The organism is Novosphingobium rosa NBRC 15208 (genome assembly GCF_001598555.1).
In the GTDB taxonomy this organism is placed as follows: domain Bacteria; phylum Pseudomonadota; class Alphaproteobacteria; order Sphingomonadales; family Sphingomonadaceae; genus Novosphingobium; species Novosphingobium rosa.
The window spans coordinates 1-55258 of the sequence record NZ_BCZE01000006.1 but is presented as its reverse complement, the minus strand read 5'-3'; the positions used below and the strand labels follow the sequence as shown (position 1 = coordinate 55258).

Annotated in this window: 54 protein-coding genes (1 of these 54 cut by a window edge); 22 read left to right on the top strand and 32 right to left on the bottom strand. The window is 66.0% G+C overall.

The features are described from left to right. A protein-coding gene (locus tag SR3_RS02820; protein ID WP_084454864.1) for a CocE/NonD family hydrolase crosses the window boundary here: on the top strand, positions 1–1400 show its 3' portion. The gene continues 490 nt to the left of window position 1, outside the view; the window shows 1400 of its 1890 coding nt (coding positions 491–1890); its start codon lies off the left edge, out of view; it ends in the stop codon at positions 1398–1400. Positions 1401–2136: 736 nt separating this feature from the next. On the opposite strand, the gene SR3_RS02815 is transcribed toward SR3_RS02820, so the two are convergent. From SR3_RS02815 to SR3_RS02790, 6 genes are all read right to left on the bottom strand, one after another. After that, entirely contained in the window at positions 2137–3081 is a 945-nt protein-coding gene (locus tag SR3_RS02815; RefSeq protein ID WP_068080450.1) for a response regulator transcription factor, read from the bottom strand. Next, positions 3078–4598, bottom strand: coding sequence for a hybrid sensor histidine kinase/response regulator (locus SR3_RS02810; protein WP_245653743.1), 1521 nt, complete (start codon positions 4596–4598; stop codon positions 3078–3080). The genes SR3_RS02815 and SR3_RS02810 overlap by 4 nt, the downstream gene beginning before the upstream one ends. 202 nt (positions 4599–4800) lie before the next feature. After that, positions 4801–5877 (bottom strand): oxidoreductase, encoded by a 1077-nt coding sequence (locus SR3_RS02805; protein WP_068080446.1) that lies wholly within the window; start codon positions 5875–5877, stop codon positions 4801–4803. A gap of 128 nt (positions 5878–6005) precedes the next feature. Beyond that, positions 6006–6626, bottom strand: coding sequence for a YceI family protein (locus tag SR3_RS02800; RefSeq protein WP_084454857.1), 621 nt, complete (start codon positions 6624–6626; stop codon positions 6006–6008). Between the two features lie 106 nt (positions 6627–6732). Further along, the gene (locus SR3_RS02795) at positions 6733–7326 is read right to left on the bottom strand and encodes an FMN-dependent NADH-azoreductase (RefSeq protein ID WP_068080444.1); all 594 of its coding nucleotides are present in this window, start codon (positions 7324–7326) and stop codon (positions 6733–6735) included. Between the two features lie 29 nt (positions 7327–7355). Further along, positions 7356–8129 carry a DODA-type extradiol aromatic ring-opening family dioxygenase gene (locus SR3_RS02790; RefSeq protein WP_068080443.1) on the bottom strand — a complete coding sequence of 258 codons (774 nt, stop codon included), beginning with the start codon at positions 8127–8129 and terminating at the stop codon, positions 7356–7358. Positions 8130–8272: 143 nt separating this feature from the next. On the opposite strand from SR3_RS02790, the gene SR3_RS02785 reads away from it, so the two are divergent. The 4 genes from SR3_RS02785 (at position 8273) to SR3_RS02770 (ending at position 12363) form a co-directional block, all read left to right on the top strand. After that, positions 8273–9154, top strand: a complete 882-nt coding sequence (locus SR3_RS02785) for a LysR family transcriptional regulator (RefSeq protein WP_068080441.1) — start codon at positions 8273–8275, stop codon at positions 9152–9154. Between the two features lie 142 nt (positions 9155–9296). Next, positions 9297–11147, top strand: coding sequence for a dihydroxy-acid dehydratase (gene ilvD / locus SR3_RS02780; protein ID WP_068080439.1), 1851 nt, complete (start codon positions 9297–9299; stop codon positions 11145–11147). A 327-nt stretch (positions 11148–11474) separates the two neighbouring features. Then, on the top strand, positions 11475–11960 hold the full coding sequence (locus SR3_RS02775; protein WP_068080437.1) for an asparaginase domain-containing protein: 486 nt from the start codon (positions 11475–11477) through the stop codon (positions 11958–11960). A gap of 208 nt (positions 11961–12168) precedes the next feature. Beyond that, entirely contained in the window at positions 12169–12363 is a 195-nt protein-coding gene (locus SR3_RS02770; protein ID WP_157098596.1) for a hypothetical protein, read from the top strand. Between the two features lie 30 nt (positions 12364–12393). Here the strand turns inward: SR3_RS02770 and SR3_RS02765 are convergent, their stop codons facing one another. Further along, on the bottom strand, positions 12394–12750 hold the full coding sequence (locus SR3_RS02765) for a winged helix-turn-helix transcriptional regulator (protein ID WP_068080433.1): 357 nt from the start codon (positions 12748–12750) through the stop codon (positions 12394–12396). 131 nt (positions 12751–12881) lie between these two features. Here SR3_RS02765 and SR3_RS02760 point away from each other — a divergent pair, with 131 nt between their 5' ends. After that, positions 12882–13904, top strand: coding sequence for a zinc-binding alcohol dehydrogenase family protein (locus tag SR3_RS02760; RefSeq protein ID WP_068080431.1), 1023 nt, complete (start codon positions 12882–12884; stop codon positions 13902–13904). Here the strand turns inward: SR3_RS02760 and SR3_RS02755 are convergent. Both SR3_RS02755 and SR3_RS02750 read right to left on the bottom strand, forming a co-directional pair. Continuing rightward, positions 13901–14593, bottom strand: a complete 693-nt coding sequence (locus SR3_RS02755) for an aspartate/glutamate racemase family protein (RefSeq protein ID WP_068080429.1) — start codon at positions 14591–14593, stop codon at positions 13901–13903. The genes SR3_RS02760 and SR3_RS02755 overlap by 4 nt on opposite strands. Beyond that, positions 14593–15486 carry an alpha/beta hydrolase gene (locus SR3_RS02750; protein WP_068080427.1) on the bottom strand — a complete coding sequence of 298 codons (894 nt, stop codon included), beginning with the start codon at positions 15484–15486 and terminating at the stop codon, positions 14593–14595. Before SR3_RS02750 ends, SR3_RS02755 begins: the two co-directional genes overlap by 1 nt. A gap of 190 nt (positions 15487–15676) precedes the next feature. Here SR3_RS02750 and SR3_RS02745 point away from each other — a divergent pair, with 190 nt between their 5' ends. Next, positions 15677–15865, top strand: a complete 189-nt coding sequence (locus SR3_RS02745; RefSeq protein ID WP_068080425.1) for a CsbD family protein — start codon at positions 15677–15679, stop codon at positions 15863–15865. 210 nt (positions 15866–16075) lie between these two features. Here the strand turns inward: SR3_RS02745 and SR3_RS02740 are convergent, their stop codons facing one another. The 6 genes from SR3_RS02740 to SR3_RS02720 form a co-directional block, all read right to left on the bottom strand. Continuing rightward, entirely contained in the window at positions 16076–18625 is a 2550-nt protein-coding gene (locus SR3_RS02740; protein ID WP_068080423.1) for an HWE histidine kinase domain-containing protein, read from the bottom strand. Next, entirely contained in the window at positions 18622–19233 is a 612-nt protein-coding gene (locus SR3_RS02735; RefSeq protein WP_068080421.1) for a biliverdin-producing heme oxygenase, read from the bottom strand. Before SR3_RS02735 ends, SR3_RS02740 begins: the two co-directional genes overlap by 4 nt. 158 nt (positions 19234–19391) lie before the next feature. Continuing rightward, entirely contained in the window at positions 19392–20744 is a 1353-nt protein-coding gene (locus tag SR3_RS02730) for a glycoside hydrolase family 130 protein (protein ID WP_068080419.1), read from the bottom strand. Beyond that, a complete protein-coding gene (locus SR3_RS02725; protein WP_084454856.1) occupies positions 20695–23091 on the bottom strand; it encodes a glycosyltransferase family 4 protein in 2397 nt (798 codons plus the stop codon). Before SR3_RS02725 ends, SR3_RS02730 begins: the two co-directional genes overlap by 50 nt. A gap of 235 nt (positions 23092–23326) precedes the next feature. Next, entirely contained in the window at positions 23327–23503 is a 177-nt protein-coding gene (locus SR3_RS31080) for a hypothetical protein (protein WP_157098594.1), read from the bottom strand. Between the two features lie 200 nt (positions 23504–23703). Beyond that, entirely contained in the window at positions 23704–24525 is an 822-nt protein-coding gene (locus SR3_RS02720) for a response regulator (protein ID WP_068080417.1), read from the bottom strand. Between the two features lie 332 nt (positions 24526–24857). Between SR3_RS02720 and SR3_RS02715 the strand changes: the two genes are divergently transcribed. Beyond that, positions 24858–25553, top strand: a complete 696-nt coding sequence (locus SR3_RS02715; protein ID WP_084454855.1) for a sigma-70 family RNA polymerase sigma factor — start codon at positions 24858–24860, stop codon at positions 25551–25553. A 65-nt stretch (positions 25554–25618) separates the two neighbouring features. Here the strand turns inward: SR3_RS02715 and SR3_RS02710 are convergent, their stop codons facing one another. The 5 genes from SR3_RS02710 to SR3_RS02690 are packed head-to-tail and all read right to left on the bottom strand — an operon-like array spanning position 25619 to position 29399. Further along, positions 25619–26059 carry an acetyltransferase gene (locus tag SR3_RS02710; RefSeq protein WP_068080415.1) on the bottom strand — a complete coding sequence of 147 codons (441 nt, stop codon included), beginning with the start codon at positions 26057–26059 and terminating at the stop codon, positions 25619–25621. 40 nt (positions 26060–26099) lie between these two features. Then, positions 26100–27152, bottom strand: a complete 1053-nt coding sequence (locus SR3_RS02705) for a response regulator (RefSeq protein ID WP_245653742.1) — start codon at positions 27150–27152, stop codon at positions 26100–26102. Between the two features lie 14 nt (positions 27153–27166). Then, on the bottom strand, positions 27167–27616 hold the full coding sequence (locus SR3_RS02700; RefSeq protein ID WP_068080412.1) for a response regulator: 450 nt from the start codon (positions 27614–27616) through the stop codon (positions 27167–27169). Next, the gene (locus tag SR3_RS02695) at positions 27613–29085 is read right to left on the bottom strand and encodes a sensor histidine kinase (protein ID WP_068080410.1); all 1473 of its coding nucleotides are present in this window, start codon (positions 29083–29085) and stop codon (positions 27613–27615) included. Before SR3_RS02695 ends, SR3_RS02700 begins: the two co-directional genes overlap by 4 nt. Next, positions 29085–29399: a hypothetical protein gene (locus SR3_RS02690; protein ID WP_068080408.1), complete on the bottom strand. Its 315-nt coding sequence runs from the start codon at positions 29397–29399 to the stop codon at positions 29085–29087. The genes SR3_RS02695 and SR3_RS02690 overlap by 1 nt, the downstream gene beginning before the upstream one ends. Positions 29400–29551: 152 nt before the next feature. On the opposite strand from SR3_RS02690, the gene SR3_RS02685 reads away from it, so the two are divergent. The 5 genes from SR3_RS02685 (at position 29552) to SR3_RS02665 (ending at position 33418) form a co-directional block, all read left to right on the top strand. After that, positions 29552–29803 carry a GlsB/YeaQ/YmgE family stress response membrane protein gene (locus SR3_RS02685; RefSeq protein ID WP_068080405.1) on the top strand — a complete coding sequence of 84 codons (252 nt, stop codon included), beginning with the start codon at positions 29552–29554 and terminating at the stop codon, positions 29801–29803. Between the two features lie 26 nt (positions 29804–29829). Continuing rightward, positions 29830–30129 (top strand): hypothetical protein, encoded by a 300-nt coding sequence (locus SR3_RS02680; RefSeq protein ID WP_157098593.1) that lies wholly within the window; start codon positions 29830–29832, stop codon positions 30127–30129. 184 nt (positions 30130–30313) lie between these two features. Next, positions 30314–31222: an alpha/beta fold hydrolase gene (locus SR3_RS02675; protein ID WP_068080494.1), complete on the top strand. Its 909-nt coding sequence runs from the start codon at positions 30314–30316 to the stop codon at positions 31220–31222. A 108-nt stretch (positions 31223–31330) separates the two neighbouring features. Further along, a complete protein-coding gene (locus SR3_RS02670) occupies positions 31331–31867 on the top strand; it encodes a ferritin-like domain-containing protein (protein ID WP_068080401.1) in 537 nt (178 codons plus the stop codon). Positions 31868–31870: 3 nt separating this feature from the next. Continuing rightward, complete coding sequence (locus SR3_RS02665) at positions 31871–33418, top strand: DUF4403 family protein (protein WP_068080399.1); 1548 nt, start codon at positions 31871–31873, stop codon at positions 33416–33418. A 264-nt stretch (positions 33419–33682) separates the two neighbouring features. Here SR3_RS02665 and SR3_RS02660 read toward each other — a convergent pair whose 3' ends face one another. After that, on the bottom strand, positions 33683–34612 hold the full coding sequence (locus SR3_RS02660) for an aldose 1-epimerase family protein (protein ID WP_084454854.1): 930 nt from the start codon (positions 34610–34612) through the stop codon (positions 33683–33685). A 192-nt stretch (positions 34613–34804) separates the two neighbouring features. Here SR3_RS02660 and SR3_RS02655 point away from each other — a divergent pair, with 192 nt between their 5' ends. Together SR3_RS02655 and SR3_RS02650 are read left to right on the top strand one after the other, a co-directional pair. Further along, positions 34805–36007, top strand: a complete 1203-nt coding sequence (locus tag SR3_RS02655; RefSeq protein WP_068080397.1) for an MFS transporter — start codon at positions 34805–34807, stop codon at positions 36005–36007. An 81-nt stretch (positions 36008–36088) separates the two neighbouring features. Then, on the top strand, positions 36089–37366 hold the full coding sequence (locus tag SR3_RS02650; protein ID WP_068080395.1) for an SAM-dependent methyltransferase: 1278 nt from the start codon (positions 36089–36091) through the stop codon (positions 37364–37366). Positions 37367–37433: 67 nt separating this feature from the next. Here the strand turns inward: SR3_RS02650 and SR3_RS02645 are convergent, their stop codons facing one another. Next, positions 37434–38021 (bottom strand): DUF4142 domain-containing protein, encoded by a 588-nt coding sequence (locus SR3_RS02645; protein WP_169805545.1) that lies wholly within the window; start codon positions 38019–38021, stop codon positions 37434–37436. A 228-nt stretch (positions 38022–38249) separates the two neighbouring features. Continuing rightward, positions 38250–39161 (bottom strand): aldo/keto reductase, encoded by a 912-nt coding sequence (locus SR3_RS02640; RefSeq protein WP_068080391.1) that lies wholly within the window; start codon positions 39159–39161, stop codon positions 38250–38252. Positions 39162–39279: 118 nt separating this feature from the next. Between SR3_RS02640 and SR3_RS02635 the strand changes: the two genes are divergently transcribed. Beyond that, positions 39280–39924: a TetR/AcrR family transcriptional regulator gene (locus SR3_RS02635; protein ID WP_169805544.1), complete on the top strand. Its 645-nt coding sequence runs from the start codon at positions 39280–39282 to the stop codon at positions 39922–39924. Positions 39925–40055: 131 nt separating this feature from the next. Further along, positions 40056–42278, top strand: a complete 2223-nt coding sequence (locus SR3_RS02630; protein ID WP_407668136.1) for a beta-glucosidase family protein — start codon at positions 40056–40058, stop codon at positions 42276–42278. Between the two features lie 254 nt (positions 42279–42532). On the opposite strand, the gene SR3_RS02625 is transcribed toward SR3_RS02630, so the two are convergent. After that, positions 42533–43321, bottom strand: a complete 789-nt coding sequence (locus SR3_RS02625) for a helix-turn-helix transcriptional regulator (protein WP_068080385.1) — start codon at positions 43319–43321, stop codon at positions 42533–42535. A 729-nt stretch (positions 43322–44050) separates the two neighbouring features. On the opposite strand from SR3_RS02625, the gene SR3_RS02620 reads away from it, so the two are divergent. Continuing rightward, positions 44051–44407: a hypothetical protein gene (locus tag SR3_RS02620; protein ID WP_068080383.1), complete on the top strand. Its 357-nt coding sequence runs from the start codon at positions 44051–44053 to the stop codon at positions 44405–44407. A 5-nt stretch (positions 44408–44412) separates the two neighbouring features. Further along, complete coding sequence (locus tag SR3_RS02615) at positions 44413–44847, top strand: DUF1810 domain-containing protein (protein WP_068080381.1); 435 nt, start codon at positions 44413–44415, stop codon at positions 44845–44847. Positions 44848–44851: 4 nt separating this feature from the next. On the opposite strand, the gene SR3_RS02610 is transcribed toward SR3_RS02615, so the two are convergent. Together SR3_RS02610 and SR3_RS02605 are read right to left on the bottom strand one after the other, a co-directional pair. Continuing rightward, positions 44852–45739, bottom strand: a complete 888-nt coding sequence (locus SR3_RS02610) for a bestrophin family protein (RefSeq protein WP_068080379.1) — start codon at positions 45737–45739, stop codon at positions 44852–44854. A gap of 62 nt (positions 45740–45801) precedes the next feature. Beyond that, positions 45802–46065 carry a hypothetical protein gene (locus SR3_RS02605; protein ID WP_068080377.1) on the bottom strand — a complete coding sequence of 88 codons (264 nt, stop codon included), beginning with the start codon at positions 46063–46065 and terminating at the stop codon, positions 45802–45804. Positions 46066–46365: 300 nt separating this feature from the next. Between SR3_RS02605 and SR3_RS02600 the strand changes: the two genes are divergently transcribed. Continuing rightward, the gene (locus tag SR3_RS02600; RefSeq protein WP_068080375.1) at positions 46366–47715 is read left to right on the top strand and encodes an amino acid permease; all 1350 of its coding nucleotides are present in this window, start codon (positions 46366–46368) and stop codon (positions 47713–47715) included. Between the two features lie 113 nt (positions 47716–47828). On the opposite strand, the gene SR3_RS31075 is transcribed toward SR3_RS02600, so the two are convergent. Then, positions 47829–48071 carry a hypothetical protein gene (locus tag SR3_RS31075; RefSeq protein ID WP_157098591.1) on the bottom strand — a complete coding sequence of 81 codons (243 nt, stop codon included), beginning with the start codon at positions 48069–48071 and terminating at the stop codon, positions 47829–47831. Positions 48072–48218: 147 nt separating this feature from the next. Here SR3_RS31075 and SR3_RS02595 point away from each other — a divergent pair, with 147 nt between their 5' ends. After that, positions 48219–49025, top strand: a complete 807-nt coding sequence (locus SR3_RS02595) for a SapC family protein (RefSeq protein ID WP_068080373.1) — start codon at positions 48219–48221, stop codon at positions 49023–49025. Positions 49026–49041: 16 nt separating this feature from the next. Here the strand turns inward: SR3_RS02595 and SR3_RS02590 are convergent, their stop codons facing one another. Beyond that, a complete protein-coding gene (locus tag SR3_RS02590; RefSeq protein WP_068080370.1) occupies positions 49042–49650 on the bottom strand; it encodes an NAD(P)-dependent oxidoreductase in 609 nt (202 codons plus the stop codon). Positions 49651–49702: 52 nt separating this feature from the next. On the opposite strand from SR3_RS02590, the gene SR3_RS02585 reads away from it, so the two are divergent. Then, a complete protein-coding gene (locus SR3_RS02585; protein WP_068080369.1) occupies positions 49703–50119 on the top strand; it encodes a winged helix-turn-helix transcriptional regulator in 417 nt (138 codons plus the stop codon). 59 nt (positions 50120–50178) lie between these two features. Here SR3_RS02585 and SR3_RS02580 read toward each other — a convergent pair whose 3' ends face one another. The 4 genes from SR3_RS02580 to SR3_RS02565 form a co-directional block, all read right to left on the bottom strand. Continuing rightward, positions 50179–51507 carry an MFS transporter gene (locus SR3_RS02580; protein WP_407668135.1) on the bottom strand — a complete coding sequence of 443 codons (1329 nt, stop codon included), beginning with the start codon at positions 51505–51507 and terminating at the stop codon, positions 50179–50181. Positions 51508–51544: 37 nt separating this feature from the next. Next, positions 51545–53653: an acetate--CoA ligase family protein gene (locus SR3_RS02575; RefSeq protein ID WP_068080365.1), complete on the bottom strand. Its 2109-nt coding sequence runs from the start codon at positions 53651–53653 to the stop codon at positions 51545–51547. Positions 53654–53799: 146 nt separating this feature from the next. Next, positions 53800–54636 carry a p-hydroxycinnamoyl CoA hydratase/lyase gene (locus SR3_RS02570; protein ID WP_068080363.1) on the bottom strand — a complete coding sequence of 279 codons (837 nt, stop codon included), beginning with the start codon at positions 54634–54636 and terminating at the stop codon, positions 53800–53802. A gap of 79 nt (positions 54637–54715) precedes the next feature. After that, positions 54716–55258 (bottom strand): DUF3237 domain-containing protein (locus SR3_RS02565; RefSeq protein WP_307558266.1); only part of this gene is annotated, 543 nt, incomplete at its 5' end.

Here is a 55258-nt window from a genome sequence, read left to right as displayed (position 1 = left end):
AGAACTCCAACGGCAAGGTGGGCATCACGGGCTCGTCCTATCTGGGCTTCACCTCGTTGATGGCGTTGATCGATCCGCATCCGGCGCTGAAGGCCGCGATCCCCCAGTCGCCGATGGTCGATGGCTGGATGGGGGACGACTGGTTCCACAATGGGGCCTTCCGCGCCTTCGGCTACAATTACGTGCTGAGCCAGACGGTGAAGAAGGGCGGCAAGGGCGGCCTGCCCATGGGCAAGGAAGACGAATATGCCACCTATCTCGCGGCGGGATCGGCGGGCGATCTGGCGCGCAAATGGGGCGTCGATCAGCTGCCCGGCGTGCGCAAGATGCTGGAGCACCCCGCCTATGACACCTTCTGGCAGGAGCAGGCGCTCGACAAGCTGCTGGCCAGGCGCCCGCTGACCGTGCCGACCATGCTGGTGGTGGGCGAATGGGATCAGGAGGATTCCTGGGGCACGCCGGCGGTTTACCGCGCCCTGTCGGCAGACCCGGCCAAGCGCGCCAATGTCAGCATCGTGGTGGGCCCGTGGCGCCACTCCGGGGTGAATTACGAGGGCTCCTCGCTGGGCAATCTGAAGTTCGAGGGCGACACCGCGCTGCAATGGCGCCTGAATTACATGAAGCCCTTCTTCGACTGCCACCTCAAGACCAACCCCGCCCCCTGCCACACGCCCCGCGTCATCACCTACGCCACCGGCACCAACACATGGGAGGAGGCGGACGATCTGAGCCCGGCCACCACGCCGCTTTACCTGGGCGCCCATGGTGAGGCGAGCTTCGACAAGCCCGCAAGCGAGGGCGTGGAGACCTACGTCTCCGATCCCGCCAAGCCGGTGCCCAGCGTGCCGCGCCCCGTCTCGCTGGGCGGTGACGAGTGGAAGACCTGGCTGGTGCAGGATCAGCGCTTTGCCGATGGCCGCACCGATGTCCTCTCCTTCAAGACCGGCGTGCTGACCGCGCCCGTCCATATCCGTGGCGCGCCCAAGGTGGACCTGCGCGCCGCCACCAGCGGCAAGGACAGCGACTATGTGGTCAAGCTGATCGATGTCTACCCCGGCCAGAACACCGCCAATCCGGTGATGGCGGGCTACGAGCTGGGCGTGGGGATCGAGATCTTCCGTGGCCGCTATGTCCATGGTTTCGCTACCCCCGCGCCGCTGGTGCCGGGCAAGACCTATGCCTTCCAGTGGCTGCTGCCCACGGTGGACCACGTTTTCCTGCCCGGGCACCGGATCATGGTGCAGGTGCAGTCCTCGCTGTTCCCGGTGTACGACCGCAATCCGCAGAGCTGGGTGCCCTCGATCATGGACGCCAAGGCGGAGGATTACGTGAAGGCCACCGAGACCATCCACTGGGGCGGCAAGGATGCCAGCGCCGTGTGGCTGCCGGTGGTGAAGTAAGAAAGAAGGATAAGTGCGAGGGTGTTACACCCTCGCGCTCCCATAACGTCTTCCGACGCATGGGCGGGAGTTGCCGAAGCGGCAGGTTCGATCTCTCCCCTGGGCCTTATCCTACATGCACTGGCATAAAGCTGCGTCTTGCCGCGCCCGCATGGCACCAGCATCATCCGGCGCAATCAGGCCGATGCGGACACGCGCCCATGGTCGGACGGGTGTTGAGGCACGCCTGCTCTGCGAATGGCCGGATGAGGGCGCCCCCACAAACTCCGGCTCGGCCCTGCAGCCTTCGGCGAGGGCGGGCACGGGCTCGCAGATGAGCCGCCTCTCGTTCACTCCGAAGCGTGGGGGAGGCGTCGCGGAAGTCTTCCGGCTGCTCACCGTCCGATCCCGTGCCGCATCGGCCCTGTGTGTGGATCAGGCCTGGCCATTGGTTGATCCGGCAGAGTGCATATAACCAAATTGGTTAAATGTCAAGAAGGGGAGTTATGCCTCCGGCGGGCAAAGGGCCATCGCCCTTTGCAATCCCTTTAATGTCGGCGTGGCGTAAAGGGGGCGGCCTTGCGCCAAACTCAAAGCGCCGCAGGCATTGAAACCTCTGACGTTGCGCCATCGATTTCCTGCCTGCGGCGCTAAGAATCCGTGCCTGACCAATAGGTTACGCACGACGAAGACATTCATGGGAGCGCGAGGGGGTAACCCCCTCGCATTTCCTTTTTCCCCTGAATCCCTTAACCCCTTACCCTTCCATACTCCGCACCGCCAACGCCGCTGCGGCAGCGCGCGTTTCCACGCCAAGCTTCTCGAAGATCTGCTCCAGATGCTTGTTCACCGTGCGCGGAGAGATCGCGAGGATGTCAGAGATCACCCGGTTGGGCTTGCCATAGCTCACCCACAGCAGCACCTCGGCCTCACGCGTGGTCAGCGAGTGGCGGCTCTGCAGGCGGGCGATGGTGGCGGCGGGGTTCACGTCATTGACGCGGATGAGGGTTTCCTCGCCGCGCAGCTTGGCCACCATCACCAGCTCCAGCGTGGCGCCGCCCACTTCCACGCGCGCGGAGGTGCCGCTCTCCTCGCTTTGCAGCACGCGGATCAGCGCGGGGCGCAGCGCGGCGGGCGAGGGGCCGGGGGTGCGGTTCCATTCGGGGATGGAAAGGGCGATCAGCTCACCGGCCTGCGGGGTCCACCACACCAGCGTCTCGTCGCGGGCAACGGAGATCAGGTGGCGGCCCGAGGCGTCGAGCGCGGCATGCGATCCCACCGCCTTGCGGGCATTGGCCATATGCACGCGCACGCGGGCCACCAGTTCGTTGACGATCAGCGGCTTGCGCACATAGTCCACGCCGCCGGCTTCCAGCGCGGCCAGCACATGCTCGCTCTCGGTCAGGCCGGTCATGAAGACGATGGGGATATGGGTGGTGCGCGGCGCGCGCTTGATGAGGCGAGTCGCCTCGAAGCCACCCATGCCGGGCATGATGGCATCCATCAGGATCAGGTCGGGCGTGACGTGATCGAGCAGGGCAATCGCCGCCTCGCCGCTGGTGGCGATGAGCACGCGCATGCCCTCGGCCTCCAGCGTATCGGCCAGAAAGCGAAGCGATTCAGGCGTATCGTCAACCACCAGCACGGTATCCACGTCAGCGGGATTGGCGGTGGCGGCAGTAGCGGAAGCGGCTGTGTTCATGTCGTCCCCTGTTGTGCCTGTCTGACGGCTGCGGCCAGCCCTGAAAGATCGACCCGGTCGAGGCAGGCGTGCAATCGTGGAATGATAGGTGCGGATTGCGGAAATTGCTCGGACAAGTCGCGTATTGACTTTTCGACCCCGCGCAGGTGCCCGATGCGGATGTCACGCTCCAGCTGGGCGAGCAGCGGGGAGGCCTCGGCGGGCAGGCTGATGCTGTCTGGCGCGGGGGCGGGGGGCTCGGCGGGTTCCACGTTCGGCCCCTGCCAGCGCAGGCGCAGCAGGCCGCCTACGGCATCGACCAGCGCGTTGAGCTCGATGGGTTTCAAGAGGAACTGGTCATGCGCGACAAAGCCCGCACCCGCGCGCTGGAACTCATGCGCGTCGGCGGAGACCATGACGATGCGGATGTCGGCGCCGAAGGTCTCGCGCAGCCGCCGCGCCACCTCCCAGCCGGAGAGGCCGGGCATGGTGATGTCCAGCAGCACCAGTTCGGGGCGGTAGATGTCGGCCAGCGCGAGGCCCGATGTGCCGTCCAGCGCGGAATGGATCACGAAGCCCAGCGGGCCCAGTAACCCGCGGAGCAAGGCCAGTTGGTTGGCGTCGTCATCGATGCACAGGATCGAGCGGGCGCGGCCTTCATAGCCGGTGATGGTTTCGGTGCGGGGCCCGTCCTGCGTCGGCACATTCACCTGACCCAGCATCAGGCGCAGGGTGAAGGTGGTGCCTTTGCCGGGGGTCGATTCCATCGCCAGATCGCCGCCCATGATGCGCACCAGCGCCTGGGTGATGGCCAGACCCAGCCCGATGCCGCGCTGGGCGTTGACCTCGGGCTGGTTGCCGCGCTCGAAGGGGGCGAAGATGCGCTCGCGGTCTTCAGGCGCGATGCCGATGCCGCTGTCCTCGATGGAGATGGTGACGAGCGAGGCGCGGAAATGCACCTTGAACGCCACATGGCCCGCGCGGGTGAACTTCACCGCATTGGAGAGCAGGTTGATCAGGATCTGGCGCAGGCGCTTCTGGTCGGTGCGCACGAATTCGGGCAGCGTGCCCTGGCTGTCATAGATGAATTCGATGCCGCGCGCGCTGGCCTGCGGGCGGAACATGTTGGCGATCTGGTCGAGGAAAGGCGCGATGCGCACCGTGTCGTTGGAGATGCGCAGCACCCCGCTTTCGACATGGCTGATGTCCAGCAGGCCTTCCACCAGATTGGTGAGGTGTTCCGCGCTGCGGCGGATGATGCGGGCGGCTTCGGCGGGGGCGATATGGTGCCCGCGCTCCAGCAATTGCGCATAGCCGTAGATCGAGTTCAGCGGCGAGCGGATTTCATGGCTGACGCTGGCGAGATAGCGGCTTTTGGCGGCGCTGGCGGCCTCGGCGGCCTCGCGGGCGCGGGCCATGTCATCGAGGTCTGCCGCGTGTTGCTCGGCCTCGGCCTCAAGCCGGGCGATGCGGGCGCGCAATTGCGCGGTTTCAGCGGCAGGATCGGTAACGGGATCGACGATCGGATCGGATGGCAAGATCGGCTCCTCGCCTTGCGGGCGGGACAGGGGTGAAGCGCAGGAGGCATGGCCCCTGCAGCCCCACGCGGGCGACAGTATGAACAGCATTTGCCCGAAATTGCGGGAAAAAGCCAGTCATCCTGTCGTCCTTGCGGGATTTTGCGCAAGATTTGTTACGCTTGTGCCGTTTTCGGACGAGATTCTCCCGGTCGGCGGGCGATCAGGGCAAGGGCAGGGCCACCACGCGCCCCTCGCGGGCGGAGATCTGCGCGGCCTCGATCACCGCCTGCACCGCCACGGCCTCGTCCAGCGCGACGGGGGTGGGCGCCGCGCCCTGAAGGAAGGCGGCGAGCTGGGCATAAAAGGTCTCTTGCCGCCCGGTGATGGCGGGGCGGTTGGTTGCGAGCCCTTGCGCATCATGGATCACCAGCGGATCGGCATCCTCGCCCCAGCCGGCGTCGCCCGGGTGCATGCCGGACACCAGCTGGGTCTCCTGCTGGTCGAGCAGGCGCTTGACCAGACGGCCCTGCGTGCCATCGACGGCAAAGCGAGGGAGCCCGCCGCCACTGGCATCGGGCGTGTTCATGCTGGCGCCCAGCTGCACGCGCAGCTTGAGGTAGTGCAGGGTGATCGCCACCTCGTCATCCGCCGCGCCGCCCTCGCGCAGGATGGCGATGTCGGCGCTGACCGCCTGAGGCTGGCCGAACAGCACCAGCGCCTGATCGACCAGATGCGGCGCCAGATCGTAGAGCAGCCCGGAGCCGGGCGAGCCATCCTCGCGCCAGCGGTCGCGGATCTGCGGGCGGAAGCGGTTGAAGCAGGAGGAAAACCGGGTGACGCGCCCGATCACGCCGTCCTCGATGGCCTGCCGCACGGTGAGGAAGCAGCTGTCCCAGCGGCGGTTGTGGAAGACGGTGAGCGTCAGCTGCGTGTCGCGCGCCAGGTCGGCCAAGGCGCGGGCTTCGGCCAGCGTGAGGGTGAAGGGCTTGTCCACCACCACATGCTTGCCCGCCAGCAGCGCGGCGCGCGCCAGATCGGCATGGGTGCCGGTGGGCGAGGCGATCACCACCAGATCGATGTCGGGATCGGCGATCAGCGCCTGCGGGTCGGCCACGGGCCGAATCGCGGGGTCGAGCGCGGCGACCTCATCCTTGCGCGAGGTGGCGATGGCGGTCAGCGCAAGCTCGGGGACCGCGCGGATCAGCCCGGCGTGAAAGACGCGCCCGGCCAGGCCGAAGCCGATGATGCCGGTGCGGATCGGCGCGCGGATGGGCTGATGGATCGGGGGTGTGGTCATCGTGGTAAGGCTCCCTTGCGGGGCCATCCTAGGAAGCGCGCCTGCCGATGCCAAGCACACCACTGCCCCCGAAACGGCGGAATGCGCCGTTGCGGGGGCAGCTGGTTACGTATTCGCCTGAAAGCGGATCAGTTCTTGCGCTCGAAGGCGGCGCTGATGCGCAGCTCCACATCGTCACCGATCAGCGGCACATAGGTCTTCACGCCGAAGTCGCTGCGCTTGATCGCGGTGGTGGCGTTGAAGCCCACGGTGGTGCCCTTGTCGAGCGGGTTCACGCCGCTGGCGTTGAAGCTGGTCTTGAGCACGACGGGCTTCGTCACGCCGTGGAAGGTCAGATTGCCGGTGATCAGCGCGGTGCGGGCACCGGTGGGGGTCACCTTGGTCGAGGTGAAGTGGATCTCGGGGTACTTCGCGGCATCGAACCACTGGTCGGAGCGCAGCTCCTCATCCAGCTTGGCGTTGGTGGTGACGACGCTGGCGGTGGGGATGGTGATGTCCACCTTGGCGGCGGCGGGGCTCTTGGGGTCGATGGTCAGCTGGCCCGAGGCGCCGGTGAAATCGCCGTACCACTCGGTGAAGCCCATGTGGCTGACGGTGAACTGCACGCGGGTGTGGGCGGGCTCGACGCCATAGGTGCCGGCCTGAACGGCGGCGGGGTTGGGGTTGGCGACGGGGGCCTGCGCCTGAAGCACGGCGGGCGTGGTGGCAAGAGCGGCGGCGGCAAGCAACAGGGCATGGATCGGGCGCATGGGGAGGCCTTTCAAGGGACGAACAGCAGATGTGGAGGAGGGGTAGGGGAGGGGAAGCAGGGTGGCGGGGCCCCGAAGGGGAAGCACAGAGCCCCGCCTGATAAGATTAACGGGCGAGAGCGACGATGGTTGCGGTGGCTTCGCTCACAGCGGCTTCGGCCGCTTCGGGACCGAAGGCCATGCCCTCGGCGGTGACCACATCCACATCGTTCACGCCGACGAAGCTGAGCAGCGACTTGAGATGCGGCACGGCGAAGGGGAAGCCGCTGGCATCGTCATACTTGCCGGCGCGGGCGTGAGCGATGATCGCCTTCTTGCCCTTGACCAGACCCTCGGGGCCTTCGGCGGTGTACTGGAAGGTGGTGCCGGCGCGGCCCACGTAATCGAACCAGGCCTTCAGCGTCGAGGGCATGCCGAAGTTGTAGAGCGGCAGGCCGATCAGCAGGATATCGGCGTCGAAGACCTCGCCGATGATCTCGTCCTGAAGCGCGCGGGCCTCGGCGAAGGCGCCGCCCTCGGGGGCCTGACGGCCGATCCCGGCCAGGCTCTGATGGGTGACATGCGGCACCGGGTGCTTGTCGAGGTCACGCTCGACCACGGTGGAACCGGCGGGCAGGGCGGCGAGGTAGCTGTCGATCAGCTTGTTGCTGACCGAATTGGCGCCATTGGCGGACGAACGGATCACAAGAATTTTGCTCATGGGAAGGCTCCTGTGGAGATGGGGAGGTTTCAGTTGAAGGCGTAAGCGTCGAGGCGCAGCGCGCCCAATGTGGTGCTGACATGCAGGCGTTGCGGCTTGGCATCGGGCCCGGCGGCGCCCAGCGCCACGAAGAGCGGCAGCAGATGCTCGTCGGTGGGATGGGCCATGGCGGCATGCGGGGCGAGGCGGCGGTACGACACCAGATCGCAGGTGCGGTTCGCCATCAAGGCGGTGTGCATCCAGTCGGCGAAGTCGGTGGCCCATTGCGGTTCCGTGCTGTCGCCATGGCGGTCGAGGGCGCGCAGATTATGCGTGAAACCGCCGCTGGCGATGACCAGAATGTTCTGCTCACGCAGGGCGGCCAGCGCCCGGCCCAGCTGCAGGTGATGGCCCGGCCCCAGCGCGCTCTGGATCGAGAGCTGGACCACCGGGATATCGGCCTGCGGATACATCAGCATCAGCGGGATCCAGGCGCCATGGTCGAGGCCGCGCGCGGCATCGGTGTGAGCGCGCAAGCCCGCATCGCCCAGCGTGTCCGCGATGCTTTCGGCGAGGTCCGGATCGCCATGGGCGGGGTAGCTCAGGGCATAGAGCTGCTGGGGGAAGCCGTAGAAATCATGGATCGTGTCCAGCGTCTCGGCGGCGCTCAGCGTGGGCACCTCATTGTCCCAATGGGCCGAGACCAGCAGGATGGCCCTGGGGCGCTGCAGGCTCTGGCCCAGCGAGGCGATGAAGCTGCGCGCCGGAATGTCCTCGAAGGGCATCATCGGCGAGCCATGCGAAAGGAACAGGGTGGGCTGCATAACAGGCTCCGGCGAAAAGGGGTGGCGGCGCGCCGGGGGGATGGGGGGAGGGGCGCGCCGCCTTGAGAGGTGAAATAGGGTAATGGTCCTCGCATGGAAATCTGCTAAATCGTGATTGTGGCTATGCGAAAACGGATACTCTGATGGATTGGGATGATGTACGCAGCTTTCTGGCCATCGCACGGATGCGCACGCTGTCGGGCGCGGCGCGCTCGCTGGGGGTGCGGCAATCGACGATGAGCCGCCGCCTTGAGGCGCTGGAAAGCCGCGCGGGCGCCCGCCTGCTGCAACGCACTCCCGCCGGCTACGAACTCACCGCGCTGGGCGAGGCGGTGTTGGGCAATGCCGAACGCATGGAGGCCGAGGCCATCGCGGTGGAGCGCACCGTGCAGGGGCGCGATGTCGCGCTTTCGGGGATTGTGCGCGTCACCACGGTCGATGTGATCGCCAGTCGCTTCATGCCCGCCGCCATCGCCCGGCTGCAGGCGCGCTATCCGGGGATCAGCGTGGATGTGATGTCCGAGCGGCGCTCGCTGTCCTTGTCGCGCCGCGAGGCCGATCTGGCGATCCGCATGGTGCCCTTCGAGGGGCGCGAACTGGTCAGCCGCCGCATGGCGCGCTCCACCAGCGCGATCTATGGCAGCGCGGCCTATCTGGCCCGGCAGGGGCGCGATCTGGCCAACCCCGATCACAGCGTCGTCACCGTGCTGGAAGATCAGGGCCATATGCCCGAGGCGCGCTGGCTGGCGCAGACGGTGCCTCAGGCGCGGGTGGCGATGCGCAGCAACAGTTTCGAGGCGCTGTCGGGCGCGGCGATGGCCGGGCTCGGGCTGACGGTGCTGCCCTGTTATCTGGGCGACTGGCTGGGCGGGCTGGAGAAGGTGCAGTCCGAAGGTTCGCCCCATCGCGAGATCTGGCTCGGGGTTCACCCCGATCTGCGCCACATGCCGCGCATCCGCGCCGTGATCGAGGCGCTGGACGGCGAGTTTGCGGCACAAGCCCATCTGTTGAAGCCGGATGTTTGATGGAATGTTGCTTTATTGGTTTTGTTGAAGTAACAAGATTTCACGCATTGGCCATTTGCCCCGCATTCAGGCGGTTCCCCCTGCCGGGGCAAGCTGGTAAAGGCGCGCACCAACCCACCATCAGCCAGACGAGTCTTTTCCCATGCCTCATTATCGTTCACGCACCTCCACCCATGGCCGCAATATGGCGGGCGCACGTGGCCTGTGGCGCGCGACGGGCATGAAGGATGAGGATTTCGGCAAGCCGATCATCGCCGTGGCCAACAGCTTCACGCAATTCGTGCCGGGCCATGTGCATCTGAAGGATCTTGGCCAGCTTGTCGCGCGCGAGATCGAGGCGGCGGGCGGCGTCGCCAAGGAATTCAACACCATCGCCATCGATGACGGCATCGCCATGGGCCATGGCGGCATGCTCTATTCGCTGCCCAGCCGCGACCTGATCGCCGACAGCGTGGAGTATATGGTCAACGGCCACTGCGCCGACGCCATCGTCTGCATCTCCAACTGCGACAAGATCACGCCGGGCATGCTGATGGCCGCGATGCGCCTCAACATCCCCGTCGTCTTCGTCTCGGGCGGGCCGATGGAAGCGGGCAAGGTGACGATCCGCGGCAAGGAGCGCGCGCTCGATCTGGTCGACGCCATGGTCGTCGCCGCCGACGACAGCTACACCGATGAGGAAGTGGCCGAGATCGAAAAGGCGGCCTGCCCAACCTGCGGTTCGTGCAGCGGCATGTTCACCGCCAACTCGATGAACTGCCTGACCGAGGCGCTGGGCCTCTCGCTGCCCGGCAATGGCTCGGTGCTGGCCACGCATTCCGACCGCGAGCGCCTGTTCCGCGAGGCGGGCCGCGTCGCGGTGGACCTGTGCAAGCGCTATTACGAGCAGGACGATGAAACCGCCCTGCCGCGCAACATCGCCACGCGCGCGGCCTTCGAAAACGCCATGAGCCTCGACATCGCCATGGGCGGCAGCACCAACACCGTGCTTCACCTGCTGGCCGCCGCGCATGAGGGCGGGGTGGACTTCACCATGGCCGACATCGATGCGCTGAGCCGCAAGGTGCCCGTGCTGTGCAAGGTCGCCCCGGCGGTTGCCGACGTGCATATGGAAGACGTCCACCGCGCCGGCGGCATCCCCGCCATTCTGGGCCAGCTCGACCGTGCCGGTCTGCTGGACACCACCGTGCCCACCATCCACTCGCGCACGCTGGCCGAGGGGCTGGACCGCTGGGACATCAGCCGCAGCAACGCCGAAAGCGTCGCCGAATTCTTTCGCGCGGCGCCCGGCGGCGTGCCCACGCAGACCGCCTTCAGCCAGTCGCAGCGCTGGAAGGAGCTGGACGCCGACCGCGAAAAGGGCGCGATCCGCAGCGCCGAGCATGCCTTTTCCAAGGATGGCGGTCTGGCCGTGCTGTTCGGCAACCTCGCGCCCGAAGGCTGCATCGTGAAGACGGCGGGCGTGGATGAATCGATCCTCACCTTCAAGGGCACGGCCCATGTCTTCGAGAGCCAGGACGCCGCCGTCGTCGGCATCCTTGGCGGCGAGGTGAAGCCGGGCGAAGTGGTGGTGATCCGCTACGAAGGCCCCAAGGGCGGACCGGGCATGCAGGAAATGCTCTATCCCACCAGCTATCTGAAATCCAAGGGGCTGGGCAAGGCCTGCGCCCTCATCACCGACGGGCGCTTTTCGGGCGGCTCCTCGGGGCTTTCCATCGGCCACGTTTCGCCGGAAGCGGCCGAGGGTGGCCTGATCGCTCTGGTGGCGACGGGCGATCCCATCGTCATCGACATCCCCAACCGCGGCATCACGCTGGACCTGCCCGACAACGTGCTGGCCGAGCGCCGCGCCGAGATGGAAGCGCGCGGTGCCAAGGCGTGGAAGCCGGTGGGCCGCAAGCGTGAGGTGTCTCTGGCTCTGCGTGCCTATGCCGCGATGACGACCAATGCCGCCAAGGGTGCGGTGCGGGATGTGACGCAGATTGAAAAGTAAGGTTTGAAGGGATGAAAGCAGGGGGCCATCGCCCCCTGCACCCCCTTTACGTCTTCCGACGAAACGGTAGTGGCACCCCGCTTGTGGTGCCCAGGCTCTCCACCTGTGCAAGGTAAGGCGCCGCAGGCAGGCCATCCCTTGAACGATAGGCTGTGCCTGCGATGTTAAAGCCTGCGGCGCTATGAATCCGTGCCTGCCCGATAGGTTGCGCGCGACGCAGACAGTAAAGGGAGCGCGAGGGCGATGGCCCTCGCATCTTCTCTTCACTTCTGCCTTCCCTCAAGCTACCTGCCACAGCCTGCAACTCCCAAAAACAGGCGCATATCCATGGCTGACATCCTGATCCTCACCACCGGCGGCACGATCGACAAGGTCTATTTCGATGCCTTGTCGGAGTTTCAGGTGGGTGACACGATGGTCACGCGGCTGATGGAGATCGGTCTGGTGAAGCATGATGTGCGCGTGCAGGAAATCTGCCGCAAGGACAGCCTTGAGCTGGACGACAATGACCGCGCCGCCCTGCGCCATGCCATTGAAAGCGCACCGGAAAGCCGCATCGTCATCACCCATGGCACGGACACCATGACCGACACGGCGGCGGTGCTGAAGGACATTCCGGGCAAGACCGTCTGCATGCTGGGCGCGCTGAGCCCCGCGCGTTTTGCCGAAAGCGATGCGACCTTCAATCTCGGCATGGCCTTTGGCGTGGTGCAGAGCGCCGCGCCGGGCATCTGGATCGCGATGAATGGCACGGTGTTCGATGCGTCCAAGGTGCGCAAGGATCGCAGCATCGGCGCTTTCGTGTCGATCTGATCGCGCTGGCGTGAAGGTGGGGCGCTGTGATGCGGCGCCACTGCCCTTGCGCCGGGAGACGTGATGGGAGCGCGAGGGGATAGCCCCCTCGCATTTCTCTTTCTTGTTGATCGACAAATCCGCTCACAGATCGCATTTCAACCAATTTTTCAAATCAGTCGCGTCGCGGCATAAGGTCTCCATCACGCAGACGATGGAACTTCAGACGATGACCAGCCTTCCTTTTGACATGGCTCACTCCGCCCGCCCTGTCCGCACCGCCAGCCGCGCGATTGCTCTGCACCGCCGCCCGGATCAGGTGAATGGTGGTCTGTGGCGCGCTCTGCCGCTGGCTTTCGCCATCAGCGCGGGGCTGTGGGGCATGGGGGCCAGCATCGCCATCGCGGCGCTGCATCACCTCTGAGCCGTCAGGCCGGGGTTGAGGTTGGGCGGCCTACGCCGCCAGCCGCCGCCCGAACAGGTCCATATTGGCCTCGCCCCAGTCCTTCAGCGCCATGATGATCGGCGAGAGGGACAGCCCACGATCCGACAGCGAATAATCCACCCGGGGCGGCACTTGCGCAAAGACCTCGCGGTGGATCAGGCCGTCGGCTTCCAGCTCCCGCAACTGATTGGTCAGCATGCGCTGGGTGATGCCGCCCACCATCCGGCGCAGCGCGTTGAAGCGGATGGGCCCGTCCAGAAGATGGTAGAGGATCACGGCCTTCCACTTGCCGTCGATCAGGCTGACAGCGGCCTCCACCGCGCAGCCGGGCGTGCAATCGAGGCGGGAATGGCGGGCCTTCACCATTGTGTAGCGGCCATCTGCGCGGCGACCATCTGACAGTATCCTTTTTGACACTATAGGCGTTTTTTGTGCTTATGGCATAATGCGGGGCCATGGGTAAGATCGTTTCACATTCAGGTGAAAGGAGTCTTGCCATGCGCGCCATTGGTTATGCCCAGCCCGGTTCCCTCGATCGAGCGGATGCGCTGATCGATATCGACTTGCCACAGCCAGTGCCGCAGGGGCGCGACATTCTGGTCAGGGTGAGGGCGGTGTCGGTCAATCCGGTGGATACGAAGGTGCGCCGTGGCGCCGGGCCGTTCGGGGGGGCGGACTGGCGCGTGCTGGGCTGGGATGCTGCCGGTGTGGTGGAGGCGGTGGGGCCGCTTGCAACGCGCTTAGGGATTGGCGATGTGGTCTACTACGCCGGCAGCATCTCACGCGATGGCAGCAATGCCGAATATCAGCTGGTCGATGAGCGGATCGTAGGGCGGAAGCCCCAAAGTCTGGACTGGGCGCAGGCCGCCGCCCTGCCTTTGACCGCCATCACCGCATGGGAAGCCCTGTTCGACAGGCTGCGCGTGCGCGATGCCGTGCCTGGCGCGGCGCCGGCGGTGCTGGTGATCGGCGGCGCGGGCGGGGTGGGGTCCATCGCGATCCAGCTGCTGCGCGCGCTGACCGATCTGACCGTGATCGCCACCGCCTCGCGCGCCGAAACGCAGGATTGGGTGCGGGAGCTGGGCGCGCATCATGTGCTCGATCATGGTCAGCCGCTGGCGGCGCAAGTGGCGGCGCTGGGGCTGGGCGCCCCTGGGCTGGTGTTCTCCACCACCCATACCGACCAGCATCTGGCCGAGGTGGTTGAGCTGATCGCGCCTCAGGGCCGTTTCGCGCTGATCGACGATCCGGATGCTCTCGATATCATGCCCTTCAAGCGCAAGGCGGTCTCGGTGCATTGGGAGTTCATGTTCACCCGGCCTGTGTTTGAAACCGCCGATATCGAGGAGCAGGCCAAACTGCTCGATGCTGTCGCCGATCTGGTCGATGCGGGCAAGATCCGCAGCACGCTGACCGATGTGATGCGCCCCATCGATGCCGCCAACCTCAGGCAGGCCCATGCCTTGCTGGAGAGCAACCGGATGCGCGGCAAGCTGGTGCTGGAAGGCTGGCCCGATTAACTCAACGCTGCCTTAACGGCGGCCCCGGCATGCAGCGCGGTGGTGTCGAACACCGGCACCGCGCTGTCCTGCGGGCCGACCAGCAGCATGATCTCGGTGCAGCCAAGGATGATGGCCTGAGCGCCGCGTTCCACAAGGCGGGCGATCACCGCGCGATAGGCTTCGCGTGAGGCTTCCAGCACCTGACCCGCCACCAGCTCCTGATAGATGATGCGGTGGACGGTGGCGCGGTCCTCGGCCTCGGGCACGATCACGTCGAGGCCGTGGCGCTCCGTCAGGCGGCCCTTGTAGAAGTCCTGCTCCATCGTGAAGGCGGTGCCCAGCAGGCCGACCTTGGTCAGGCCCTGAGCGCGGATCGCCTCCGCCGTGGGGTCGGCGATGTGGAGCAGGGGGATGGAGACTGCCGCCTCCACCGCGCCCGCCAGTCTGTGCATGGTGTTGGTGCAGATCAGCAGCAGATCGGCGCCTGCCGCTTCAAGGCGCTGCGCGGCATCGGCCAGCTTCTCGCCCAGTGCATCCCATTGGCCATCATGCTGCAGCTTTTCGATCTCGGAAAAATCGAAGGACCACAGCAGGCAGCGCGCCGAAGCCGTCGGCCCCAGCGCATCGCGCACGCCCTCATTGAGGATGCGATAGTATTCGGCGGAGCTTTCCCAGCTCATGCCGCCGATCAGGCCGATGGTGCGCATCAGTGCTGGAACCTGTCGAGCCACATCACCAGCCTTGTCGCCAGCGCGATGCGCATATCCGAAAAGCTGTGATCGGTGGGCAGGGTTTCGGCGTCCATCTGCCTGGCCCCGGCCTTGCGCGCGGCCTGAGCCGCAGCGGCGGCCATGGTGCCGATGCCGCGCTGCGCCCCGATCAGCGCCAGCGGTCGCCCGGCCAGAGCGGGGACTGTGGCGACCAGATCGAGGCTGGGCCCGGCATGCTCCACCTCATCCATGATCGCCTGCTCGCTGGTGCCGGCCAGCGGGGGCATATCGCCGCGCACCTCGTCGTTGAGGAAATCCTCGCGGGCGCTGGGTTTGGAGAAGCTGCGGCCGATGGCGGCGAAATCGGCGGGGTCGATCAGGAAGGCGCCCAGCACTTGGCGGTCGTCCGCCGCCACGCGCGCGGCCACCATGCCGCCCATGCTGTGCCCGGCCACGGCAATGCGCGAGGGATCGATGCGGAATTTGATGATCGTGTCGCGCTGGCGCACGAAAGCCAGGGCATGGGCGCCATCCTCCGCGCAATGGGCGAAGGAGAAGCTGCCCGGGCTGCCCCATGAGCCGCGATAATGCAGCGTCAGCACATTCCATCCGGCGCGGCGCGCGGCCTGCGCCAGATCGAGGTTCTGCTCATTGCCCGGAAAGCCGTGGAACAGCAGCAGCGTGGGATGCGGTCCGGTGCCGGCGGCGGTGTACATCACCGCATTGAGCGCGCCTTCGGGCACGGGAATGACGAAAGCGGACATGCTGGCGGGATGGGCGGTATCGCGCGGCGGATCGGCGGTGACGGCGGCCGGGGCGGGAGCGGGCATCGTCGCCGCTTGCGCGATGGTGGAGGTGGCCAGCAGAAAAGGAAGAAGAACCAAGCGCATCGATGCCCCCTGTGATGATCTCCGGCGCACCGTGCGGCATGGTTTTCCGGCTGGCAAGAGGCGGTTGCGGTTTGATCGCAAAGGCTTTGCGACCAGTTGAGTGCAGCCATGGAACATGGCCCGCGTCCGGCTCTTTCCTAAGGTGAAGGATGAGCCTTCGTCCGATCCGAGATCCATGAGGAGACAGACTATGAGTTCGACCACAGACCGTATTTCGGGCGCCGCCAATTCCGCCATCGGCAAGGTGAAGGAAGCCATCGGCAAGGAAACCGGTGACGCTGAACTGGCCGCCAAGGGCGCCGCTCAGGACGCCAAGGGCAAGGTGCAGTCCGCCACCGGCAAGGCCAAGGACGCGGTCAAGGACGTGATCGACCGCTAAAGGTCGAAGCGTCAAGGATCGACCTGAGCCGGGTCTCGAGGCAGGTTCCCCCTTCCTGCCCGCCCGGCTCCGGCATCCATTGGTTGCGGTGTTTCCCCCCTGTTTCGCCGTGACCATCGGCCCCGCCTGCCCAGGCGGGGCCTTTTGCTTGGGGGCGCGCCAGAGGGAAAGTTTGAGGCCAGTCGCTTCAGGCCAGTCGCAAAGCGGCGTTCAAGGAAGCCGCGACGCCACAATGGCGCGTTCCAGCGCGATGGAATCGAGCGGCTTGGTCACCACCGGCACCTTGGGGCCATGCGCCCATGGCACCTCGCCATAGCCGGTCGAGAAGGCATAGGGCGTGCCATTGCCTTGCAGCACGTCGGCGATGGGCTGGCTGCTCTCATTGCCCAGATTGACGTCGAGCAGGGCGAATTCATAGGTGTTGGCCGCGATCAGGCTGAGCGCCTGCGCCACATTGTTGGCCAGATCGACCGCCTGCGCGCCCAGCGCCAGCAGTTGGTCCTCTGCTTCCATGCCGATGATGATGTTGTCCTCCACCACCAGGGCGCGCTGCGACAGCAGGCTGGCGGCGGGAACAGAACCCGGCGATCCCGTGGGCGAGGGGGTTGGCGTATCATTCATGAATTGCACCCTTTCGGCGGGGATGGTGAACTGGGCCTCAAGGCCCTGAGCATGGAAGGTAACGCGCGCATGGCCGGAGAGTTCGTGCGGGATCGAGCGTTCGACGATGGCCATCGCCATGCGGTCATGCCAGGCGCCGCCCTCGCTCTCGATCCCCGCGCCGCCATGTTCGCGCCATGAAAGGGTGAGGTCTCCCGCTTCGGTCTGCGCGAAATCGACCTGCACCTGCCCCTCGGGCGTGGCCAGGGCGGTGCTGTGGGCGACCAGCTCATGGATCACCACCGCCAGCGTGGTGAAGGCGGAGGGGCGGATCAGCACCTGCGGCCCGGCGATGGTCAGCGCGCCATGGGTTTCCGGAAAGGCGGCCCGCACGGTTTCATGGATCAGCGGGCCCAGCGGGAAGGGCGCCCAGCTGGTGGCATTGACCTGATCGTGGGCGCGGGCCAGCGTGGCGATGCGCGCGCTGACCCGGCTGCAGAAATCGGCCAGCGTGGCCGCGCTGCGCTGGCCCTGGCTGACCATCGCCCCGATCATGTTGAGCGAATTGCGCACGCGGTGATTGAGTTCGGCGATCAGATCCTGCTGACGGCGGGCGGCGGCTTCCCTTTCGGCATTGGAAGCATCGAGCAGTTGCAGGATCACCTCGATCAGCGTGACGCGCAGCTTTTCGGCAATCGCCTTCTCATCGCCGGACCATGGTCTGGACTGGCGGCGGCGCTCTTCCTTCCACAGGGCGAAGCTCTTGCGCGGGGTCAAGCGGTCACCCAAAGGACCGGGGGCCTGCTTGGGCGCGCCGGGGTCGCCCGCCCACAGCACCTCATGGGCATATTCGCGGCGGAACAGCACAAGGAAATCGCGCGGCACGCGCGAGACGGGCACGGCCAGCAGGCCGCAGACGCGGTCTCCGAAAGCCTGCGCCGGGGGATAGACCTGCGCCAGATGATGCGTCGACCAGCAGGCGCCATTGCCCGTGGTGTTGAGGAAGCGCGCCAGATCGAGAAACTGCGCCTGGCTGGGCGTCTGCCCCAGCGAGACATAATCGCCCGCCACATAGCCGACGATGCCGTCGAAGGGGATCACCTGACCGATCAGATCGGCAAAGCGGTCGAAATTGGCGAGCAGCGAGCCGCCATGGGCGACCTGCGCCGTCAGATCGTCATGCAGCCGCGTGGCGGTTTCGTGCTGGGCCAGCGTGGTGCGGATTTCCATCTGCTCCAGCAGGCCGGAGAAGAACTCGCCGAAGAGTTCCGCTGCCGTGCGCGTGGCATAGGGCAGGTTGAGCGGCGCATAATGATGGCAGGCGAACAGCCCCCACAGCTTGCCGCCGCGCAGGATCGAAACCGACATGGAGGCCCTGACCCCCATGTTGCGCAAATATTCGATATGGATCGGCGAGACGGCGCGCAGCCCGCTGGGCGTCAGGTCCAGCGGCTGGCCATCGGCATCCAGAGCCGGCTGGATCGGCACGGGCGTGGCGTCGATGTCGGCGATGATGCGCAGCAGGTTCTGCGTGTAGAGCTTGCGCGCCTGTTTCGGAATGTCGGAAGCGGGGAAATGCAGGCCGAGGAAGCTGTCGATCTGGTCGCCGCGCGCTTCGGCCACCACCTCGCCCGCGCCGGTCTCGTCGAAGCGGTAGACCTTTACCCGGTCGAAGCCGGTCAGGCGGCGCATCTGGCGGGCGGCGATGTCGCACAATTCATCGAGGGTGGAGGCCTGACGCGCGGCATCGAACATCGGGCGCACCAGCGAGAGATAATCCCGCGCCATGCCCTGATGCGCGGGCTCGATCTCCAGCACGAATTGCCGCCCGGCGCGGTAGAGCGCCACATCGAAAGGGCGTCCGCTGGGCGTCAGCGGCAGGCTGAAGAGCCGTTCGACCTGACCGGGTTGCAGTTCGGACAGTCTCTGGCGGATCTGGTCGACGGCGGCGGGGGTGAAGAAGCTGGCGGCGGGGTGGCCCAGTGCTTCCTGCGCCGGACGGCCCAGCAGGGCCTCGCAATTGGCCGAGGCGCGGGCCACGATCCAGTCGCTGGAGAGCGCCACCAGATAGCCGAAGGGCTGGATGCCGCCGATGATGTGGATCGGCTCGAGATCGCAGCTGTTCAGATCGACGCCCTGATCGGGATAGGTCAGGGTCATGAGGGGCACGCAGCCCCGGGGGCAGGCATGGTTTCGGCCAGATGCAGCCCTTGCTCGAAAGCGGCGAAGCTGGCGCGGGCGGTGGCCAGCGCGGCCTCTCGCCCGGCATCCGACCAAGCGTGGTCGCGAAGCGCCTTGACCAGCGGTTGCCACAACGTGCGCAGGCTGGTGTCTTCCATATAGCGGCTGAAGCCGGGCGTGCCGGGCGACCAATAGCCCTGCGTGCGCAGCACCGCCGTGCCCAGCCGCGATCCGATCAGCACATAGGCCGCGCCCGCCGCGCCATCATCGGTCAGGGCAGGCAGAGCGGGCAGCGGCGCGGCGGCGCCCAGATCGGCCAGATCCTGCGCCACCATCGCCTGCACATCGGGCATCACCAGATCAAGCTCATCCTGAAGGAAGCGCGCCGCCAGCGGGGCGACAGCCTGAAGCCCGATGGCATGGGCGGTCAGAAAGCGGGCCATGCCGCCATGGGTGGCGAGGTCGCAGGCGCCCAGCTTGGCGTCCAGCCGCTCATGATCTTCGCGCGTGCCCAGCCTGAGGACATGCCGTAAGTCCTCAGGGCGCATATCCTGTGGCGCCATGACGGACATCGGGGTTTCGGGCATTGCAACCTTCGCTTTCGGTACCGTACCTGAAGCAGAATGCATCAGGAGCCCAAAGGCTCCCTTCTACGGAAAATTCCGGGGAAGCGTTTCGGACGGGTTGCTTACGGGATCGCGCGGGGCCTGTCTCCCCGGAAGATGGGCGCGATGCGACAACAAAACTAGACCATCAGCGCCAGCAGATCCTGCAACCGCGCCTTGGCGAAGCCCACCGAAATGTCCGAGATGCCATAGGGGATCAGCAGCTGATCCTTGCCCAGCAGCAGCGCGCCGCAGGTGTAGACCACATTGGGCACATAGCCCGCGCGGTCGGCATTCTCGGCGGTCAACACCGGCTCGCGCACGCGGCCGATGATGCGCGAGGGATCATCGCGGTCCAGCAGCACGCAGCCCAGCGCATATTTGCGCATCGCCCCCACGCCATGGGTGAAGAGCAGCCAGCCGGCATCGGTCAGGATCGGGCTGCCGCAATTGCCGATCTGGATGAACTCCCAGGGATATTCGGGCTCCATCAGCAGCACGCCCTCATCGTCCCAGCGGTCGATCCGGTCCGACTTGAGGAGGTAGAGGTTCTTGCCGTCCTGGCGGCCGACCATCATATACTGCCCGCCGATCTTCTGCGGGAAGAGCGCCATGCCCTTGTTGCGCCCGGCGCGGCCCTGCACCGGCTCCAGCGTGAAGCGGCGGAAATCGCGCGTGCGCAGCAATTCGCTGCGGATCGAGCGGCCCGAATAGGCGGTGTAGGTGCCCACCCATTCGATGTCGCCATCGCCATGGTCGAGCCGGACCAGGCGCAGATCCTCCAGCCCGTTGGCCTGCTGTTCGGTGATGGGGAAGATCACCGTGTTGGACAGGCTGCTTTCGGGATGGCGCTCCACCTGCACGGGGGCGTCCTCATCCTGAATGCCCAGCCCATGGTCGCAGCGCTGCACGGCGGTGGCGAAAGCGCTTTCGGGCCAGAGGGAAAAGCTGCCCCCCTCTTTCATGGTGCTTTCGCTGGCGATCCCCTCGCGGAAGGCGACCGAGCTGATATGCCCTTCACCCACCGCGCGCAGCGAGAGGATGAAGCGCACCGTGCCCTCCTTCATCCCGCTCTGGTCGGGATGGGGCACGATGGAGGGGTTCATCAGGGCCGCTGCGGCATAGGTGTATTCATGGCAGAAATAGGCGCCGATCAGCTTGCGGCGCGTGGAGGAAAACTCCGCCACGCACAGATCGCGGCGGCCCAGTTCCAGCGCGATGGCCACCTCCTCGAAACGGGCCTCGAACATATGTTCGGTCTGCCAGTGGCGGTCGAGGAAGTCGTGGAGGACGAGTGCATATTCGCGTTCCACCCGCGCCTCATCCAGCCCGGCGACATCGCGCACAAGACGCAAGGCGCGCCCCTCGGGCGCGCCTGCTCCCTGCCACCCCAGATGGAAGGGGCGCAGCACGACCCGCGTGGGGTCGGCATGAAGTCTCTCATCAAGAATATGCAGCGGATTGCGCGAGAGGACGTGCAACTGTTTGTCCAAGGTCGATCCCCTTGATGGGCGTCTGGCTGGCCGTGGAAACGGCTTGTGATTGAAGCTGCGGCGGCTGAAGCCGGCGCAGCAGGCGCGACAGGCTGTGATGGCCAAGCTGGAAGGCCAGTATTGATTCCGCGCCCGAATTTTCGTTACGCCCTCGCGGCGTTACACCGTCCCGGCACCGTCCGGTGGCGAGATCGGCCAGCACGACGCCGCGGTCATTGGCGCCGAAGAACCATTGATACACCTGCCGGGCCTGATCGGTCCACCCCCTGTCGCCGGTTGCGACGAAAGCGCTATGCGCGGCCTCGATGGCGGCCTGCGCTTCAAGCGGTTGTTGGTCAAAGGGTTGCCATGTGCCCTGACGGCCAAAGCTTTCCGAGCCGATGGGGCGGAAATGGCCCTGAATGCCGGTCTGGCAGCGGCTGATCCAGCCCAGCGTTTCCAGCCCGATGGCCAGCCAGTTCTTTTCGCCCAGCAGGTGCCCAGCCTCGATCAGCACCTGGCACAGGCGCGGATTGTCATAGCCCAGCACCGCCTCGAACCACGCCCAGTCCGGGCGGCGGGTCTTGTCGAGCAGATGGGCCAGCATGTTGCAGCTGTCGATCACCATGTCGCGCGCCGCGCCATGGCGGTGACCGGCGCGCATCAGCGCCAGCGCGCCCAGCGCGGCGAAACCCATGGCGCGGGGGCTCTGCAGGGGCTCGATGCTGGCGATCACCGTGTCGAAGAGGTCGAGCGCCCAGGCCTTGATGTCGGGCAGGGGCGAATGCTCCACCGTATGGCCCAGCGCCCAGAGCGCGCGGCCATTGGAATCCTCCGAACCCTCGGTTTCGCACCAGGTCCGGTCGAAGTTCATGAAGTTGCGGAAGCGGCCCTTTTCCGGGTTCCAGGCATATTGGATGAAGGCGGCGTAGCAGATGCTCCAGCGCAGGCGCTCGCTTTCGCTGAGCGAGGTGGAGACATTCATCAGCATCAGCGCGCGGGCGTTGTCATCCAAACAATAGCCATGGTGGCGATCCGGCACGATGCCGACAGAGTGCTGCAGCATCCCCGTGGCATCGCTCATGGCGAAGACGGCGGAGAGGCCCGGCACCATCTGCGGCGACACCGGCTGGGGCGAGGGGGCCACGGTCGAGCGCACCAGCGCCGCCCCGGCCTTGGCGAATTGCGGCCAGATCGTCTGGCGGCCACGCTGATAGGCGCGCAGCTTGGTGGCCATCAACGCCTTGGGATCGTCGAGCAGGGCGTTCACCGCCTGGGCGATGGCTTCGGGCGCATTGCTGTCGATCAGGCGGCCCACGCCATCGGTCAGCAGTTCGCGCGCATGGACATAGGGCGTGGAGACCACCGCCTTGCCCAGCGCCACCGCATAGCTGAGCGTGCCCGAGGTGGACTGGCCCAGATTGAGGTAGGGCGTGATGTAGATATCGCAGGCCTCGAGCTGGTCGAGCAGCTCATCGGTATCGAGGAAGCGGTTTTCCCAGACGATATGCCTGGCCACGCCCAGCTCCTGCGCGCGGGCGATCAGGCCCTCGCGGTAGCTTTCGCCATCGCGGGCCAGCAGCACCGGATGGGTAGCGCCCAGAATGCGATAGACCACGTTCGGGTGCCGCGCGATGATCGCGGGCAGCGCCTCGATCACCTGTTCCAGACCCTTGCCGGGGCCGAGCAGTCCGAAGGTGGTCAGCACCTGCTTGCCATCCAGCGCCATGCGGGCCTTGGCGCCTTCCTCGCCGCCGAAGGGGCGGTCGGGCGCGCCATGTTCGATGATCTCGATCAGCGCGGGGTCGGCCTTGTAGGCGCAGGCCAGCAGATCGGCGCCATGGCGCGACATCACCATCACCTTGCTGGCGCGGGTCAGCAGATGCTCGGTGACGGCGCGCTGCCCTTGCGAAGGCTCGGCCAGCACGGTGTGGAAGGTGATGAGCACCGGGGCGGCCACGCCATCGACCAGCTCGCGCACCAGATCGCCATCGGGACCGCCAAAGATGCCGAACTCATGCTGCAGCCAGACCACATCGGCGCCGCTTTCGTTGATCAGCCGCGCGGCGCGGGCATAGGCCTCGGCATTGTCGGCCTCGATGGTGCGGACATGGTCTTCATAGCTCAGGCCGGAACCCTGCTGGTCGAGCGCATAGACATCGACGTCGATGTCGGGGATGAAGGCGGCCAGCTTCTCGCGGATGTCGCAGGTGAAGGTGGCGATGCCGCAGCGACGCGGGGTGTAGGTGCCGATCAGCGCCACGCGCAGGCGGGGCTTGCGGGTTTCCGGGGCGAAGAGATCGACCACGTCGGCAACGGTGTAATCGGAAAGGGTCTGATCGCGCAGGCTGGGGAAGTCATGGGTCATCGGGGGCTTCCCTCTGGCGGCGATCCGGTTGATCCGGGGCTCATCTCGACAATGGGTCAGCGATGGCGGAGTTCCACGCTATTCCGGCAAAAACCGACCTTTGGTATGATGTTTGCGACCAAGGCATGGTCGCAGGTCCGAAGGGTATGATCAGGCGAACCATGCCCGTGGTTTTTCCACGCCGGTGCGGGCCTTTGCGGGCGGTTTTGAGGGGATGGAGATCAGCCTGCCGCGATCATTTGATCTTCTTGGCGATCTTGGCCATCAGGTTTTCGAATTCCGGCGGTACGCCTTCATCCACGGCGGCATTGTAGAAGTCGCGGATGTCCTTGCCCCATCCGGTCTGCTCGAGCAGCTTGTCGGAGCTTTCGGGTGGCTTGCCGCCAAACAGGGAAGGGCTGGTATCGGGCACGGTCAGCTTCCAGTCGAGAAATCATCATGGCATGGCGGCGACTGTATCGCCGTAACAACCCTTGGCGAGATTATCGCCAAAGAACGGCGTTACGAGCAAAATCGCAGCGCCATGCCCTGAAATCGGAATGTTGTCCCCCGGCGAATGTTCCGCATTGCACAACGGCTGGGCGCAAGCGGCATGCGCCGGGGCGAGCAGGATCAGGCATTCAGATTAGAGCCGAAGAACAGCGCCTGGCTGATGGTGGTCAGCACGGTTTCCTCGCGGAAGGGCTTGCTGATCAGCAGGGTGGGCTCCAGCCCCTCGCCGGTCAGCAGCTTTTCGGGGAAGGCGGTGATGAAGATCACCGGCACCGGGCCGATTTTCAGAATGTCCTCGATGGCATCGATGCCCGAGCTGCCATCGGCCAGCTGAATGTCGCTGAGCACCAGCGTGGGGCGGTGCAGCGCATAGGCTTCACGCGCCTGCGAGGCGGTGGTGGCGCTGGCGACGATGCGATGGCCCGCGCTGCTGACGATATCGGCCAGATGGGTGGAGATCAGCGGCTCATCCTCGATGATGAGCACATCGGCCACATTGTCACGCGCGATATCGGCCAGCGCTTCCTTCACCAGCTCCTCGGCTTCCTCATCCGAGACGGCCAGGATCTGCGCGGTTTCGGGGATCGAGAAATCCTCCAGCTGGCTGAGCAGCAGGGCCTGGCGGCGCAGCGTGGAGACGCGGCCCAGCTGCGAGGGGCTGCCATCTTCCGGCCCGGCGCCATCGCGGCCCACATCGGGGTCCACCGAGGTCCAGACGCCGGTGAAGGCATGATAAAGGCCGACGCGGCTCTGCGAGATGCGCTCCAGCAGATCGGCGTCTTCCAGCGCGGCGTTCAGCGTCATGCGCACCAGATTGTCGCCCATCGACTGCGATCCGGTCACCGCGCGGGCATAGCGGCGCAGATAGGGCAGGGAGGATGCCAGAGCCTGGGTCGGAGATGTTTGGGCAGTGGGGTTGGGGCGATCCGAAGTAAGCGGCATCAAACGATCCTTGATCCTGGCAGGACAGCCACGCTCCGGCGTCAGGCCTCTGCCGATCGTGCTGATAGGACGCCGATCTGCGGAAATTCCCCCTGCGCGCCCGGGCGCTGTCTTGAAGCTTTACGATTTTGCCGCCCGCTTGTTCCGCCTCATGCCGCGCAGCCGGGAGAAAATTATTTTTTGTATCAGCCGATCCTTGCGCGGAACCCCGGATTTCTGCGGTTCTGGCAGGGGTGGCGAAGGGGTCGAACCGTGCAACGGGCTGGATATGCTGCGGAACCTATGCCGATCCCGGCCATTGAAGGGTTAACACAGACGACGGGAGACACCCCATGATCGAGCAGACGATCGAACAGAACAAGCAGCTCGCTCCCCAGCCGAATGCTGTGGCCAGCGGCGCCAGGATCCAGGGCAAGATCGAAGGCGATCCGCTTTCGGACGCCGATTTCCACAAGGAACTCACCGCCGCCATTCCGCATCTGCGCGCCTTCGCCCGCATGCTCTGCGGCGACCGCGACCGGGCCGACGATCTGGCTCAGGAAACGCTGATGAAGGCCTGGGCCGCGCGCGACCGCTATGTGGCGGGCAGCAGCTTCCGCGCCTGGACCTACACCATCCTGCGCCATCACTATTTCGGTCAGGTCCGCCGCGAACGCTTCGTGGGCGAATATGACGAGACCGAGGCCGAGCGCATCCTCAACATCCAGGGCTCGCAGGAAGGCCGCCTCGAAGCCGCCGACGTGCTGCGCGCTCTGGCCACGCTGCCCGCCGCCCAGCGCGAGGTGCTGGTGCTGGTCTCCATCGGCAGCGTCAGCTACGAGGAAATCGCCGAAATCTGCGGCGTGGCGCTGGGGACGGTGAAGAGCCGCATCGCCCGCGCCCGTGCGGCGCTCTCCGCCGCCATCGACAGCGGCGTGCTGCCCGATGCCCGCAGCAGCTTCGTGCTGAAGGGCGAAGTGCTCGACGCTTTCCTTGAGGAGCTGCGCAAGGTCGCTCCGCCTCATATCATCGCTCGACTGGCAGCCTGACCCTTCCTGCCAGCGCAACCGGCGGCGTCCTTTCGGGGACGGCCGCCGGTTTTCGTTTGGGCGGTTCAAGCCGCCGCGAAGGCCAGATGGATCAGCGGATAAGGTCTTCCTTGGCCATCAAGGGCAGAACGGCCTGTCCGCCTGAAGCCCATGCGCTCATAAAAGCCCAGGGCCTGGTGGTTCTGCTCGTTGACATCGGTCGTCATGCCGGGGTGCAGCGCAAGGCCATGCCGTACCAGCGCGGCGCCGATCCCCGTCCCGCGATGCGCCGGATCGACGAACAGGGCTTCCATATGCCCATCGTCGATCAGCATGAAGGCCAGAGGAACATCCTCGGCATCCACCGCCAGCCAAAGCTGCGCCTGAGGCAGGAAGCCGCACACCAGATCATCCAGTGCAAGGCGATCCTCGCGGGTGAGAAAATCATGCGTGGCGTCCACGGCGGCGCGCCAGATGGCGATGATGCGCGGGCTGTCCCCGGGGCGCGAAAGTCGGATCATGGTCATGAGGGCGCGTTACAAAAGCGCGGCCTGCTCCGCCACACTTTCAGCGCAAAGGCGCAACCAGTTCCGCCCGCAGGCCCGGCGCGGTGTTGGTGACGGTCAGCTTGCTGCCCAAAGCCTCGCTCATGGTGCGGATCAGTTGCGAGCCCAGACCTGTGCCCTTGGAAGGGGCGGCGGGATCGTAACCGCGCCCATCGTCCTCCACCGCCAGACGGTATGCAGCATCGCCCTGCGCCTGCAGATGGATGCGCACCTCGCCCGGCTCATGCTCGGCATAGGCGTATTTGCAGGCGTTGCTGACCAGTTCGTTGATCAGAATGCCCAAAGTGACCGCCACGGAAGCCGGCAGCACCAGCGGATCGACGAAGACCCGCATCACGCGCGGCGAGGCCTCGCTCGAAAAGCTGCCCGCCAGATCCTCGGCCAGACCCAGTACATAGCTGTCCATCGCGATGGTGGTGGAGGCGCCGCCCACGTAAAGCTGGCGATGCACGCGCCCCACGGCATGGATGCGCTGGCGGATGTCGCGCAGCATGGCCTGCGCTTCCTCGCCCCGGGCGATGCGCGATTGCAGCGTCACCACGGCGGAGACCATCTGCAGGCTGTTGGCGACGCGATGGTTCATCTCGCCCAGCATGGCTTCCAGCTTGATGTTGGTTTCACGCAGCTGCTGTTCGGCCAGCTCCTTCTCGATCAGCGTCTGGCGCGCGGCCAGAGCCTGCCCGATGGTGCGGGTGAGCAGATCGAAGAAATCCTCGCTGACGGTCTTGATGACATAATCGACCGCGCCCGCCTTCAGCGCCGCCACCGCGATGCTGGTCTCTTCCGAGCCGGTCACATAGATCACGGCGGGCGGATTGGGCAGCGCCATCAGCTGGTCGAGCGTCTCCAGCCCGTTCTGCTCCGGCATATAGTGATCGAGCGCGACCACATCGAACGTATGCCCCGCTTCTTCCTGTGCGCGTGCCAGCGCCACGCCCTGCCTGCCGCTGTCGCAGGTGGTGACATCGAAACCCTCGCGCCCCAGCCGCCGCTTGGCGAGCAGGCACAGGCCCTCGTCATCGTCGATATAGAGCAGGCGTGGCCTGGCAGACATCGGGGGTGACGGCATCAGAGCCCGGCGTCCGGCACCTGGATCACCGAGAGGAACAGGCCCAGCTGGCGGATGGCGGCGGCGAAATTCTCGTAATTCACCGGCTTGGTGATGTAGACATTGCAGCCCAGATCGTAGCAGCGCTCGATCTCATGCTTGTCGTCGGTGGTGGTCAACACCACCACGGGGGTGCGGCGCAGATGCTCCTCGGACTTGATCTTCGTCAGGATGTCGATCCCGCTCATGTCCGGCAGGTTGAGGTCCAGCAGGATCAGCGCCGGGCCATTGTGCAGCGGGCCTTGGGGAGCGTTGAAGATGAACTCCAGCGCGTCATGGCCGTTGGAAAGATGAACGATCTCGTTGGAAATCCCGGCGCGGCGGATGTTCTTCTCGATCAGCAAGGCATGGCCTTCATCGTCCTCGATCATGATGATGGTGACGCTGTGATGGGTCTGGTGCGTGGTCATGGCTGGGGGGAGCTTTGCGATCCGGAGTGATGACGGGGCAGGTGTATGGTGAAGATGGCACCCTTGCCAAGCGCGGAATCGAGCGTGACCGTGCCATCCAGCCGATAGGCCAGCGCGCGCACATGGGCCAGCCCGATGCCCTCGCCGGGCCGGTCCTGCTGGCCGGAGCGGCGGAACAGGTCGAAGACGCGCTCATGATCGCGCGGGTCGATGCCCCGGCCCTGGTCGGCCACGCTGATCTCGATATGCTCGCCGACTGCGCGGCCCGCGATGCGGATCTGCGGCGGGGCGGCGCCCGCGCCATATTTCAGCGCATTTTCGACCAGATTGGCGATCATCTGCTCCAGCCCCATGCGGTCGCTGAAGATGCGGGGCAGGGGGGAGGCGATCTCCACCTGCGCGCCGGTCTCCTCGATCCGCATATGCAGCGTGTCGATCACGCCCTGCACCACTGTGTCCATATCGAGCCATTCCGGCGCGATCTCCCGCCGCCCGAGGCGCGAAAGGCGCAGAATGGCATTGATCAACCGGTCCATCTTCTCGGTGGAGGTGCGGATGAAGCGGATGGCCTCGGGCAGATCCTCGCGGATGATGGTGACGGTGGCCGGGGCGATGGTGTCGGGGCGTTCTTCCTGCGCCTTGTCCAGCAGGCTGGTCAGCGTCCGGGTGGCGGTCTCCATTTCGGCGGTGAAGCCCATCACATTGACCAGCGGCGAACGCAGATCGTGGCTGACGATATAGGCGAAGCGCTGGATCTCGCTGTTGGCGCGTTTCAGCTCGGCGGTGCGTTCCTGCACGGCGGCTTCCAGACCGGTGTTGGCCATGCGCAGCGCCTGGCGCTGGGCATCGATCTCACGCGTGTAGGTCTGGATGGTGGTGAAGGTCAGCGTGCCCATCGCCACCAGCAACAGGCCGGTCAGGCCCAAGGCGATGTAGAAGCCCCGCTCGATGCCATGCTGGCGGGCGCTGCGATAGGCCAGCAACTGGTCCTCATGTGTTTGCATCGCGCGGGTGATGCGGAAGATCAGATTGTTGGGCCGATCAACCAGCGCGCCCGTTATCAGAGCGCCTTGGACGGGCAGCCCCGCCTGCACTTCGATCTGCGCCGCGATGGCGGTGAGCAGCGGGATGCGGGCCTGCTGGCGCGGATTGTCGGCGGTCAGCATGGCCAGTCGCGCGATGCTCTGATCGAGTTGGGTGCGTGCCGCGGTGAGCGGCCCCTCGCTCTCGATGGTCAGATCCTGATTGCGGCGCAGATTGGCGGCCACCAGCCTGGTCGAGGCCAGCCGCAGCGCGATGATCTGGCTCTGCACCTGATAGGTATGGGCGATCAGCCTGGTCTGGCGCTGGTTCATCGCCATCAGCACGCCCGCGGAGATCACCACGCCCAGCAGCGCGGCAAAGCCCAGCCCCATGAACCGCATCAGCGAGCGGCGGAAACGGCGCTGCGCGGCCTGGCCCTGAGGCATCAGCGCAGCACCTCCTGGCAATCGGTGACGAGCCTGTCGCCCGAACCCTTGTCCTGCGCCGACAGGCTGCAGCCGCGCGCGCAGGCGAAACCGGCGGAGCGGGGGCGGCTCATGCTGGCCGCGCGCGCGTTGGCGGAGCGCAGGGCGGCAAGGCATTGCGGCCCGTCGCTGTAAGGCCCGCTGACGTGTGGCGGGGCATCGCTCATCACATCGGGATAGGTGTAGCCATGCCAGTCCTGACCGTCCGAAGGGGTGCAACCGGCCAGCAGCGCCGCGCCGGACAGTGCGGCAAACAGGCCCGGGCGACGGGGCAAACGCCATTCACGCCCCCGGTGGGCCGCCTTTCCGGCACGGAACGTCACGTCGCCATTCTCGCTATCCCCTTATCGTGGCGATGGAACATTGCTCGGGGTCTCCTGTTCCATCGACCATAGCAAGGTTTGGCGCAACTTGAGGAGACGGTACAATGGGTATCCTTATCTGGCTGTTGATCGGTGCCGTGGTCGGCTCTCTGGCAGGCATGATCATGCGCGAGAGCTTTGGACTGATCGGCAACATCGTGGTCGGCATCGTGGGTTCGGCCATTGGCGGCGCGATTTTCGCGCGTGGTGACATCAACAACAGCCCGCTGACGGTGGGCACCTTCGCGGTCTCGCTGCTGGGGGCCATCGTTTTGCTGGCCATCGTCAATCTGGTGCGTCGCGGGTCATTGACCTGAGCGGCCGCCATCACGGGGAAAATGCCATGAACAAGCTTTTGACGGGGATGGCCGCCTTGGCGCTGGTGGCGGGCGTTTCGGCCTGCTCCAAGCCTGACACGGCCTCGCAGGCTTCGGATTCGGCGCAGGCCGATGCGGCGCTGAGCAGCGCGGGCAAGGATTTGCAGGCCGGTCTCGGCAAGATCGGCGATGCGGCCAGCCACACCGCCGACAGCATCGAGGCTTCGGGCAAGGAACTGGCCAAGCAGAGCAAGGCCGCCGCCGCCGATGCGGCCAGCGATGCCAGCACGGCAGCCGCCAAGGCCTCCAAAGACCTGCGCAAGTAATCCAGCCGATTGGTGCGCAGACAGCGCCGCCGTTCCGCATCAGCGGGGCGGCGGCGTTGGCTTTTGTACGCCACGCCCTGCCGCGCACAGGCTGCGGCGCGGGACCAAATCGCCGCGTGAAGACTTGGAAACGGCATGCAGCAACCTGCGCGCCCGATGCGGCGCGCCGATGGGAGACACGCCGATGACGATGGTCGAAACCCGCGATGGCACGCAGCTTTTCGCCAAAGCCTGGGGGCAGGGCCGCCCGGTGGTGCTGATCCACGGCTGGCCGCTCTCTTCCGACAGCTGGGACCCGGTCGCCAACCGCCTCGCCGATGCCGGTTTTCAGGCCATTGCCTATGACCGGCGCGGCTTCGGCCGCTCCGACCAGCCCTCGGGCGGCTATCATTACGACACCTTCGCCGATGATCTGGCCGATGTGATGGCCCATTTCGGCGCCAGCCGCGATGTGGCGCTGGTCGGCTTCTCGATGGGCGGGGGCGAGGTGGCACGCTATATGTCGCGCCATCAGGGCAAGGGGGTCAGCCAGGTGGCGCTGATCAGCTCGGTGGTGCCCTATATGCCCAAGACCTCGGACAATCCCGAGGGCGTGCCGCTCGAGGTCTTCGACGAGATCGAGAAGGGCCTGCTGGGCGACCGCGCGCATTTCCTCGCCGGTTTCTTCAAGCAGTTCTTCGGCGTCGGCCTGCTGGAAAAGCCGGTCAGCCAGGAAGTGCTGGACAATGCCCTGCAGGTGGCGATGCGGGCGGGTCTGCGCCCCACGCTGCAGGCCGCGCGCGCCTTTGCCACCACCGATTTCCGCGGCGATCTGCCCAGCATCCATGTGCCCACGCTGATCGTCCACGGCACGGCGGACAAGACGGTGCCCATCGCCGCCACCGCGCATGAGGTGGCCGCTCGCCTGCCGCGCGCCGTGCTGGTGGAGTATGATGGCGAACCCCATGGCGTTTTCGCCACGCAGACGCGCCGCCTCTCCAACGATCTGATCGCCTTTCTCGAAGGCAGCGGCATCGTGGTCAACGAAGGCCCCACGCGGCAGGAACTGATCGACGATGCCACCGCGCAGATGGTCGTCGCGCCCTCGCTGTAAGGCGGGGCCGGGCGGGTCGCATCCCAAGGCGGCCCGCCCTTTTCGCGCCCGTGGAACAGAGCGCTGTCCAGCGCATTGCATCAGGGCAGACCGGTAAAGGAGCCCGTGATGGCAACGCTTCTCAAGGACACATTCACCCCCACCGAAACGCTGCGTGCCGAAGCGCGCAAGCATGTCGAACAAGGCCCGGTCACCGAAAGCTATCCGGAGGATCGCCCGATCATCGTCGAGCAGCTCAACCGCGCTCTGGCCACCGAATGGGTCTGCGTGCTGCGCTATCTGCGCCATGCCTATTGCATCAGCGGCGTGATCGCCGAGCCGATCAAGGCCCATTTCCTTGAGCATGCCCGCGAGGAACAGATCCATGCCGGAAAGCTGGCCGAACGCATCGTGCAGCTTGGCGGCGAGCCCGATCTCAACCCCGCCACGCTGACCAAGCGCTCGCACGCCGAATACAAGACCGGCGAGTCCATCGAGGACATGATCCGCGAGAACCTCATCGCCGAGCGCATCGCGGTGGAAGCCTATCGCGAGCTGATCCGCTTTATCGGCGATCGCGATCCCACCACCCGCGTGCTGCTGGAAGGCATTCTGGCGCAGGAAGAGGAACATGCCGACGAGCTGCGCGATCTGCTCGAGAACTGATCGATGACGGCTGACGCCGGGGCGCCTCCATCCCGACGCATCATCACCGGCAAGCGCGTGCTGCTGCTGTTCGGCGCAGCATTGGTCGCGGGGGGCGGAGGGCTGTGGTATGCCATGTGGCATCACCGCGCCCCCTCCGGCCCGCCGCCGCGCGCGACCGAGATGGCGGTGCCCCCGGCGATCAGCTCGACCATTGCCGTGCCGCTTTCCAGCGATCTGGGGGTGCTGCAACGGCTGCTGGAACAGGAGATCCCGCAGGATCTCTGGACCATCGACCAGCCTGGCGCCACCTGCGCGCAGCCTCAGAAGGTCCGGCTGTTCGGCGCGGACATTGGCGTCACCCCCAAGCTGAAATGCCATATCGTGGGCGTCGCGCGTCGCGGGGCGATCACGCTGCATGGGCAAGGTCAGGTGATCGTGGCCGATCTGCCGATCACCGCCGATGTGCGCGCGGAAAATGTCGGCGGGCTGGTCAATGCCCATGCCACCGGCAGCGCCATGGCCCATGCGCGCATCAGCCTCTCGCTCAGCCCCGACTGGCACGCCCATGGCAAGATCGCCCTGGCCTATGACTGGTCCACCCCGCCCGGCATCGATCTGCTGGGCCAGCGCGTGACCTTCACCGACAAGGCCGACGAAAAGCTCAAACCCCTGATCGCCAAGCTGCAGGCCAAATTGCCCGAGCAACTCGACAAGCTGAACCTGCGCCAGCAGGTGCAGGGCCTCTGGGCCAAGGGCTTTACGGTGCTGAACCTCAATCAGGACAATCCGCCGGTCTGGATGCGGATCGTGCCCCAGCGCATCGACTATGGCGGCTACACCATCGCCGGCAACCGGCTGACGCTCAACCTTGGCATGGTGGCGCTGACGCAGGCGATTGTGGGCCAGCGCCCCGCCGATCCCGCGCCCACCCCCTTGCCAGCGATGGGCAAGGCATCCCCCACCGACCAGCAGGTGAAGATTTTCGCGCCCGTCCTCGCCGATTACGACCAGCTTGTGCCCGTGCTGGACAAGGCGCTGGCCAAGCGTTCTGCCAAGCCCTTCGTGCTGCCGGGCATCGGCCCGGTGACAGCCAGCTTCGGCAACATCGAGGTCTTCGGCGCCAGCAAGGGCCGCATCGCCGTGGGCGCCGATGTGACGGCCTCTGCCGGGTCCGGTGCCGCAGGCGCCACCCATGGCCGCATCTGGTTCGCCGCCAAGCCTGACAACGCCGACGGCAGCCAGCTGGTCCATTTCACCGACCTCTCCGTCAGCGGCGGCACCGACAATGCCGGCGGCGACCTGCTGCTGGCCATCGCCAATTCCCCCGGCTTCTCCGGCGCGGTGGCGGATGCTCTGCAGCAGAATTTCGCGCGCGATTACAACAAGCTGATCGTTAAAATCCAGCGCGCCATCGATGAGCGCCAGCAGGGCGATTTCCGCATCAAGGCGCATCTGGCCGAGGCGAAGAACGGGCGGATGGCGCCTTATGCCAATGGGCTCTACATGCCGGTTTGGTTGCGCGGGCAGGCGAGTATTGCCTATGCTCCGGGGGGTAAGGGAGGGAAGTAGGCCTCCGGCGGGCAAAGGGCCATCGCCCTTTGCAATCCCTTGAGTGTCTGCGTTGCGCATCGGGTTCGGCTAAGGCGCGAGTTTGCCGCGCCGCAGGCAGGGATTGCTGGCGCAGCCTGTCGGTCTCCGATTTGATTGCCTGCGGCGCTTTATGTCGCGCAGGTGGAGAGGCTGGGGGCCAGGCTTCGGCGCCACTGCCTTATCGTCGGAAGACGTCATGGGAGCGCGAGGGGGTAACCCCCTCGCATTGTCTTTTTCCGTCTTCTACGCGGAGCGTTCGTGAGTCAGACTGACGCTGGCCTTCCAGACCTCACCGGGAGACAGTGCCAGCACGCCCGGCTTCTGGAAAATATCTCCCGCGAAATCGTCCGCATCGGCGTGGCCTTGCCATGGCTCGATGCAGATGAAGTCGGCGTCGGGTTTGGTCCAGATGCCCAGGTCGGGCAGGTTCTCGGTCTGGAGGCGGATCGCGGGGCCGCCGGGAGAGGTGTAGGTCAAGGCGTGGCTGTTCACTTCGGGAAAGATCAGCGCGTCCTGCTCGAACAGCGCGTCGCGCAGGCAAAGGTCCTGCCCTTCCAGCGGCGAGGGTTCGCTGCGCGCCAAGAGCCCGTTGCTGTCGAGGCGGGCGATGTCGGGCGCTTCGGGCTTGTCGAACAGGATGCGATGCGCCGCGCGCAGGCCACCTTGAGGGAGCGGCCAGCGCAGGGCGGGGTGGAACCCGAAGCTGAAGGGCATGGGGGTGTCACCGCGGTTGGCCACTTCGGCGCCGATGGTGAGCGTGTTGCCGTTGATGGCGTAGCTGATCGTCAGGGCGAAGGCGAATGGGTAGGCGGCGCGGGTCTCGGCATTGTCCTCCAGCCGGAAGAGGGCGTGATTGTCGTCATGGGCGCCCGGCGTGAAGCGCGCGTGGCGGGCAAAGCCGTGGCGGGGCAGGCGGTAGACGTGGCCATCATGGCGATAGCTGTCATCGCGCAGGCGGCCGACAATGGGAAACAGGATCGGCGCGCGGCCCGACCAGATCTCGGGATTGCCGTTCCACAGCAGATGGCCGCCGTCGCGGTCGCGCAGGAACCAGAGTTCCGCGCCCTGCGGATTGATTGCGGCATCCAGCCCGCCCGGGGCGCCGATGGGGATCAGACCCTCAGGGGGAGCGCCCTGCGGCAGGGCGGGGATCAGCGGGGATTGGTCGTTCATGACTCGAAAATGACCGGAAGGCCCGGGTGTTCCGGACTGCGCCCCGCCTGAGGCCGCCTGTTTGAGCCTGAGCGTGTTGCGAAAGCGGCAAGCGCCCATGCCGCCAAGGGCATTGCCTGTATGGGCGGGGGAGGCCTATGGGGAGCCTCGCGCTGACATCCCCCCCTCAGCCGCTTCATCGAAGGACAATCCATGCCCCATCCGCAGGCTGGCGCCACCGCTGCCGCTCGTCCCTCTGTCACTCCGGCGCTTCCCACGCTGGCGATGGCGGTGGCCACGGGGATGGGCGTGGCCAACATCTATTACAACCAGCCGATGCTGGGGCTGATCGAGCGCGAGATGCCCGGCCCGCTCTCCGCCATGCTGCCGATGGTCACGCAATTGGGCTATGCGGCGGGGCTGCTGCTGCTGGTGCCGCTGGGCGATCTGCTGGAGCGGCGTCGGCTGATCGTGGTGCAGTTCCTGTTGCTGGCGGGCGCTCTGGCGCTGCTGGCGATCGCGCCCAATGCGGCGATGCTGCTGCTGGCGGCGGCGGTTGTGGGGGCCATGTCGACCGTGGCGCAGCAGATCGTGCCCTTCGCGGCCCATCTGGCCAGCCCGGACAAGCGCGGCGCGGTGGTGGGCACGGTGATGTCCGGCCTGCTCTGTGGCATTCTGCTGAGCCGCACGCTGGCGGGCATCGTGGGCGGCCATGCCGGATGGCGGGCGATGTTCGCGCTGGCCGTGCCGCTTTCGCTGCTGGCCGGCGGTTTGATGCGCTGGCGCCTGCCGCACAGCAAGCCCGACGCCGGGCTGGGCTATGGCGCGCTGCTCGCCTCCATGGAGCATCTGTGGCGCGATTTTCCCGCGCTGCGGCTGGGGGCGATCAGCCAGGGGCTGGTCTTCGGCTCGTTTTCGGCCTTCTGGTCGATCCTGGCGCTGCATCTGCAGGAGCCGCGTTTCGGGCTGGGCGCCGGGGCGGCAGGGCTGTTCGGCGTGATCGGCCTTGTCGGCGTGGCCGCCGCGCCGCTGGCGGGTCGCGTCGCCGACAAGCATGGGCCGCGCCCGATGATCGTGGCGGGCGCGCTGGTGGTGGTGGCCGGATGGGTGGTGATCCGCCTGTGGGATACGCTGGCAGGCATGGTGCTGGGGGTGATCGCGCTCGATTTCGGGGTGCAGATTGCCCTGATCTCGAACCAGCATATCATCTTTTCGCTGAAGCCCGAGGCACGCTCGCGGATCAACACCATCTTCATGGCGGTGATGTTCGTGGGCGGCGCCTTGGGCTCGGCGGGCGCGGCATGGGGCTGGGCGCATGGCGGCTGGCGGATGGTGGCGCTGATCGGTCTGGGCGCTTCGGGTCTGGCAGCGGCGATCCAGCTGTTTTTCGCGCGAAAATCTTCGGCCCAGACCTAGGTCGCCCTTGACCATGGGGCGGAACGGGGCGATCTTTCGAGCGTTTGTTGACGGGGGGTAGTGCGAAGGAAGAGAACAGGCATGTGGTTGCTTGACCGTTTGTTGCGCCGACTGATCCGCCATGGATCGCTGCAGATCACCAATGCCGATCTTCGCGTCTACACATACGGCCAACCCAGCGACAACCCGATCAAGCTGACCTTCACCGACAAGCGCACCGCCAACCATATCGCCCGCTATCCCGCTCTGGGCGCGGGTGAGGCCTATATGCGCGGCTGGATGGTGGTTGAATGCCCGCATGACATTCGCGATCTGGTGCTGATGTTCAGCGCCGAGGCGCGCGCCGCCAAGACCCACATGCAGGCGCCGGGCAAGCTGCGGAACCTGTTCGACAAGATCGGCTGGTGGGCCGACCAGTTCAACTATCGCAAGCGCGCCAGCAGCAATGTGCGCCATCATTACGACCTCAACCGCCAGTTCTACGAGCTGTTCCTCGATGAGGACCGGCAATACACCATGGCCTACTTCGCCGATGACAAGGCCACGCTGGAGCGCGCCCAGCTGGAGAAGAAGGCGCTGATCGCCGCCAAGCTGCATCTGCCCAGCGATGGCGACGCGCAGGGCATGCGCCTGCTGGACATCGGCTGCGGCTGGGGCGGATTGGCGCTCTATCTCAACCGCCATTACGGCTGCGAGGTGCTGGGCATCTCGCTGGCGCCCGATCAGGTGAAATTCGCCCAGGAACGCGCCGAGGCTGCGGGCGTGGCGGACAAGGTGCGCTTTCAGCTCGTCGATTACCGCGACCTGAAGGACCAGTTCGACCGCATCACCAGCGTGGGCATGATCGAGCATGTCGGTGCGCGGCATTTCGGTGAGTATTTCGGCCATACCTTCGACCGGCTGAAGGATGATGGCATCATGCTGACCCACACCATCGGGCGCACCGGCGGGCCGGGCTTCACCGATGCCTGGACGCGCAATTACATCTTCCCCGGCGGCTATATCCCGGCGATGAGCGAGCTGGTGAAAGCCATCGAACGCAGCGGCTGGCAATTGGCCGATGTGGAGATCCTGCGCTATCATTACGGCCATACGCTGGCCGAATGGTATCGCCGCACCACGCTGCATGCCAAGGAAATCACCGCGCTTTACGATGAGCAGTTGCTGCGCATGTGGCAGTTCTATCTGGCCGGGGCCGAGCAGGCCTTCCGCAATGACGAGATGGTCAATTTCCACCTGCAGAGCGTGAAGCGGCAGGATGTGCTGCCCATGACCCGCGATTACATCGCCACCGAGATGCAGCGTCTGATCGGTGAGGAAGCCCCGCCGCAATGGCATCTGGCGCCCAGAGTGGCTTGAAGCGCGTGGCTTGAAACGCGTGGCCTGAAGGTGAATGGCCGGGCAATCATGCCCGGCCATTTCCGTTTCACATGCTCAGCTTGTTCAGCATGGTGATATGGTCGCGCACCACGGGCACGATGTTGTCGGCCACCACCTTCAGCTGAGGCGTGTCGCCACCCGCGCCATAGCTCTTGTGCAGGGCGAGGGCGGCCTGATGGCCTTCCTTCTGATCCTCGATATAGAGCTTGTCGGCATCCTCGCCCTTGGCGGCCTTGATGGCGTCCAGCTTCTGCTGCAGCTCGGGCGTCAGCGTGGGTTCGGGCGCCTTGATGCCCGCCGCCATGGCCGCCTTCTTCACCTTTTCCGTGGATTCCGTATGCGCGGAAATCATCATCTTGGCGAAATTCTCGATCTCGGCATTCTTGGTGGTCTTGAGGATCGCGCGTGAGGATTCGATCTCGAACTTGTCGCCCGCGCCCGCCTTTTCCAGATAGGTCTTGGCATCGGTCACGGGTGCGGTGTCCGATGCGCTTTCACTGGAGACCGCTGCGGGATCGTCGAGCGCGGCGCTGCTGCTGACGGCATCGGAGGTGGAGGGCGCCTTCTGGCAGGCCGCCAGCGCCAGCGCGGGCAGCAGGGCGGGCAAGGTGAACCGGATCAGGGATTTGTTCATCACTCTCTCCTCATGGTTGTCTGGATGTCTGGCATCGGGGCAGGGCACAATGCTGCGCCCATGCTGCATGGCATGCTGCAGGGTGACCGGTGCCATGCAGACCGTGGGGTCATGATGGTTCAATGGGCGTGAGGGCCAAATGGTCCGGCTCTTTTTGAACCGGCCTGTATCGGTTCTGGCGGGCAGGCGGTGGTCAGTGGCCGCCGTGGCCCAGCGCCCGGGTGACGATCAGGGCAAAGCTTCGCCGCGCGCCGCCACCAGCACGCCATACCAGTCCTGACGGCTCCACCGGACTTTCAGCGCTTCCATGCCTTCCGCGATGCGCGCCGGATTCTGCGATCCGACGATGGGCACGATGCCCGCGGGATGCGCCATCAGCCAGCCATAGGCCGCCGCCATGCGCGAAACGCCCTGATCCCGCGCCACCGCATCCAGTGCGGCGGCCACGGCCTTGTCGCGCGGGCTCTGCGGATCGGCCAGACGCCCGCCGCCCAGCGGCGACCAGGCCAGCGGGGTCAGCCCCAGCATCATCGCCTGATCCAGTTCGCCATTCTCGAAACAGGCGAGGCGCAGCGGGCTGATCTCGGGCTGGGAGGCCACCAGCTTCCTGCCCAGAAAATGGTTGAGCGCCGCCGTTTGCATCACGGTGAAGTTCGAAACACCCAGCGCCCGGATCTTGCCCGCGGCGACCGCATCGTCCAGCGCGCGCGCCACCTCCTGCGGATGGGCGAGGATGTCGGGGCGGTGGACCTGCCACAGATCGATGGTCTCCACGCCCAGACGTTGCAGCGAGGCATCGATGGCCTGCGCCAGATAGTCCGGGCTCTGGTCATAGGGCAGGGGCGGGCGGATGCCGCCCTTGGTGGCCAGCACCATGCGCTGGCGCAGGGCGGGCTCGGCGCGCAATACCTCGCCCAGCAGGCTTTCGGCGGCGCCGAAGCCGCTATCGCCAAAGCCATAGATATCCGCCGTGTCGAGCAGGGTGATCCCGGCGTCGAGCGCGGCATGCACGCGGCGCGCGGCCTGATCCGCCGTGGCGCCGCCCTCGGTCAGGCGCCACATGCCCCAGGCGATGGGGGAGATGGCAAGGCCGCTGTCGCCCAGCAGGCGCGAGGCAGGGGGCGGGGGCAGCAGGCTCATCGGGCGGCATCCTTTATGGGGCTATGCCCTTGGCCGATAAGCGGGGTCTTGCGCGACAGCAATCATGAATACGACACGATCCTTGCTCCGCCCGGCGAATGCAGCGATGATCGCGCGCATGACGTCTTTGCGCCCCTCCCGCCGTTCGCCGATCCAGCCCCGCGCCGAGGAAACCCGCGCCCGCATTCTGCAAAAGGCCCGCGACTCCTTCGCCGAGAAGGGCTTCGACGGCGCCAGCACCCGCGAGATCGCTCAGGAAGCCGGCGTCACCCATTCGATGATCACCTATCATTTCGGCACCAAGGACGCCCTGTGGCGCGAGGCGGTGCGCGATATGTTCGCCCTGATCGACGCTCAGGTGAATGCGCCGGATCTCTACGAAGCCACGCTCGATCCCGTCGAGCGCTTCCGCCAGCAGATGCGCCGCTACACGCGCTATTGTGCGCAGCATCCCGAGCATGCGCGCATCACCATCGCGGAAAGCATCCGTGGCGGCCCGCGTCTGGAATGGATGATCGATGAATTCGTGAAGCAGAACCATGCCGGTTTTATGCCTCAGCTCAAGGCGCTGATGCAGGAGGGAATTCTGCCCCGCGTGCCGCCTGCATCGCTGCTCTATGCCATCGTCGGCATGGCGCAATTGCCTTTCGTGCTGGCTCGCGAGGCGCAGGTCGCGCTGGATTACGACTTCACGCAGGAGGCGGCGATCGAACGCCATGCCGATGCCATCCTGGCTCTTTTGCTGCGCCAGAGCGAGGCTTGAGCAAGGTTGGTTGACAAAACCATCCAACTGGATGATTTCTTCGCCGGGATCAACGAAGGGAGAGGTGTGCCGGTCTGCTTTGGGTGCTTTCTGACCCGGACCGGCTGCCCTCAGACAAGGAAAACAGGCACATGGTAAAGAAGCGGATGGTGCAGGCTGGCCGGATCGGCGTGGCTCTGATGGCTGTGGCCGCCTTTGGCGCCGGGATGGCGCAGGCCGCGCCCGCCGCGGGGACCGATGCCCAGCAGCGCGCGGCGGCCACGGTCAAGGCGATGACGCCCGAGGAGAAGACCGTGCTGACCCACGGCATCATGCCGCTGCCCATCGTGCCCAATGCGCCGCCCCCGCCGCCGGGCGCGATCATTGGCGCGGGCTTCATCCCCGGGATCGAGCGCCTTTCCGTGCCCGCGCTCAAGGAAACCGATGCCTCGCTGGGCGTCGCCTATGTGATGGGCCTGCGCAAGGATGGCGCCACCGCGCTGCCCAGCGGCGTGGCCATGGCCGCCAGCTGGAATCCGCAGATCCTGCGCGAAGGCGGCGCGATGATCGGCGGCGAGGCGCGCGCCAAGGGCTTCAACGTCCTGCTGGCGGGTGGCACCAACCTCACGCGTGATCCGCGCAATGGCCGCACCTTCGAATATCTCTCGGAAGATCCGCTGCTCTCGGGCGTGCTGGTGGGCAGCGCCATTCAGGGCATCCAGTCGAACCATATCATCTCGACCATCAAGCATTTCGCTTTGAATGGCCAGGAAACGGGCCGCAAATTCGCCGATGTGAAGATCAGCGACGCCGCCGCGCGCGAAAGCGACCTGCTGGCCTTCAAGATCGGCATCGAAACCGGCAACCCCGGCTCGGTGATGTGCTCTTACAACCGCGTGCATGGCGAGCAGGCCTGCGCCAGCGACTATCTGCTGAACACGGTGCTGAAGAAGGACTGGCGCTACAAGGGCTTCGTCATGTCAGATTGGGGCGCGGTGCCGGGTCTGGATGCGGCGCTCAAGGGCCTCGACCAGCAGTCGGGCGAGCAGCTCGATCCGGGCATTTTCTTCGCCGACAAGCTGGCCGCCGCCGCCAAGAGCGATCCGGCCTATGCCGCCCGCCTCGACGACATGAACCGCCGCATCCTCTGGGCGATTTACGACAACGGCCTCGACAAGAACCCCGCCACCCCCGGTGGCACGATCGATTTCAAGGCGGACAGCGCCGTTTCGCTGGAAACCGCCAAGCAGGGCATCGTCCTGCTGCGCAACACGGGCAATGCCCTGCCGCTGGCCAAGACGGCGCAGCATATCGCGGTGATCGGCGGCTATGCCGATACGGGCGTGCTGTCGGGCGCCGGTTCCAGCCAGGTGCAGGGCAAGGATGGCCCCGCCGCGGTGATCCCGCTGGGTGGCACCGGCCCCTGGGCCTCCTTCATTGCCGAGCAGTATCACCGCTCGGCCCCGGTCGATGCCATCAAGGCGCTGGCCCCTCAGGCCGAGGTGAACTTCCGCACCGGCACCTACATCTCCGATGCCGTCGCGGCGGCGAAGAAGGCCGATGTGGCCATCGTCTTCGCCACCAAATGGGCCTCCGAAGGGCTCGATCAGGCCGATCTCACCCTGCCGCGCGGGCAGGATGCGCTGATCGAGGCCGTGGCGGCCGCCAACCCGCACACCATCGTCGTGCTGGAAACCGGCAACCCCGTGCTGATGCCCTGGCTCGACAAGACCGCCGCCGTGGTCGAGGCATGGTTCCCCGGCGCGCGGGGCGGCGAGGCCATCGCCAGCGTGCTGTTCGGTGACACCAACCCCTCGGGCCGCCTGCCGATCACCTTCCCGGCCAGCGAGAGCCAGCTGCCCCGCGCCAAGATCGACGGCTACGATCAGTACGACCCCAACTTCTCCGGCGACGCCCCCAGCAAGGACGCCCAGCTCCATGTCGATTACGACATCGAGGGTTCGGACGTGGGTTACCGCTGGTTCGCCCGCCAGAACGCCAAGCCGCTGTTCCCCTTCGGCTTCGGCCTGAGCTACACCAGCTTCACCGGCGGCGCTCTGAAGACCGATGGGCATAAGGCCAGCTTCTCGCTGACTAACACCGGCCAGCGCGCGGGCGCCACGGTGGGTCAGGTCTATCTGGTCAGCCGCAACGGGCAGAAGCTGCGCCGTCTGGTGGGCTTCCAGCGCGTCGAACTGGCGCCGGGTGCTTCGCAGAATGTGGCCGTGACCATCGATCAGCGTTTGCTGGCCGACTGGAAGGACGGCGGCTGGTCGGTGCCTGCTGGCGAATATGGTTTTGCCGTGGGCGAGAATGCCGAAACGCTTGGACCTGTTGTGAGCGTGAAGGTCAAGGCGGCGCGCTGGAAGGATTAAGGGTTCAGAAGACAAGAATAAGTGCGAGGGTGTTACACCCTCGCGCTCCCATGACTTGTCTGCGTGGCGCATCGGGTTCGACCTTAGGGCAAGCTCGCGGCGCCGCAGGCTTTAAAAGTGCTGGAATGGATCGGGATCTCGCTGCCTGCGGCGCTTTGCGTCACGCAGGTGGAGAGGTTGGGCACACCGATCGGATGCCATTGCCCTGTCGTCGGGAGACGTCATGGGGGTGCAGGGGGTGTAACACCCCCTGCTTATCCTTCTTCCTGCCCTTCTGAAGGCACCAACACCACCAGCTTGTAATCGCTGCGCTCGGTAGGGTGCAGCGTATGCTGGCGATAGGCGATCAACCCCTGCGCTGGATGCACGAAACCGCGCAAGCCGCCCTCCCGGGCGACCACCGCCTGGCGGTCCCACACCTGTGCAAAGAACGGGCTCTCGGCTTTCAAACGCTCCACCAGCGCCAGTGCGCGCGGATCGTCCAGCGCGCGGCCATAGTCGGCGCGGAACTCGGCCAGCAGGCGGGTGGCGCGGTTTTCCCAGTCGGGGATCAGGGCGCGGGCGGCGTCCTGGGTGAAGACGTAGCGCAGCAGATTATGCGGCCCGTCGCCTTCCAGCCATGGCGCGAAAAGCTGCTGTGCGGCCTCGTTCCAGCAGCAGGCGTTCCACAGGCGGTCGAGGCCGTAGGCGGGGTGGGCGATCAGGTCGACCATGGCGTGCAGGGCCTCTGGCGCATCGGCGGCGGGCGTGGGGGCGGGGGCGTCGGGATCGCGGCGCCCGGCCAGTTCGAAGAGGTAGGCGCGTTCCGCCGGAGTGAGCGCCAGCGCCATGGCGAGGCGGCGCAGCGCCTCGGGCGAGACGCTGACATCGCGGCCCTGCTCGATCCAGGCACACCAGGTGGCGCCGATCCCGGCGCGGGCGGCCAGTTCCTCGCGGCGCAGGCCGGGGGTGCGGCGGCGGGCGGTGGGCATGTCAGGCGTGAGCGCCTCGCGGTGCGAGCGGATGAATTGGCCCAGCAGGCGGCGTTGTTCTTCGCTCCTCATGCGGGCGCTATAGGGGAGGCGGAGGGGGGAGACTAGGGGAGAGGCGCGGGCGGGGTCAGGACGGCGTTGAACTCGTCGCAGACCCCTTGAAAAGCGTCATCCACGCCATGGCTCGCTTCTGCCGGCCTGACGATGGAGGCTGCTGCAGTGCAGCGCAGGGCCCGGTCTGGAAGGGGTTGGCGCTCGGCATATCCGGAAGCGGTAGCCATGCGGAAAAGCCGAAGCGCCGATGCGGCCTTGTGGCGGGCGATGGTTTATATTGTCTTAAGTATACGTGTAAAATCGTATCTTATATCGCAATGCAGGATAGGATGAGAGGGGAGCGGGTTAAGTGTGGCCGCTTCAACCCACGGAATCCACATATAAATTGAGCGCCTGAGCCGCGTTACCAAGCCCAGGCGCTCAAAATGATGCTCGGCAGGGCCTCTCAGGATATCTTAACCTTTTGGGTCAAGGCATCTTCGGGCAAGCCGCAGCGTCTTCAAGGGGTGAACGGTCTTGTTCAAAATGGGTTCCCGCAACTGCGAAATTTTTGCTGAAAAATTTCCGTTTCGTAAGTTGTTCCATCGGCGCGTGAAAATTTTCCTTTTCCATCAACCGAGCCCTCAACGGGGTGGGAGGAAGGACTCGCAAGGAACATCGCGATGCGATATGTATTTCATTCAGCATCGGGCAAAGACCAACGACAGAGATTGGCATGCCGGAGAGGATGCTTGAAAAGAGGTTGCTATGGGTATGATCGCGATTTTTGCCGATGGCGCGGCGCTGATGATCGGCAGTCTGCTGGTCTCGGGCCTGCTGTGTACGCTGGCCTGGATGGCGGCTGACAGGCTGCACCGGCCCTGGGCTGCGCTGGTGATGCTGGCGGTTGGGGTCTGCGTTCTGCTGGTCAGCCCGCTGGAGCAGAGCCTGTTTGTGCGGATGGTCTCCGTCTTCACCGTGGTGGGCGCCGCGCTGCTTTCCTTCGTCGTGCTGGACCGCTCGGTGAAGAAGGAAACCGTGGAGATCACACGGGCCCGCGTGCTTCGCCCCCGCATGCCCCGCCCCCATCTGTCCCGTCATCGCCAGGCAACGCGGCGCCACTGAACGGCATGGGTGACGCCTCCGCGCTGGACCGCTTCGTCGCGGCGCAGGAGGCGGCCCATGATCAGGCCCTTGCCGAGATCCGGCAGGAAGCCAAGCGCGGCCACTGGATGTGGTTTATCTTCCCCCAACTGGCCGGTTTAGGCCACAGTGCCATGGCGCGGCGCTATGCCATCGCCTCCCTGGCCGAGGCCCGCGCCTATCTGGCCCATCCTCTGCTGGGGCCGCGCTATCAAGCCTGTGTGGCGGCGCTTCAGGCGCTGAAACGCAAGGATGCGCAAGATCTGTTCGGCCCGGTCGATGCGCTCAAGCTGCGCTCGTCGCTGACGTTGTTCGCGCGGGCGAGCGCCGATCCCGCGATCACCGCCGCGCTGACGGACTGGTTCGGCGATGAAGACCCGGCCACGCTCTGCCTGCTGGAACAGGCGGCAGCGCGGCCCTGAAGTCTTACCACAGAACCCCGGCGTCATCGGGCGTGACCGGAGCGGGCGCGGCATCGCCCAGGCCTTGCGTCAGATCGATCTCGATGGTGCGGCACATGGCCTCCAGCGGCAGATCGTGGATGGTGTTGGCGAAGGGATCGACCAGATCGTCGCCGATGGCCAGAACCGCCAGAAACATCGTGCCCGCCACCGTCGAGCCCAGCGGCGTGGCCACGCCCAGCGCCTCGACCAGGCCGAAGGGCAGCAGCAGGCAGAACAGATGGGTGAACAGCTTGGGAAACACCCGGAACTGCGCGGGCAGGGGGGTGTTCTTCAGCCTTTCCATCCCGCCCTGCGCATTGGCCATATCGACCAGAATGCCTTCCATATGGGTTTGCTGGATGGTGTCGATCAGGCCTTGTTCTTTCGCCTCGGCGATCAGCCGTCCGGTGCCGTCCAGCACGGCATTGGCGACATTGGCACGGGTCAGCGCGACCTCGGCCTCACCGGGAGACAGGTCGGGCAGCAGCGCCTTGTCGAGCGGCAGGCGGCGCAACTGGCAGCGCAGCGCGTTCACATAGGCGATCTGGCGCAGCACGATGGCGCGCCGCAAGCTGATGGCGCCGCCATCGGGCAGGAAGTTACCGGCGGCGCGCGCCAGATTGCGGTTGGCGTTGATCATCAGCCCCCACAGCCCGCGCCCTTCCCACCAGCGCTGATAGGCCGATGTGCTGCGGAAACCCAGAATCAGCGCCAGCACGCTGCCGAAGAGGGTCAGCGGCAGGCCCGGCGCCTGAAAGGGAAAGTGGTAATAGGTGACGGTGACGATCACATCCCACACGAACAGCAGCAGCAAAGGCCCTTTGATGCCGCCGACGATGGTCTGGTAGCTCGATTTGGAAATCACGATCATGGGTCGGCAGACTGTCCTGCGTGGGTCTGGAAATCAAGGGTGCGTTCAAAGAGAAGGGGGGATCAGGGGTGCGTGGCGGCCTTGGCCGGCTGCTGGCCCTTGTTGTCCGCCGGCTTGCCCTTCATCGCATGCGAAAGCGCCAGCGAGGTGCCGGTGGCCGGGCGGATATGGAACCACTGGGGCCGGTCGATGGCGACGAGGAAGGCCAGAATGGCCAGGCCGACGCCGAGCAGGGCCATCGTGCCCTTGAGCCGCAGGCTGGCCTCGGTCGGGGCCTGTTGGCGCGGATCAGGGCGGGCGGCCTGAAAGGTGCGAGGACGGGTCATGGCGAATCTCCTGTGGCGTTCGCGTGGGGGGCTACGCGTTCGACATCAATATGGTGGCGCGGTGTTTCCGTAGAATTCTGGTTTTGTAACAAAGAATTTCTGCAGTGCAGCGTATCGTTGTGCGGTGCGGTATGGGCGATGGGTCGTGCGGCATGTGGCGCAATTGCGGCGCTTTTCGGCTGGGGATGGGGGCGCGAGATGCCTTGTTCGACGCCGCAATTTGCCGCTATGCCGCCTGATCCGCCGTTCCGCGCGCAGGGTGCCTGCCCGCGCGCCGCGCCACCGTGAGAGAAAGCTTCCATGGCCTCTGCCGAAACCGCCGCCCTGCCCAGAACCCTGTCCTGGCCTCATCTGCTGGCGCTGGGGGTGGGCTCGATCGTGGGCACCGGCATCCTCACGCTGATCGGTGTCGGCGCCGATCGCGCGGGCCCGGCGGTGCTGCTGTCTTTCGCCATCGCAGGGGCGATCTGCGCCTGCGCCGCTCTGGCCTATGCCGAGCTGTCCGCGATGATGCCCATGGCGGGCAGCGCCTACAGCTACAGTCACAAGGTGCTGGGCCGCAGTGTCGGCTGGATCGTGGGGTGGAGCCTGATTCTGGAATATTCGCTGGTGGTTTCCACCGTGGCGGTGGGCTGGTCGGGCTATGCCGCGCCGCTGCTGGAAGCGGTGGGCTTCCCCAGGGCGCTGACGATGGGGCCGGAACTGGGCGGCATCGTCAATCTGCCCGCCATCTTCATCATCGCCGTGGTGGCCGGGCTGCTGGCCTTCGGCACGAAAGAAAGCGCGCGGATCAACACCGTGCTGGTGGTCATCAAGATCCTGACGCTCAGCCTGTTCGTGGCGGTGGCGCTGCCCGCCTTCGATTCCAGCCATCTCACGCCCTTCATGCCCTATGGCTTCAGCAAGCATATGAGCCCTGATGGCATCGAGCGCGGCGTGATGGCCGCCGCCGCCATCATCTTCTTCGCCTTCTATGGCTTCGACGCCATCTCCACGGCGGCCGAGGAAACCCGCAATCCGGGCCGCGATCTGGTGATCGGCATCGTCGGTTCGCTGGTGATCTGCACGCTGGTCTATGTGCTGGTGGCCGCCGCCGCCATCGGCGCCATGCCCTTCACCAGCTTTGCCCAGAGCCCGGAGCCTCTCGCGCTGATTCTGCGCCAGATGGGGCAGGGCTCCATCGCGCGGATCGTGGCCATTGCGGCGGTGATCGCGCTGCCTACTGTTTTGCTGGGCTTCCTCTATGGCCAGAGCCGCATCTTCCTTGCCATGGCGCGCGACGGTTTCCTGCCGGCCTCGCTTGCCAAGCTGTCCTCACGCGGGACGCCGGTGCGGGTGACCACGATGACCGCCGTGATCGTCGCCATTCTGGCGGGCATCCTGCCGATTTCCGAGATCGCCGCGCTGGCCAATGCCGGAACGCTGATCGCCTTTGCCGCTGTGGGCACCTGCCTGATCGTGCTGCGCCGCCGCGCGCCCGATATGCCGCGCCCGTTCCGCGTTCCGGCGGGAATCATGGTCGGGGCGGGGGCGGTGGCCGGGTGCCTCTATCTCTTCATCAGCCTGCCGACCAAGACTCTGGTGGCCTGCCTGTGCTGGAATGTGCTGGGCGGAGCGATTCACCTGCTGCGCGGGCGTGCGAAGGCCTGATCCATCGCAATGCAGCATGGCGGGAGCCTTCCTGAGAAAGCGCCGCAGATCCTGGCGATAAGCTCCTGATCGATCAGCCTTAGGGCCTTCCCGGGCTGGGGGAGGAGGCGCGGTCATCCACAGATCATCGCACCATTCGTCGCAGATCGGTTGTGCAGCCGCGACGGATCGAGCATAGAAAGGGAATGAACAGTGAACAAGGTCACCTCATTCTCTCCGTCCTGCAGCGGCTGCCTCAATGGATTCGCCATGATCTGGCCGGCAAGGATGACAATGCCCGCCTGCGCGCGGAAGAAAGCCTGGCGGCCATGATTGCCGATGCTCTGGTCAAGAACGAGGCTGAATAAATCGCGCATTATGCCCTGATTATAGGGCTATTTGCGGATAGGTACTGACCGTGATCGGTACAATATGCCCGTGTTATCCCTATTGCTGTTTGGTTTCTTGACCCGGCTTTCATGCAAGATGATGGCCGGATTTCCATATCAGATGGCAGAGGCAAGATGGCGTATATCAACCAGAGCGTTTTCACGCAGGTGGAAGGTGTCGCAGCGCAAGCCGCGCCTCCGCCCGCACCATCCTACCGGGTCAATCTGCCGCTGTATGGCGACCCGCATCCCGTCACCAGCGCCACCCATGGCGGCGTGGGCGTGCTGGCCGATGCGGCGGATTACAGCTTTGCCGCCCATGCCCCGCTGATCCCGCTGGCCGCCGACGAGTTCGAGCGCGCGGCGCTGGATTACCCCATCGTCTTTATCGGCACGGCGCATCAGCCCTATGCCGTCACCGGCCTCGATCCTCAGCGCAACCTGTTTATCCGCAACGGCTTCTACCGCGCGGATGCCTATGTGCCCGCCTATCTGCGCCGCTATCCCTTCGCCTTTGTGCGGGTGCAGGGGATGGCGGGGCCGCTGCTTTATATCGACCATGCCTCGCGCCGGGTGGCGCCGCTGGGTACGCCGGGCGCGGCACCGCTGTTCCATGGCGCTGCCCCCACCGAGCTGACCCGCCAGGCGCTGGGTTTCTGCGACAGCTATCAGGCCGGGCAGGCCCGCAGCCTTCTGGTGCTTGAACTGCTGGCAGCCTACAACCTGCTGGAGCCCAAGACCGCGGCGCGCACCCCGCCCGGGGCGAGCGCGCCACAACTGCTGCTGGAGTATTTCTCCATCTCGCCCGAGCGGCTTGAAGCGCTTCCCGACGCCGATTTTCTGATGCTGCGCCGGGCGGGGGTGCTGCCTGCGCTGCACGCCCAGATCGCCTCTCAGCAGAACTGGGCGGCTTTGGCGGCGGTGGCGCGCGCCACCGCCTGACGCAGCGCTTGCGGGGTCAGTAAGCGGCGGTGAAGCGCGCGTTTCCGTGCTTGTGCTGCTCCAGCTCGTCGACCATGGCGATGGCGTAATCGGCAAAGCTTATCTTGCTGTCACCATTGGCATCCACCACCAGCTGATCGCCACCCGCGCGATAGGCGCCGGTGCGCGGGCCTTCGAAGATCAGCGCGGCGGGGGAGAAGAAGGTCCAGTCGACCTCGGTCTCGCCCTTCAGCGCCTCAAGGAAGGCGATGCCGCCCTGAGCCGGGACTTTCCATTCCTCGGGAAAATCGGGCGAGTCGATCACGCGGCTGCCGTCAGGCAGGGTCAGGCTGGCCGCGCCGCCCGTGACCAGCAAACGCGGCACGCCTGCCTGCTTCAAGGCGCCCAGCAGGCTGGCGGCGGACACATCGAAATGCAGCGCGCTGATCACCGCATCGCTGCCCGCGATCAGCCCGGCCAAAGCTGCGGGATCGCTGGCATCGCCCTGCCTGGGCGTGACGCCTTCCGCGGCGGGAATCGCCTCGGGCTTGCGGGCGATAGCGGTGACCTGATGGCCCCGGCTGGCCAGCTCTTTCGTGATTTCGGACCCGGCGCGGCCGCTGGCGCCCAGAACAGTTACCTTCATAAAGACCTCCTGTGGTTTCTTCTGGTAACCAGGTGTGCTATGGAAACGATCCATGCAAGACGGCACTTTTTTCTCACCTGGTCACCCCGAAGAAACCACGCCTCGCGGGAATGTCTTCGCGCGTGACTGCCCCACGCGCAAATTGCTGGACCGCATCGGCGACACATGGAGCGTGCTGATCCTGCGCTTGCTGGGCGATGGCCCGCAGCGCTTCAGCGTGCTGAAACGGGCGGTGGACGGCATCTCGCAAAAGATGCTGAGCCAGACCCTGCGCTCGCTGGAAAGGGATGGTCTGGTCACCCGCCATGCCGAGCCCACCGTGCCCGTCAGCGTGACCTATACGCTCACGCCGCTGGGGCGCGAATTGCTCGACGCGCTGGGCTTTCTGATCGACTGGGCCGAAACGCGCATGGCCACGGTCGGCGCCAATCAGCGGCGCTATGACGCAAGGCGGCTGGAGGAGATCTAGAGCATCGTGTGAAAAAGTGGGAACCGGTTTTTCACAAAAAACGATGCGACAACAAAACTCTAGGCAGGCAGAGGATCGGCGGCCCCACGCGGGCCGACCGTCAGCGCGAAAGCCGCGATCAGCGCGCCGCAGGCCATGATCGCGGCCACCAGCGGCAGGGTGAAGCCTGCCTGAAACAGCAGTCCGCCGATCACCGGGCCCAGCGCCGCGCCGCCGCGCCCCACGCCGATGACGAAGCCGGTGCCGCCCGCGCGACTGGCCGTGGGGAAGGATGAGGCGACCAGCGCATAAAGCCCCACCACGCCGGCATTCGTGCAGAAGCCGCCAATGGCCGCAGCCCATGCCAGCGCATGCAGCCCGTCATGCGGCTGGCCGAACCATGTCACCGTCACCACCGAGGCCAGCATCGCGCCCACGATCAGCTTGCGCAGCGGCAGGGCGCTGCTGAGCCCGGCGAACACCAGCCCGCCCAGCAACCCGCCGACATTGGCCCAGACCAGCACCCCGCCCGCCGCCGAGGGCGTGAACCCCATATCCGAAACCACCTTGGGCACCCATTTGATGATGAAGTAGAAGGTGAGGATATGCATGAAATAGGCGATGGTGAGCATCACCGTCAGGCGGCGCAGATCGGGCGCGAAGAGATCGGCCAGCGTGGTCTTGCGCGGGGCTTCGGTCTGCGGCGGCAGGGCCGAGACGGCGCCATGCCCCAGCTTGCGCAGCGAATGGTTGAGCCGCGCGAGCGTGCCCGCATCGCGGCGCAGCAGCACGGCGCTGACGGGCTCGGGCAGGAAGATGGCGACGAAGGGCAGCAGCGCCAGAGTCATGCCCATGCCCAGCAGGAACACGTCGCGCCAACCGTGGCTGGCCAGCATGGCGCTGGCAATCGAGCCGCCCGCAATGGCCCCCATCGGATAGCCCGCCGCCATCACCACGACAGCGGCGCTGCGCCAGCGGTCATTGGCGTATTCGGCCACCAGAGCATTGGTCACGGCCAGCATGCCGCCGATGCCAAGGCCGGTGGCCACGCGGGTGACGGCCAGCTCGGGGATCGAATGGACGAAGGCCGTGGCGCCCATGCCCAGCACCATCAGGCACAGGCAACCCAGCACCGTGGCGCGCCGCCCGATCCTGTCGGCCAGCTGGCCCAGCAGGATCGAGCCCAGCGCCATGCCGATCAGCTCGAAGGACAGCACCAGACCCAGGGCGGCGCGATCGATCGCCCATTCCTTCGCGATGCCCGGCGAGGCAAAGCTGATCGAGAGCACATCGAAACCGTCGAGAGCATTGAGCGCAACGCAGATCGCGATGGCCAGAACCTGTTGCCAGCCCATCGGCTGGCGGGCCATCATCTGGCGCGGGTCCGCGCCATTCTGCTCATTCATCATGCTCTCTCCGGTCTTATGCACCACCCGTTACGTTCCTCTAGCCGATCAGCATCAGCGCATCCAGTGCCAACAGGCCTTCGCCTGCGGGCCGCAGGATCACCGGGTTGAGGTCCAGCTCCAGCAGGCGCGGATTGGCGACCAGCACCGCGGCCACCTGACGGATCAGACCGGCCAACGCCCGAACATCCAGCGCCGGAGCGCCGCGCCATCCCGCGAGCAAGGGCGCGTTCTTCAGCCCCATCAACGCGGCGACGATCTGCTCCTCGCCAAGGTCGGGGGTGATGAGGGCGACATCCTTCAGGATTTCCGCCGTCACGCCGCCGAAGCCTGCCAGCACCACCGGGCCCCAGTCGGGATCGTTCTTGGCGCCCACGATCATTTCCAGACCACGCGCGCCCATCGTCTCGATCAGCACGCCATCCAGCGCGATGCCCGCATCATAGGCGGAGACATTGGCGTGAATACGCTCCCAGGCGGCGCGCACGGCGGCATCGTCGGGCAGGTTGAGGATCACGCCGCCCGCATCGCTCTTGTGGCTGAGCGCGGCGGCCTGCGCCTTCATGGCCACCGGGTAACCGGCGGTCTGGGCGGCCTTGACGGCCTCCTCCGCACTGGCCGCGAAACCACCGCGCGGGAAGGCGAGGCCCAGGGGGGCCAGCAGCGCCTTGGAGCGGTATTCGGGGATCACGCCAGCCTCATCCTCCAGCGCGGGGATGGCGAAGGGGGCGGGGGTGTGATCGGCCAGATCGCGGGTGGCGGCAAGGCCAATGCGGGTAAGGGCGCGCAGGGCGCGCTCGGTGCTGGGGAAATAGGTGGCCCCTGCGGCGCGCAGATCCGCGATATACTGCGCGGGGATGTCAGCGCCTTCATCCAGCCCGGCGAAGATCACCGGCTTGGCGGCGCCCTCCAGCGCGGGGAGGATCGCGGGCACCTTGATCTTGGCGGTGACCGGATCGCCCTGAATGATCCCGGCGACCACCGCGCCGATGCGATCATCCGTCAGCAGCGCCTTGAGCGTTTCGGTGTAGATCGCGGGCTGCGACAGGCCCTGCGCCGTGATGTCAAGCGGGTTCGACACCGGCACGAAGACCGGCAGCGCCGCGCGCAGGGCCGGGCTGTCCTCATCATGCAGCGGGGCGAGGGGCAGGCCCAGCTCCTCGGCCAGATCGAGGGTGAGGGCCTTGAAGGCGCCGCTCTCGCCCAGCACCGCGACATCGCGGGCGGTCAGCGCGGGGCTGCGCAGGAGAATTTCGGCGATGTCGCCCAGCTCTTCCAGCGTTTCGGCGAAGATCACGCCGGCGCGCTCCACCTTGGCGCGCATCAGGGCGTAGTCGCCCGCCATGGCGCCGGTGTGGGTGGCGGCGGATTCCCGCGCCGCGCTGGATTTGCCGGGGTGCAGCAGCACGATGCGCTTGCCGGCGGCATGGATCGCGCGGGCGGCGGCAAGGAAGGCGGCGGGCGCGCGGAACTGCTCGACGATCATCGCCACGACCTGCGTGTGCGGATCCTCCACCAGCCAGTCGATGTAATGCTCGACCCCGCTGGCCGCCTCATTGCCGGTGGAGACCGAGTAGGACACCGGCACCTGCCGCGCCAGCATGGTGGTGCACAGCACGGCGGCCATCGCGCCCGATTGCGAGACCACCGCCAGCGCCTTGCCCTGCGGCGGCGTGATGGCGGTTTCCACGAAGGTCAGCGCGGCATTGTTCACATGGTTGACGAGGCCGAGGCAGTTGGGCCCCTCGATCACCATGCCGCTTTCGCGACCGATGCGGGCGATCTCGGCCTGCTGGGCCAGGCCTTCCGGACCGCCCTCGGCAAAGCCTGCCGAGAAGATGATCGCCGCGCCCACCTTGCGCGCGGCAAGCCCGCGCACCGTGTCCAGCACGAAGGCCTGAGGGATGGCCAGCACCGCCACATCCACGCCCTCGGGCAGGGCATCGACGGAAGGGAGGCAGGGCAGGTCGCCGATTGTTTGGCGATTGGGGTTCACGGGGTAAATCGTGCCCGCAAAACCGTTGCGCAGCAGATTGCCCAGCACGCTGGCGCCCAGCGCTCCCGGCTTGTCGCTGGCCCCCACCACGGCCACGCTGGCCGGGCAAAGCAGGCGGGCGATATGCTCCCGATCGGGATAGGTCTTGCTCATCCAAACTCTCCCATGGCCGCCTTCCCGAGCTTCTTTCCCGGTTTTCGGGAGGCACGGTGAAACCTGTGTCGCTCCGGCGAGGCGGCGCAATCTTCGTCGATGCCAAAGCGCATCCGCGTTCCGGCGGATGCGCTCCGGGGTCAGTCTCAGTCGCGCGTCTTGTTCAGATCGTAAGCGCCAAGACCGGGCTTGAAGGTCTTGTCGTCGATGAACTGGCGGGTGGCTTCCTTGCGGCCCTCGCTGTCGAAGTAATTGGCCGCTTCCTGCGTGCGGATCAGATAATCCTCGGCATTGTCATAGGTCATCTCGCGCACGCGGCGCACGGCCCATTTGGTGGCGCGCAGGGCATGCGGGTTCTTGCCCAGCAGCACATTGGCCATTTCGGTGACACGGGCCTTGAGCTTGTCGCCGGGCACGGCCTCATTGACCAAACCCCATTCGGCGGCCTTCTTGCCATCGACATTCTCGCCCATCATGGCGTGATACATGGCGTTGCGGAAACCGGTCAGCTCGGCGATCACCTTGCTGGCGCCGCCGCCGGGCAGGATGCCCCAGTTGATCTCGGACAGGCCGAACTGCGCGTCTTCCGCCGCCACCGCCAGATCGCAGGCGAAGAGCGGACCATAGGCGCCGCCAAAGCACCAGCCATTGACCATGGCGATGGTGGGCTTTTCCAGCCAGCGCAGGCGTTCCCACCAGCCATAGGCCTCACGCTGGGCGGCGCGGGTGGCGCCAAGGCCCTTTTCCTCATTCTCGCGGAAATACTCTTTCAGATCCATGCCTGCGCTGAACGCCGAGCCTTCGCCCGTCAGCACCACCACGCCCACATCCTCGCGGAATTCCACGCTTTCCAGAACGCGCATCATCTGGCGGTTGAGCTTGGGGCTCATGCAATTGCGCTTTTCGGGGCGGTTGTAGGACACCCAGGCGATGCGGTTTTCAACCACCAGCGAGACGGTCTCTTCTTCGGTGCGTTCGGTCATGGGGACTCTCCGTGATGCTTATGAATGCTATGATTGATATCAATCATGATGCTATAGTCAATAGCGATAATGTGGCGCTTTACCGCACCACGAACACGTCGATCCGCACCTCATGCGGCAGGCGGATGCCACGCGCGACAAAGGCATGGCGCGTCAGCCAGTCATGCGGCCCGGGCTTGACGGTGAAGCGCGGCGTGGTGCGGAAATAATAGGCCGATGGATCGACCTCCTCGCCGCGCGCCAGCCTGTCGCTGACCTCGGGGCTGGCGACGCGCACGCCCGGATTGCTGATCTCGATCACCGTGCCATCCGCAGCTTTCAGCGCGTAATGCGCCTCCACATGCGTCAGGCCATCGGGCTCGATGCTCTGCCAGTCGCCGCCGCCGGGCAGGACGGTGCCCTGCAGCATGGGGCCGGTGATCGTGCCGCCGGTGATGCCGATATAGCGCCGCCGCGCGCCATCGACCGAGCCCATCTCCAGCGGCGGATCGAGCGTGATGCTGGCGCTGAAGGCATAGTCAAGCTGAGGGGCGGCGGGCGGGGCAGCCTCCCCCGCCGCAGCGGAGGAGGCCAGCAGGGCGGCGGCGAGGGGAAGTGTCTTGTTCATCACCTGTCGCTCCGC

Excerpts from the sequence above, each read along its gene's own strand:
- SR3_RS02815 (WP_068080450.1), bottom strand. The coding sequence starts at position 3,081 with ATGAACACAGCCGCTTCCGCTACTGCCGCCACCGCCAATCCCGCTGAC.
- SR3_RS02805 (WP_068080446.1), bottom strand. The coding sequence starts at position 5,877 with ATGACCACACCCCCGATCCATCAGCCCATCCGCGCGCCGATCCGCACC.
- SR3_RS02800 (WP_084454857.1), bottom strand. The coding sequence starts at position 6,626 with ATGCGCCCGATCCATGCCCTGTTGCTTGCCGCCGCCGCTCTTGCCACC.
- SR3_RS02795 (WP_068080444.1), bottom strand. The coding sequence starts at position 7,326 with ATGAGCAAAATTCTTGTGATCCGTTCGTCCGCCAATGGCGCCAATTCG.
- SR3_RS02790 (WP_068080443.1), bottom strand. The coding sequence starts at position 8,129 with ATGCAGCCCACCCTGTTCCTTTCGCATGGCTCGCCGATGATGCCCTTC.
- SR3_RS02785 (WP_068080441.1), top strand. The coding sequence starts at position 8,273 with ATGGATTGGGATGATGTACGCAGCTTTCTGGCCATCGCACGGATGCGC.
- ilvD (WP_068080439.1), top strand. The coding sequence starts at position 9,297 with ATGCCTCATTATCGTTCACGCACCTCCACCCATGGCCGCAATATGGCG.
- SR3_RS02775 (WP_068080437.1), top strand. The coding sequence starts at position 11,475 with ATGGCTGACATCCTGATCCTCACCACCGGCGGCACGATCGACAAGGTC.
- SR3_RS02770 (WP_157098596.1), top strand. The coding sequence starts at position 12,169 with ATGACCAGCCTTCCTTTTGACATGGCTCACTCCGCCCGCCCTGTCCGC.
- SR3_RS02765 (WP_068080433.1), bottom strand. The coding sequence starts at position 12,750 with ATGGTGAAGGCCCGCCATTCCCGCCTCGATTGCACGCCCGGCTGCGCG.
- SR3_RS02760 (WP_068080431.1), top strand. The coding sequence starts at position 12,882 with ATGCGCGCCATTGGTTATGCCCAGCCCGGTTCCCTCGATCGAGCGGAT.
- SR3_RS02755 (WP_068080429.1), bottom strand. The coding sequence starts at position 14,593 with ATGCGCACCATCGGCCTGATCGGCGGCATGAGCTGGGAAAGCTCCGCC.
- SR3_RS02750 (WP_068080427.1), bottom strand. The coding sequence starts at position 15,486 with ATGCGCTTGGTTCTTCTTCCTTTTCTGCTGGCCACCTCCACCATCGCG.
- SR3_RS02745 (WP_068080425.1), top strand. The coding sequence starts at position 15,677 with ATGAGTTCGACCACAGACCGTATTTCGGGCGCCGCCAATTCCGCCATC.
- SR3_RS02740 (WP_068080423.1), bottom strand. The coding sequence starts at position 18,625 with ATGACCCTGACCTATCCCGATCAGGGCGTCGATCTGAACAGCTGCGAT.
- SR3_RS02735 (WP_068080421.1), bottom strand. The coding sequence starts at position 19,233 with ATGCCCGAAACCCCGATGTCCGTCATGGCGCCACAGGATATGCGCCCT.
- SR3_RS02725 (WP_084454856.1), bottom strand. The coding sequence starts at position 23,091 with ATGACCCATGACTTCCCCAGCCTGCGCGATCAGACCCTTTCCGATTAC.
- SR3_RS02720 (WP_068080417.1), bottom strand. The coding sequence starts at position 24,525 with ATGCCGCTTACTTCGGATCGCCCCAACCCCACTGCCCAAACATCTCCG.
- SR3_RS02715 (WP_084454855.1), top strand. The coding sequence starts at position 24,858 with ATGATCGAGCAGACGATCGAACAGAACAAGCAGCTCGCTCCCCAGCCG.
- SR3_RS02710 (WP_068080415.1), bottom strand. The coding sequence starts at position 26,059 with ATGACCATGATCCGACTTTCGCGCCCCGGGGACAGCCCGCGCATCATC.
- SR3_RS02705 (WP_245653742.1), bottom strand. The coding sequence starts at position 27,152 with ATGTCTGCCAGGCCACGCCTGCTCTATATCGACGATGACGAGGGCCTG.
- SR3_RS02700 (WP_068080412.1), bottom strand. The coding sequence starts at position 27,616 with ATGACCACGCACCAGACCCATCACAGCGTCACCATCATCATGATCGAG.
- SR3_RS02695 (WP_068080410.1), bottom strand. The coding sequence starts at position 29,085 with ATGCCTCAGGGCCAGGCCGCGCAGCGCCGTTTCCGCCGCTCGCTGATG.
- SR3_RS02685 (WP_068080405.1), top strand. The coding sequence starts at position 29,552 with ATGGGTATCCTTATCTGGCTGTTGATCGGTGCCGTGGTCGGCTCTCTG.
- SR3_RS02680 (WP_157098593.1), top strand. The coding sequence starts at position 29,830 with ATGAACAAGCTTTTGACGGGGATGGCCGCCTTGGCGCTGGTGGCGGGC.
- SR3_RS02675 (WP_068080494.1), top strand. The coding sequence starts at position 30,314 with ATGACGATGGTCGAAACCCGCGATGGCACGCAGCTTTTCGCCAAAGCC.
- SR3_RS02670 (WP_068080401.1), top strand. The coding sequence starts at position 31,331 with ATGGCAACGCTTCTCAAGGACACATTCACCCCCACCGAAACGCTGCGT.
- SR3_RS02665 (WP_068080399.1), top strand. The coding sequence starts at position 31,871 with ATGACGGCTGACGCCGGGGCGCCTCCATCCCGACGCATCATCACCGGC.
- SR3_RS02660 (WP_084454854.1), bottom strand. The coding sequence starts at position 34,612 with ATGAACGACCAATCCCCGCTGATCCCCGCCCTGCCGCAGGGCGCTCCC.
- SR3_RS02655 (WP_068080397.1), top strand. The coding sequence starts at position 34,805 with ATGCCCCATCCGCAGGCTGGCGCCACCGCTGCCGCTCGTCCCTCTGTC.
- SR3_RS02650 (WP_068080395.1), top strand. The coding sequence starts at position 36,089 with ATGTGGTTGCTTGACCGTTTGTTGCGCCGACTGATCCGCCATGGATCG.
- SR3_RS02645 (WP_169805545.1), bottom strand. The coding sequence starts at position 38,021 with ATGAACAAATCCCTGATCCGGTTCACCTTGCCCGCCCTGCTGCCCGCG.
- SR3_RS02640 (WP_068080391.1), bottom strand. The coding sequence starts at position 39,161 with ATGAGCCTGCTGCCCCCGCCCCCTGCCTCGCGCCTGCTGGGCGACAGC.
- SR3_RS02635 (WP_169805544.1), top strand. The coding sequence starts at position 39,280 with ATGACGTCTTTGCGCCCCTCCCGCCGTTCGCCGATCCAGCCCCGCGCC.
- SR3_RS02630 (WP_407668136.1), top strand. The coding sequence starts at position 40,056 with ATGGTAAAGAAGCGGATGGTGCAGGCTGGCCGGATCGGCGTGGCTCTG.
- SR3_RS02625 (WP_068080385.1), bottom strand. The coding sequence starts at position 43,321 with ATGAGGAGCGAAGAACAACGCCGCCTGCTGGGCCAATTCATCCGCTCG.
- SR3_RS02620 (WP_068080383.1), top strand. The coding sequence starts at position 44,051 with ATGGGTATGATCGCGATTTTTGCCGATGGCGCGGCGCTGATGATCGGC.
- SR3_RS02615 (WP_068080381.1), top strand. The coding sequence starts at position 44,413 with ATGGGTGACGCCTCCGCGCTGGACCGCTTCGTCGCGGCGCAGGAGGCG.
- SR3_RS02610 (WP_068080379.1), bottom strand. The coding sequence starts at position 45,739 with ATGATCGTGATTTCCAAATCGAGCTACCAGACCATCGTCGGCGGCATC.
- SR3_RS02605 (WP_068080377.1), bottom strand. The coding sequence starts at position 46,065 with ATGACCCGTCCTCGCACCTTTCAGGCCGCCCGCCCTGATCCGCGCCAA.
- SR3_RS02600 (WP_068080375.1), top strand. The coding sequence starts at position 46,366 with ATGGCCTCTGCCGAAACCGCCGCCCTGCCCAGAACCCTGTCCTGGCCT.
- SR3_RS31075 (WP_157098591.1), bottom strand. The coding sequence starts at position 48,071 with ATGCGCGATTTATTCAGCCTCGTTCTTGACCAGAGCATCGGCAATCAT.
- SR3_RS02595 (WP_068080373.1), top strand. The coding sequence starts at position 48,219 with ATGGCGTATATCAACCAGAGCGTTTTCACGCAGGTGGAAGGTGTCGCA.
- SR3_RS02590 (WP_068080370.1), bottom strand. The coding sequence starts at position 49,650 with ATGAAGGTAACTGTTCTGGGCGCCAGCGGCCGCGCCGGGTCCGAAATC.
- SR3_RS02585 (WP_068080369.1), top strand. The coding sequence starts at position 49,703 with ATGCAAGACGGCACTTTTTTCTCACCTGGTCACCCCGAAGAAACCACG.
- SR3_RS02580 (WP_407668135.1), bottom strand. The coding sequence starts at position 51,507 with ATGATGAATGAGCAGAATGGCGCGGACCCGCGCCAGATGATGGCCCGC.
- SR3_RS02575 (WP_068080365.1), bottom strand. The coding sequence starts at position 53,653 with ATGAGCAAGACCTATCCCGATCGGGAGCATATCGCCCGCCTGCTTTGC.
- SR3_RS02570 (WP_068080363.1), bottom strand. The coding sequence starts at position 54,636 with ATGACCGAACGCACCGAAGAAGAGACCGTCTCGCTGGTGGTTGAAAAC.